General features: G+C 71.2%; 62 protein-coding genes and 1 pseudogene (1 of these 63 running past the window's edge). 55 read left to right on the top strand and 8 right to left on the bottom strand.

The annotated features are described in order from the left end of the window. From aceB to A6A25_RS31975, 3 genes are all read left to right on the top strand, one after another. Positions 1–592: the 3' end of a malate synthase A gene (gene aceB / locus A6A25_RS31985; RefSeq protein ID WP_073896590.1), read on the top strand. The gene continues 941 nt to the left of window position 1, outside the view; 592 of the gene's 1,533 nt are visible here — the last part of the coding sequence; its start codon lies off the left edge, out of view; its stop codon occupies positions 590–592. A 1-nt stretch (position 593) separates the two neighbouring features. Next, positions 594–1,790 (top strand): DUF6986 family protein, encoded by a 1,197-nt coding sequence (locus tag A6A25_RS31980; RefSeq protein WP_073896588.1) that lies wholly within the window; start codon positions 594–596, stop codon positions 1,788–1,790. A 75-nt stretch (positions 1,791–1,865) separates the two neighbouring features. Then, complete coding sequence (locus A6A25_RS31975; protein ID WP_073896586.1) at positions 1,866–2,342, top strand: Imm1 family immunity protein; 477 nt, start codon at positions 1,866–1,868, stop codon at positions 2,340–2,342. 35 nt (positions 2,343–2,377) lie between these two features. Here the strand turns inward: A6A25_RS31975 and pucL are convergent, their stop codons facing one another. From pucL to uraD, 3 genes are read right to left on the bottom strand one after another with little or no spacing between them, the layout of a single operon-like run. After that, on the bottom strand, positions 2,378–3,262 hold the full coding sequence (gene pucL, locus A6A25_RS31970; protein WP_073896584.1) for a factor-independent urate hydroxylase: 885 nt from the start codon (positions 3,260–3,262) through the stop codon (positions 2,378–2,380). 3 nt (positions 3,263–3,265) lie between these two features. After that, positions 3,266–3,559, bottom strand: a complete 294-nt coding sequence (locus A6A25_RS31965; protein WP_073896581.1) for a hydroxyisourate hydrolase — start codon at positions 3,557–3,559, stop codon at positions 3,266–3,268. After that, on the bottom strand, positions 3,556–4,041 hold the full coding sequence (uraD, locus tag A6A25_RS31960; RefSeq protein WP_073896579.1) for a 2-oxo-4-hydroxy-4-carboxy-5-ureidoimidazoline decarboxylase: 486 nt from the start codon (positions 4,039–4,041) through the stop codon (positions 3,556–3,558). The genes A6A25_RS31965 and uraD overlap by 4 nt, the downstream gene beginning before the upstream one ends. A 145-nt stretch (positions 4,042–4,186) precedes the next feature. Between uraD and A6A25_RS31955 the strand changes: the two are divergent. The 30 genes and pseudogenes from A6A25_RS31955 to A6A25_RS31810 all read left to right on the top strand — a co-directional run. Next, positions 4,187–4,945 (top strand): annotated as a pseudogene (locus A6A25_RS31955) (NAD(P)-dependent oxidoreductase); the annotation flags it as partial. A gap of 17 nt (positions 4,946–4,962) precedes the next feature. Then, on the top strand, positions 4,963–5,154 hold the full coding sequence (locus A6A25_RS31950; protein ID WP_198932932.1) for a thiamine pyrophosphate-binding protein: 192 nt from the start codon (positions 4,963–4,965) through the stop codon (positions 5,152–5,154). Beyond that, complete coding sequence (locus tag A6A25_RS31945; protein WP_073896574.1) at positions 5,151–6,158, top strand: glycerate kinase; 1,008 nt, start codon at positions 5,151–5,153, stop codon at positions 6,156–6,158. The genes A6A25_RS31950 and A6A25_RS31945 overlap by 4 nt, the downstream gene beginning before the upstream one ends. 5 nt (positions 6,159–6,163) lie before the next feature. After that, positions 6,164–7,459, top strand: a complete 1,296-nt coding sequence (allB, locus tag A6A25_RS31940; protein WP_073896661.1) for an allantoinase AllB — start codon at positions 6,164–6,166, stop codon at positions 7,457–7,459. Continuing rightward, on the top strand, positions 7,456–8,463 hold the full coding sequence (gene alc, locus A6A25_RS31935; protein WP_073896571.1) for an allantoicase: 1,008 nt from the start codon (positions 7,456–7,458) through the stop codon (positions 8,461–8,463). Before allB ends, alc begins: the two co-directional genes overlap by 4 nt. Positions 8,464–8,556: 93 nt before the next feature. Further along, positions 8,557–10,080 (top strand): alpha/beta hydrolase, encoded by a 1,524-nt coding sequence (locus A6A25_RS31930; RefSeq protein ID WP_073896569.1) that lies wholly within the window; start codon positions 8,557–8,559, stop codon positions 10,078–10,080. Between the two features lie 515 nt (positions 10,081–10,595). Next, positions 10,596–11,939, top strand: coding sequence for an ammonium transporter (locus A6A25_RS31925; protein ID WP_073896659.1), 1,344 nt, complete (start codon positions 10,596–10,598; stop codon positions 11,937–11,939). After that, positions 11,936–12,274: a P-II family nitrogen regulator gene (locus A6A25_RS31920; protein ID WP_073896567.1), complete on the top strand. Its 339-nt coding sequence runs from the start codon at positions 11,936–11,938 to the stop codon at positions 12,272–12,274. Before A6A25_RS31925 ends, A6A25_RS31920 begins: the two co-directional genes overlap by 4 nt. A gap of 30 nt (positions 12,275–12,304) precedes the next feature. Then, positions 12,305–14,674, top strand: a complete 2,370-nt coding sequence (locus A6A25_RS31915; protein WP_073896565.1) for a [protein-PII] uridylyltransferase — start codon at positions 12,305–12,307, stop codon at positions 14,672–14,674. 252 nt (positions 14,675–14,926) lie between these two features. Continuing rightward, positions 14,927–15,469, top strand: coding sequence for an AAA family ATPase (locus tag A6A25_RS31910; protein ID WP_241829020.1), 543 nt, complete (start codon positions 14,927–14,929; stop codon positions 15,467–15,469). Between the two features lie 55 nt (positions 15,470–15,524). Next, on the top strand, positions 15,525–17,072 hold the full coding sequence (ffh, locus tag A6A25_RS31905) for a signal recognition particle protein (RefSeq protein ID WP_073896561.1): 1,548 nt from the start codon (positions 15,525–15,527) through the stop codon (positions 17,070–17,072). After that, positions 17,069–18,145: an amidohydrolase family protein gene (locus A6A25_RS31900; RefSeq protein ID WP_073896559.1), complete on the top strand. Its 1,077-nt coding sequence runs from the start codon at positions 17,069–17,071 to the stop codon at positions 18,143–18,145. Before ffh ends, A6A25_RS31900 begins: the two co-directional genes overlap by 4 nt. A 167-nt stretch (positions 18,146–18,312) precedes the next feature. Beyond that, on the top strand, positions 18,313–19,023 hold the full coding sequence (locus A6A25_RS31895) for a CPBP family intramembrane glutamic endopeptidase (protein ID WP_073896557.1): 711 nt from the start codon (positions 18,313–18,315) through the stop codon (positions 19,021–19,023). Between the two features lie 9 nt (positions 19,024–19,032). Further along, positions 19,033–19,815, top strand: coding sequence for a CPBP family intramembrane glutamic endopeptidase (locus tag A6A25_RS31890; protein WP_073896555.1), 783 nt, complete (start codon positions 19,033–19,035; stop codon positions 19,813–19,815). An 11-nt stretch (positions 19,816–19,826) separates the two neighbouring features. Then, a complete protein-coding gene (locus tag A6A25_RS31885; RefSeq protein WP_073896657.1) occupies positions 19,827–20,579 on the top strand; it encodes a LamB/YcsF family protein in 753 nt (250 codons plus the stop codon). Between the two features lie 153 nt (positions 20,580–20,732). Next, positions 20,733–21,185 carry a 30S ribosomal protein S16 gene (gene rpsP, locus A6A25_RS31880; protein WP_073896553.1) on the top strand — a complete coding sequence of 151 codons (453 nt, stop codon included), beginning with the start codon at positions 20,733–20,735 and terminating at the stop codon, positions 21,183–21,185. Beyond that, the gene (locus A6A25_RS31875) at positions 21,182–21,421 is read left to right on the top strand and encodes an RNA-binding protein (RefSeq protein WP_015104447.1); all 240 of its coding nucleotides are present in this window, start codon (positions 21,182–21,184) and stop codon (positions 21,419–21,421) included. Before rpsP ends, A6A25_RS31875 begins: the two co-directional genes overlap by 4 nt. 8 nt (positions 21,422–21,429) lie before the next feature. Further along, a complete protein-coding gene (gene rimM, locus A6A25_RS31870) occupies positions 21,430–21,948 on the top strand; it encodes a ribosome maturation factor RimM (RefSeq protein ID WP_073896551.1) in 519 nt (172 codons plus the stop codon). Further along, complete coding sequence (trmD, locus tag A6A25_RS31865; RefSeq protein WP_073896549.1) at positions 21,938–22,681, top strand: tRNA (guanosine(37)-N1)-methyltransferase TrmD; 744 nt, start codon at positions 21,938–21,940, stop codon at positions 22,679–22,681. The genes rimM and trmD overlap by 11 nt, the downstream gene beginning before the upstream one ends. Before the next feature lie 169 nt (positions 22,682–22,850). After that, on the top strand, positions 22,851–23,210 hold the full coding sequence (rplS, locus tag A6A25_RS31860; protein WP_073896548.1) for a 50S ribosomal protein L19: 360 nt from the start codon (positions 22,851–22,853) through the stop codon (positions 23,208–23,210). A gap of 34 nt (positions 23,211–23,244) precedes the next feature. Further along, complete coding sequence (gene lepB, locus A6A25_RS31855; RefSeq protein ID WP_073896547.1) at positions 23,245–24,147, top strand: signal peptidase I; 903 nt, start codon at positions 23,245–23,247, stop codon at positions 24,145–24,147. A 16-nt stretch (positions 24,148–24,163) separates the two neighbouring features. Next, a complete protein-coding gene (gene lepB / locus A6A25_RS31850; protein ID WP_073896545.1) occupies positions 24,164–25,066 on the top strand; it encodes a signal peptidase I in 903 nt (300 codons plus the stop codon). 9 nt (positions 25,067–25,075) lie between these two features. Next, complete coding sequence (locus A6A25_RS31845; RefSeq protein WP_073896543.1) at positions 25,076–25,870, top strand: ribonuclease HII; 795 nt, start codon at positions 25,076–25,078, stop codon at positions 25,868–25,870. Further along, on the top strand, positions 25,870–26,193 hold the full coding sequence (locus A6A25_RS31840) for a DUF2469 domain-containing protein (protein WP_015104440.1): 324 nt from the start codon (positions 25,870–25,872) through the stop codon (positions 26,191–26,193). Before A6A25_RS31845 ends, A6A25_RS31840 begins: the two co-directional genes overlap by 1 nt. A gap of 217 nt (positions 26,194–26,410) precedes the next feature. Further along, positions 26,411–26,764 carry a YraN family protein gene (locus tag A6A25_RS31835; protein WP_073896541.1) on the top strand — a complete coding sequence of 118 codons (354 nt, stop codon included), beginning with the start codon at positions 26,411–26,413 and terminating at the stop codon, positions 26,762–26,764. Further along, entirely contained in the window at positions 26,764–28,275 is a 1,512-nt protein-coding gene (locus A6A25_RS31830) for a YifB family Mg chelatase-like AAA ATPase (RefSeq protein ID WP_073896539.1), read from the top strand. Before A6A25_RS31835 ends, A6A25_RS31830 begins: the two co-directional genes overlap by 1 nt. Next, complete coding sequence (locus A6A25_RS31825) at positions 28,272–28,457, top strand: hypothetical protein (protein WP_073896537.1); 186 nt, start codon at positions 28,272–28,274, stop codon at positions 28,455–28,457. The genes A6A25_RS31830 and A6A25_RS31825 overlap by 4 nt, the downstream gene beginning before the upstream one ends. Then, complete coding sequence (dprA, locus tag A6A25_RS31820) at positions 28,454–29,602, top strand: DNA-processing protein DprA (protein WP_073896655.1); 1,149 nt, start codon at positions 28,454–28,456, stop codon at positions 29,600–29,602. Before A6A25_RS31825 ends, dprA begins: the two co-directional genes overlap by 4 nt. A 33-nt stretch (positions 29,603–29,635) precedes the next feature. After that, positions 29,636–30,613 (top strand): tyrosine recombinase XerC, encoded by a 978-nt coding sequence (locus A6A25_RS31815; protein WP_106613541.1) that lies wholly within the window; start codon positions 29,636–29,638, stop codon positions 30,611–30,613. Then, positions 30,588–31,586, top strand: a complete 999-nt coding sequence (locus tag A6A25_RS31810; RefSeq protein ID WP_073896535.1) for a FliA/WhiG family RNA polymerase sigma factor — start codon at positions 30,588–30,590, stop codon at positions 31,584–31,586. Before A6A25_RS31815 ends, A6A25_RS31810 begins: the two co-directional genes overlap by 26 nt. 244 nt (positions 31,587–31,830) lie before the next feature. On the opposite strand, the gene A6A25_RS43465 is transcribed toward A6A25_RS31810, so the two are convergent. Then, positions 31,831–32,526, bottom strand: coding sequence for a M23 family metallopeptidase (locus tag A6A25_RS43465; RefSeq protein ID WP_241829021.1), 696 nt, complete (start codon positions 32,524–32,526; stop codon positions 31,831–31,833). On the opposite strand from A6A25_RS43465, the gene A6A25_RS45935 reads away from it, so the two are divergent. The 6 genes from A6A25_RS45935 to A6A25_RS31780 all read left to right on the top strand — a co-directional run bounded on the left by A6A25_RS45935 (position 32,422) and on the right by A6A25_RS31780 (position 37,275). Then, positions 32,422–32,658 carry a hypothetical protein gene (locus A6A25_RS45935; RefSeq protein ID WP_241829022.1) on the top strand — a complete coding sequence of 79 codons (237 nt, stop codon included), beginning with the start codon at positions 32,422–32,424 and terminating at the stop codon, positions 32,656–32,658. The genes A6A25_RS43465 and A6A25_RS45935 overlap by 105 nt on opposite strands. Positions 32,659–33,062: 404 nt before the next feature. Next, positions 33,063–33,911 (top strand): 30S ribosomal protein S2, encoded by an 849-nt coding sequence (rpsB, locus tag A6A25_RS31800; RefSeq protein WP_073896531.1) that lies wholly within the window; start codon positions 33,063–33,065, stop codon positions 33,909–33,911. Positions 33,912–34,073: 162 nt separating this feature from the next. Beyond that, entirely contained in the window at positions 34,074–34,889 is an 816-nt protein-coding gene (gene tsf, locus A6A25_RS31795; protein WP_073896529.1) for a translation elongation factor Ts, read from the top strand. Between the two features lie 139 nt (positions 34,890–35,028). Then, complete coding sequence (pyrH, locus tag A6A25_RS31790; protein WP_051772088.1) at positions 35,029–35,739, top strand: UMP kinase; 711 nt, start codon at positions 35,029–35,031, stop codon at positions 35,737–35,739. A 46-nt stretch (positions 35,740–35,785) separates the two neighbouring features. Beyond that, positions 35,786–36,343 carry a ribosome recycling factor gene (gene frr / locus A6A25_RS31785; RefSeq protein ID WP_073896525.1) on the top strand — a complete coding sequence of 186 codons (558 nt, stop codon included), beginning with the start codon at positions 35,786–35,788 and terminating at the stop codon, positions 36,341–36,343. A gap of 80 nt (positions 36,344–36,423) precedes the next feature. Continuing rightward, positions 36,424–37,275: a phosphatidate cytidylyltransferase gene (locus A6A25_RS31780; protein WP_073896523.1), complete on the top strand. Its 852-nt coding sequence runs from the start codon at positions 36,424–36,426 to the stop codon at positions 37,273–37,275. Here A6A25_RS31780 and A6A25_RS31775 read toward each other — a convergent pair. Beyond that, positions 37,272–38,090: a VOC family protein gene (locus A6A25_RS31775; RefSeq protein WP_073896521.1), complete on the bottom strand. Its 819-nt coding sequence runs from the start codon at positions 38,088–38,090 to the stop codon at positions 37,272–37,274. The genes A6A25_RS31780 and A6A25_RS31775 overlap by 4 nt on opposite strands. A 55-nt stretch (positions 38,091–38,145) precedes the next feature. Between A6A25_RS31775 and A6A25_RS31770 the strand changes: the two genes are divergently transcribed. Further along, positions 38,146–38,892 (top strand): class I SAM-dependent methyltransferase, encoded by a 747-nt coding sequence (locus A6A25_RS31770; RefSeq protein WP_073896519.1) that lies wholly within the window; start codon positions 38,146–38,148, stop codon positions 38,890–38,892. Positions 38,893–38,916: 24 nt separating this feature from the next. After that, the gene (locus tag A6A25_RS31765; protein ID WP_073896517.1) at positions 38,917–39,900 is read left to right on the top strand and encodes an aldo/keto reductase; all 984 of its coding nucleotides are present in this window, start codon (positions 38,917–38,919) and stop codon (positions 39,898–39,900) included. A gap of 1 nt (position 39,901) precedes the next feature. Here the strand turns inward: A6A25_RS31765 and A6A25_RS31760 are convergent, their stop codons facing one another. Beyond that, positions 39,902–40,591, bottom strand: coding sequence for a PadR family transcriptional regulator (locus A6A25_RS31760; protein ID WP_241829019.1), 690 nt, complete (start codon positions 40,589–40,591; stop codon positions 39,902–39,904). 99 nt (positions 40,592–40,690) lie between these two features. Between A6A25_RS31760 and rlmN the strand changes: the two genes are divergently transcribed. From rlmN to A6A25_RS31745, 3 genes are all read left to right on the top strand, one after another. Beyond that, positions 40,691–41,797, top strand: coding sequence for a 23S rRNA (adenine(2503)-C(2))-methyltransferase RlmN (rlmN, locus tag A6A25_RS31755; protein WP_073896515.1), 1,107 nt, complete (start codon positions 40,691–40,693; stop codon positions 41,795–41,797). Positions 41,798–42,036: 239 nt separating this feature from the next. Continuing rightward, on the top strand, positions 42,037–42,309 hold the full coding sequence (locus A6A25_RS31750; protein WP_073896513.1) for a type II toxin-antitoxin system Phd/YefM family antitoxin: 273 nt from the start codon (positions 42,037–42,039) through the stop codon (positions 42,307–42,309). Continuing rightward, positions 42,306–42,581, top strand: coding sequence for a type II toxin-antitoxin system RelE family toxin (locus tag A6A25_RS31745; RefSeq protein ID WP_073896511.1), 276 nt, complete (start codon positions 42,306–42,308; stop codon positions 42,579–42,581). The genes A6A25_RS31750 and A6A25_RS31745 overlap by 4 nt, the downstream gene beginning before the upstream one ends. A 30-nt stretch (positions 42,582–42,611) precedes the next feature. On the opposite strand, the gene A6A25_RS31740 is transcribed toward A6A25_RS31745, so the two are convergent. Next, a complete protein-coding gene (locus A6A25_RS31740; RefSeq protein WP_241829018.1) occupies positions 42,612–42,869 on the bottom strand; it encodes a DUF2631 domain-containing protein in 258 nt (85 codons plus the stop codon). Between the two features lie 190 nt (positions 42,870–43,059). On the opposite strand from A6A25_RS31740, the gene A6A25_RS31735 reads away from it, so the two are divergent. Genes A6A25_RS31735 through A6A25_RS31710 form a run of 6 tightly spaced genes read left to right on the top strand, consistent with a single transcriptional unit; the run spans position 43,060 to position 49,386 of the window. Further along, positions 43,060–44,220 (top strand): ABC transporter ATP-binding protein, encoded by a 1,161-nt coding sequence (locus A6A25_RS31735; RefSeq protein ID WP_241829017.1) that lies wholly within the window; start codon positions 43,060–43,062, stop codon positions 44,218–44,220. Then, positions 44,213–45,367, top strand: a complete 1,155-nt coding sequence (locus tag A6A25_RS31730) for a polyamine ABC transporter substrate-binding protein (protein WP_073896507.1) — start codon at positions 44,213–44,215, stop codon at positions 45,365–45,367. The genes A6A25_RS31735 and A6A25_RS31730 overlap by 8 nt, the downstream gene beginning before the upstream one ends. Continuing rightward, positions 45,364–46,209, top strand: coding sequence for an ABC transporter permease (locus A6A25_RS31725; RefSeq protein ID WP_073896647.1), 846 nt, complete (start codon positions 45,364–45,366; stop codon positions 46,207–46,209). Before A6A25_RS31730 ends, A6A25_RS31725 begins: the two co-directional genes overlap by 4 nt. Beyond that, the gene (locus A6A25_RS31720) at positions 46,206–47,051 is read left to right on the top strand and encodes an ABC transporter permease (RefSeq protein ID WP_073896506.1); all 846 of its coding nucleotides are present in this window, start codon (positions 46,206–46,208) and stop codon (positions 47,049–47,051) included. The genes A6A25_RS31725 and A6A25_RS31720 overlap by 4 nt, the downstream gene beginning before the upstream one ends. A gap of 20 nt (positions 47,052–47,071) precedes the next feature. Then, a complete protein-coding gene (locus tag A6A25_RS31715; protein WP_073896504.1) occupies positions 47,072–48,733 on the top strand; it encodes a sensor histidine kinase in 1,662 nt (553 codons plus the stop codon). A 2-nt stretch (positions 48,734–48,735) separates the two neighbouring features. Beyond that, positions 48,736–49,386: a response regulator gene (locus A6A25_RS31710; protein WP_073896645.1), complete on the top strand. Its 651-nt coding sequence runs from the start codon at positions 48,736–48,738 to the stop codon at positions 49,384–49,386. A 68-nt stretch (positions 49,387–49,454) separates the two neighbouring features. Here A6A25_RS31710 and A6A25_RS31705 read toward each other — a convergent pair whose 3' ends face one another. After that, positions 49,455–49,721: a GlsB/YeaQ/YmgE family stress response membrane protein gene (locus A6A25_RS31705; RefSeq protein ID WP_073896502.1), complete on the bottom strand. Its 267-nt coding sequence runs from the start codon at positions 49,719–49,721 to the stop codon at positions 49,455–49,457. A gap of 155 nt (positions 49,722–49,876) precedes the next feature. On the opposite strand from A6A25_RS31705, the gene dxr reads away from it, so the two are divergent. The 5 genes from dxr (at position 49,877) to A6A25_RS31680 (ending at position 56,246) form a co-directional block, all read left to right on the top strand. After that, entirely contained in the window at positions 49,877–51,097 is a 1,221-nt protein-coding gene (gene dxr / locus A6A25_RS31700; RefSeq protein WP_073896643.1) for a 1-deoxy-D-xylulose-5-phosphate reductoisomerase, read from the top strand. 1 nt (position 51,098) lies between these two features. Continuing rightward, complete coding sequence (locus tag A6A25_RS31695) at positions 51,099–52,295, top strand: M50 family metallopeptidase (RefSeq protein ID WP_073896501.1); 1,197 nt, start codon at positions 51,099–51,101, stop codon at positions 52,293–52,295. Between the two features lie 22 nt (positions 52,296–52,317). Further along, positions 52,318–53,475 (top strand): flavodoxin-dependent (E)-4-hydroxy-3-methylbut-2-enyl-diphosphate synthase, encoded by a 1,158-nt coding sequence (gene ispG, locus A6A25_RS31690; RefSeq protein WP_073896499.1) that lies wholly within the window; start codon positions 52,318–52,320, stop codon positions 53,473–53,475. A 71-nt stretch (positions 53,476–53,546) separates the two neighbouring features. Next, entirely contained in the window at positions 53,547–54,401 is an 855-nt protein-coding gene (locus A6A25_RS31685) for a GNAT family N-acetyltransferase (RefSeq protein WP_073896497.1), read from the top strand. A 45-nt stretch (positions 54,402–54,446) separates the two neighbouring features. Next, on the top strand, positions 54,447–56,246 hold the full coding sequence (locus A6A25_RS31680) for a penicillin-binding transpeptidase domain-containing protein (RefSeq protein WP_073896495.1): 1,800 nt from the start codon (positions 54,447–54,449) through the stop codon (positions 56,244–56,246). Positions 56,247–56,342 lie beyond the last annotated feature (96 nt).

Below are 56,342 nucleotides of genomic sequence, written 5' to 3'. Positions count from 1 at the left end.
GGCCGCGTTCATCCCGAACCGGCGCGACCCGGAGGTCACCCGCGCGGCGCTCGCGAAGGTGCGTGACGACAAGCGCCGCGAGGCGGGCGACGGCTTTGACGGCTCGTGGGTGGCGCACCCCGACCTGGTGCCGGTGTGCGCGGAGATCTTCGACCAGAAGTTCTGGGACCACCCGAACCAGCTGGACGAGCTGCGGCCGGAGGTGTCGGTCACCGCCGAGCAGTTGCTGGACTTCACGTCGGCGGACGGCAGCGCCACCCGCGCGGGCGTCGAGTCCGCTGTCGACGTCGGCGTGCGCTACCTGCTGTCGTGGCTGGGCGGCAACGGGGCGGCGGCCATCCACAACCTGATGGAGGACGCCGCCACCGCCGAGATCTCCCGCTCGCAGCTGTGGCAGTGGGTGCACAACGACGTCGTGCTGGACGACGGCACGCCCGTCACCGCCGAGCTGGTGCGCACCGTGCTGGCGCAGGTGAAGGAGGAGCTCGACGGCGAGCACCTCGACCTGGCCGTGGAGCTGTTCGAGCAGGTCGCGCTGGCCGACGAGTTCGCGGACTTCCTGACCCTGCCCGCCTACGAGCGGATCGGCTGACGTGCCGCGGACGTCGTTGTCGGTCGAGGCGGTGCGGGCGGTCACCGCGCGGCTGTCCGATGTGGAGCTGCGCGCGCCGGAGGGCCGCCAGCCCGTGCACACCTGCTACGTGCCCGCCGACCGCGTGACGCCGTCCACGCCCGCCGACTGGGGCGCGCAAGCGCTTGCGGCACTGGATGAGCACGCCCCGGACGGGCTGGCGGGCGTGCTCGACCTCGCGCCGGACGTGGCCGAGGTCGTGGACGCGCGGGTGCGGGCGAAGTTGCGCGGCGAGCCGGTGGAGGACCTGCGGATCGACTTCGAGGACGGCTACGGCGCCCGGTCCGACGCGGAGGAGGACTCCGACGCCGAACGCACCGCGCACGTGGTGCGGGACTGGCTGCGCGACGGCGTGGCACCGCTCAGGTTCGGGCTGCGGATGAAGTCGTTCGACACCAGGACGTCGCGCGAGCGCGGCATCCGGACGCTGGACGTCTTCCTCACCGCGCTGGGCGAGGCGCCCGAGGGTTTCGTGATCACGTTCCCGAAGGTCACCTCGGTCGCGCAGGTGGAGGTGCTCGGCGACGTGCTGGACCTGTTCGGGCTGCCGCTGCGGTTCGAGATCCAGGTCGAGACGACCCAGTCGATCGTGGACCGCGAAGGCAGGCTGGCGTTGCCGCGGTTCATCGAAGCGGGCCGCGGCCGGGTCAGCGGGCTGCACTTCGGCACGTACGACTACACGGCGGGCTGCGGGTTGGGCGCGGCGCACCAGCACCTGGCGCACGGCGCGTGCGACTTCGCCCGCCACGTCATGCAGGTGTCCGCGGCGGGCACCGGTGTCGCGCTGTCCGACGGCTCCACCAACGTGCTGCCGGTCGGCGACGACGTGCACGGGGGCTGGCGCACGCACTACCGGCTGGTGCGGCGGTCGTTGGCGCACGGCTTCTACCAGGGCTGGGACCTGCACCCGGCGCAGCTGGTGACCAGGTACGCGGCCGTGCACGCGTTCCACCTCGAAGGCGTGGACGCGGACGCCCGCCGGCTCAAGGCGTACGTGGCGCGGGCCGGCGGTTCGGTGCTGGACGAGCCCGCGACCGCCCAGGCGCTGTCCACGTCGTTCCTCCGCGCCTTGGACTGCGGTGCCCTGGACGAGGACGAAATCCGCCGTGCGACAGGACTCAGCGTGATCGAATTGCAGGCCCTAGCCAGAAGAGAGTGATCACGGCATCGCTGGATGGGGTGATCCTCGATCCGGCGAAGGGCCGAAACGAGCTATACCGGTCAGTGTGTGTGCATGACCATGAGGGCCGGCTTGTGGACCGGGCTGCCGGACCTGGAGCGGGCGGAGTTCCGCTATCAGGTGGTGGCGTGCGCGGCGGACGTGGACGTGCTCATCGCCGCCTTGGCGCGGCCCGAGTGCAATGACGGGATGTTGGAGCACTTCGGGCGACCACCCGACGCCGAGGGCGAGAGCGACCACAACCTGGTGCTCGCCGTGCGCGGCTCGTGGGGCTACCTCAACTACGTGGACGACGAGTTCACCGGCTGGCCGAAGGGCGAGCCGGACGCGCCGTACGTGGACGAGACCTACACCGACTTCCCGCCGGGCGTGGGCGTGCCGCTGATGACCTACCGCGACATCCTGCTGGAGTTCATGTTCACCGCCCGCCGGCCGACCGTCGTGGACTGGTACGAGGAGGCCGACCTGTTCCACGCCTGGCGGTTGCAGCGGATGGCGCTGCACAAGAAGGTGACGGGCGACAAGATGTGACCGTGCTCCCCGGCCCGCGGGAGCACGGTCGGCGCTCAGAACGACGGCAGGGTGTACCAGGCCGAGCCGGCGTCCTCGGCGTCGTCACGCAGCACGGCGCCCTCGATCAGCCCGTACGGCCGGTCGGCGGCGTAGAACACCTCGTTGTCGTTGGTCAGGCCGAACGGCGACAGGTCCACCGCGAAGTGGTGCTTGTTCGGCATCGACAACCGCACCTCGGCCACCTCGGGCCGGGCCTTCAGCACCGCCTCGCCCATCGCGTACAGGGTCTGCTGCAACGACAGGCTGTGCTTGGCCGCGAACGTCGCCAGCAGCAGCCGCCGGATCTCGGTGAAGCTCTTCGCCCAGTCGATCCCGTCGCCCTCGCCTTGGTAGCGCCACCGCGCCGTCACCGACGTGGCCAGGATCCGGTCGTCGGTCTCCCGCAACGTCGTGTACTCGTCGCGCGGGAAGCCGTGGAACTCCGACCCGGTCGTCTTCAGCACGACCAGGTCCCGCACGCCCGACACCACCCACGCGCGCTCGCCGTCGATCGTCACGGCGGTCGTGCGCTTCTCGGTGCTGCCTTGCACGAACGAGTGGTCGTTGCCCTCGATGCGCTCCCACGCGTGCTCGTCGATGAGCACGCGGGCGCCCGTGATCGCCTCCTGGGTCGAGACGAAGTGCCTGCCCAGGCGCAGCGCGAAGTCCTCGATCTCGCCGACCGGAGCCTGCTTGGCGAAGGCGTAGACGGTGTTCTTCTGCGTGTCGGTCGCCAGCACCTTCGAGTTGTCGCCGGTCAGGTGGGTGTCCGCCAGGTCGCCGCGCAGGGAGGTGCTGACCGTGAGGTCCTTGATCGTGTGCACGGCGCCGTCGCGGGTCACCGTGACGAGGCGGTTCTCCGCCTTCCCGTACTGGTTGGGCCCCAGGACGATGGCCATCGGTCAGCTCCCTCGGTAGGTCGTGTAGGCGAACGGGCTCAACAGGATCGGGACGTGCAGGTGCGGCGGATCGCCGGTGACCCGGAAGGCGACGGTGATCTCCGGGTAGAACGGCGTGTCGACCTCGAACACCAGCCGGTGCACGCCGGGCTCCAGGTCCCGTGCGAACCGCAGCCGGCCGTCGTCGTCGGTGACGCCGTCGGCGAGCACCTCGCCGTCGCGCTCCAACCGGACCGGCACGCCGACCCGCGGTCGTCCGGCCTCGGCGTCGAGCACGTGCGTCGACAGCGTCGTCATGCCAGCACCTTCCTCAGCCGCAGTGCCGCGATCTTCGCCAGTTCCCGGTTCACCACGCGCAGTTCCACGTCCGGCGGGTTGCCCATCCGGGACGTGAGGTCGGCCAGCATCTGTTCGCCGCTCAGCCCGGTCGCGCACACCAGGTAGATGTGCCCGAACCGGTCCTCGTAGGCGGTGTTGGCGGCGAGCAGCCGATCGGTGAGCGACGCCGTGACGCCGGACTGCTCGTCGGCCGACCACTTCGCCGACACGCCGTCGCCCGTGGCCCGCTCCCCGATGCGGGGGTGGCCCGCGATGGCGGCGTGGACCTCCTCGTCGGTCAGGTCGGCGTGCCGGTCGGACGCGGCGAGCAACGCGTCCACGTCGGTGTAGGGGCGGCCGGCGAGCAGTGCGTCGACCCAGCGCGGCACCGCGAGGCATTCGGCGAGCAGGGGGCGCAGAGGGGCCGCCGGTGCGGAGTTGAACCCTTCCAGGTCGGGCACAAAGGCTCCCTTTTCTGTATCGCGGAATCCCATTTCCGCAAGGAGGGACGGTACGAGTGCCCTCCGAGCGTGTCAACAGTCTTGCGCCGCCGTCGTCAGGCTGCCTACTCTCTCGATGTACGGAAGATAGCTTCCGCATTGTGGCAAGCTCGCCGCGGCGGGCGGCACCGCGGCGGCGAGCCTGCGTGACGCGGTGGTGGACGCCGAAATCGTCATCACCATGCTGCCCGACCACCCGCAGGTGGAAGAGGTCGTGCTGGGCACGGTCCTCGACGCGGTCGACCGCGGCACGCTCCTGGTCGACATGAGCACCATCCGCCCGGAGACGTCCCTCGCCGTGGCCGACGAAGGCGCGAAGCGGGGCGTGCGCGTGCTCGACGCGCCGGTGTCCGGCGGGCAGACCGGTGCCGAGCAGGCCAGTTTGTCGATCATGGTCGGCGGTGCGGAGGCCGACTTCGCCGCGGCCCGGCCGGTCCTCGACGTCCTCGGCAAGACCGTCGTGCACGTCGGCCCGCACGGCGCGGGCCAAGTGGTGAAGGCCGCGAACCAGCTCGTGGTCGGCGGCATCTACGCCCTGGTCGCCGAGGCGATCGTGCTGCTGGAGGCGTCCGGCGTGGACGCCAAGGCGGGCTTGGACGTCCTCGCGGGCGGGCTGGCCGCCAACCGGATCCTGGACCTCAAGCGCGCCGGCATGGTCGCGCGCGAGTTCCAGCCGGGTTTCCGCATCGACCTGCACCACAAGGACATGGGCATCGCGCTCGCCGCGGCCCGCCAGGTCGACGTCGCACTACCGGTGACGGGGCTGATCGCCCAGCTCATCGCGTCCGGCCGGGCACAGGGGTACGGATCCCTCGACCACTCGGCGCTGCTCAAGGTCATCGAGAACCTGTCCGGGAGGGCCTGATGGCTCGGATACCCGTCATGCGCGCGGTCGTGGAAGTCCTCAAGAGCGAGGGGATCGACACGGTCCTCGGCTGCCCCGGGGCGGCGATCCTGCCGCTCTACAAGGCGATGGAGGAAGTCGATCGTTCGCGCCTCGTTTTCCGACGATCGAAAAGCGTGATCGCCGGAAAAGGAGTCGCGAACGATCGACGCGACCTCGCGGTGCCGTGACGGGTCACGTCGTCGTCGCGCCCGACAAGTTCAAGGGCACGCTCACCGCACCGCGGGTCGCCGCCGCCGTCGCGCGCGGCCTGCGGGACGTGCGGCCCGACCTGGACGTGCGCTGCCTGCCGGTGGCCGACGGCGGCGACGGCACGGTCGACGCCGCCGTCGCCGCCGGGTTCGTCCGGGTCGGCCGCTGGGTCACCGGGCCGACCGGCACGCCCGTCCCGGCGAGCTTCGCGGTGCGCGGCGACACGGCGGTGGTCGAAGTGGCCGCCGCCTCCGGCCTGGCCCTGCTGGACCGTCCCGCTCCCATGACGGCGACCAGCAAGGGCACCGGTGAGCTGCTGCGCTCCGCCTACGACCTGGGCTGCCGGCGCGTGATCCTGGGCGTGGGCGGCAGCGCGTGCACCGATGGCGGCAAGGGGATGCTCGAAGGACTCGGCGACCGCGACCTGCGCGACGTCGAACTTGTCCTGGCCACCGACGTCGACAACCCCCTCCTCGGCCCGCGCGGTGCGGCAGCCGTCTACGGGCCGCAGAAGGGCGCGACCCGCCAACAGGTCCGGGAGCTGGAGGCCAGGCTCCGGGACTGGGCCGACGAGATCGACCCGTCCTACGCCGACCACCCGGGCGCCGGTGCGGCCGGCGGCATCGGGTTCGCCGCGCTCGCCGTGCTGGGCGCGACCACGCGTCCCGGGATCGACGTGGTGCTCGACCTGGTCGGGTTCGCCGACCACCTGCCCGGCGCCCGGCTGGTGATCACCGGCGAGGGTTCGCTGGACCACCAGACCGCGCACGGCAAGGCGCCGGCGGGCGTGGCCAGGGCTTCCTCCGGCGTGCCGGTCGTGGCGGTGACCGGCCGGTGCACGGTCGACCCGACGGGCCTGGGCATCGAGGCCGCCTACACGCTCCTGGACGTGGAGCCCGACCTGCGCCGCTGCCTGGCCGCCCCGGAACCGGTCCTCCGCCTTCTGGCCGGTCGCATCGCGGCTGACCGGCTGGGAGAGTGACGCGCATGGACCTCGTGCTCCGCGCTGCCCGAGTCGTGACCCCGGACGGTGAACGCCGCGCCGACGTCGGCGTCACCGGCGGTCGGATCGTGGCGGTGGCCGACCACCTGGACGCCGAGCGCGTCGTGACGCTCGCGGACGACGAGGTCCTCCTCCCCGGCCTGGTCGACACGCACGTCCACGTGAACGACCCGGGCCGCGGCGACTGGGAGGGCTTCGCCACCGCCACCAGGGCGGCGGCGGCCGGCGGCGTCACCACGATCGTCGACATGCCGCTCAACAGCCTGCCGCCGACCACGACGGTGGCAGCCCTGGAGGCCAAGCGGGAGGCGGCGCGGGACAACGCGCACGTCGACGTCGGCTTCTGGGGCGGCATCGTCCCGACGAACCTGGACGACTTGGCCGAGTTGCACGACGCCGGCGTGTTCGGCTTCAAGTGCTTCCTGGTCCACTCGGGCGTGGACGAGTTCCCGCACGTCACCGAAGACCAGCTCAGGGCCGCCTTGACCAGGCTCCGGCCACTGGACGCGCTCACGATCGTGCACGCCGAGGACCCCCACGAGGTCACCGAACCCGGCCCCGGCTACCGCGCGTTCCTCGACTCCCGGCCGCACCGCGCCGAGTCGCACGCCATCACCACCGTGGTCGACCTGGCCAACGAGACCGGGGCCAGGCTGCACGTGCTGCACCTGTCCAGCGGCGAGGCGGTGCGCCAGGTGCGCACGGCCAAGGACTTGGGGCTGCGGCTGACCGCCGAGACGTGCCCGCACTACCTGACGTTCGTCGCGGAGGAGATCGGCGACACCGCGACCGAGTTCAAGTGCTGCCCGCCGATCCGTGACGCGGCCAACCGCGAACAGCTCTGGCGGGCGTTGCGCGCGGACCTGATCGACCTCGTCGTCACCGACCACTCGCCGTGCACCCCGGAGCTGAAGCGCGGCGACTTCGCCACCGCCTGGGGCGGTATCGCGAGCCTGCAACTGGGCCTCCCGGCGGTCTGGACCCAAGCACGCCAACGCGGGCACGCGCTGACCGACGTGGTCCGCTGGATGGCCACGAAGCCCGCCGACCTGGTGGGCCTGAGCACCAAGGGCCGCATCGCACCCGGCGCGGACGCCGACTTCTGCGTGTTCGCCCCGGACGACGCGTTCGTGGTCGACCGCGCGGCGCTGCACCACCGCAACCCCGTCACGCCCTACCACGGCCGTCCGCTGGCGGGCGTGGTGCGGCAGACGTGGTTGCGCGGCCGACCGATCGACGACCGGCCGCGCGGCCGGTTGCTGGACAGAGGAGACGCATGACCCAAGCCCCCGGCTGGACGCGACTGCCCGACCTGGCCTGCCGCTCGGTGGGCGGCGGCGTGGTGTGGGCGAACGACGAGCTGTTCGCCGAACGCGAGAACCTGATCCGCAAGCCCGAGCCGCAGTACCAGACCTACACGTTCGGGCACAAGGGCCAGGTCTACGACGGCTGGGAGACCCGCCGCCGCCGGGACACCGGCGAGGACCACGCGATCGTCCGCCTCGGGCTGCCGGGCGTGATCAAGGGCGTCGTGGTCGACACCGCGTTCTTCAAGGGCAACTACCCGCCGTTCGCGTCCGTCGAGGCGACCTCCGCCGAGGGCTACCCGGCACCCGACGAGCTGACCGACTGGGAGACCGTCGTGCCCAAGTCGCCGCTCGAAGGCGACCGCAAGCACTACTTCGAGGTGTCCGCCCACCGCCGGTACACGCACGTGCGGCTGACCATCCACCCGGACGGCGGCGTGGCCAGGCTGCGCGTGCACGGCACCCCGGTCGCCGACCCGGACTTGATCCTCCCGGACGCGGTGGACCTGGCCGCCCTGGAGAACGGCGCCTCGGTCACCGCGTGCAGCAACATGTTCTACAGCGACCCGAGCAACCTCATCGCACCAGGTCAGGCCACCGTCATGGGCGAGGGCTGGGAGACCGCGCGCCGCCGTGACGACGGCAACGACTGGGTCGAGGTCGAGCTGGCCGCACCCGGCGTCATCCGGCTCGCCGAACTGGACACCAGCCACTTCAAGGGCAACGCCCCGGGCTGGGCGTCCATCAGGGGCCGCGACCGCACCGGCGCCGAGTTCGACGTCCTGCCCCGCACCCGCCTCCAACCGGACACCCGCCACCGCTTCCGCGTCGAGGACGCCCCCGAAGCCACCCACGCCCGTCTCGACATCTACCCGGACGGCGGGATGGCCAGGTTGCGGCTGTTCGGCTCCCTGACACCGGACGGCCTCCGGGTCATCACCCAGCGCTACCACGACCTGCGTCAGCCCTTGGGCTGATCACACGAGCGACTTCAGTCGGATGTGGCCCGTCCGCCCGCCCTGGAAGCCTGCGAACACCCGATTGGGTGAACAGGAACTAGGGAGGAACCTGTGCGACCGATCATCAGGGCGCTCGGCGGTCTGACCACCGCACTGGCGCTCGCAGTGGGTACGACGCAGTTCGCGTCGGCCGAAACGGAGCCGCAAGCCGCGATCGACTGGCAGCCGTGCCCCGAACTGGCCGAGGTGGAGTGCGGCACGCTGAGCCTGCCCATCGACTGGGCGAACCCGCGCGGCGAGAAGTTCGACCTGGCCGTGGCCCGCCGCAAGGCCACCGACCTGGCCAAGCGCATCGGCGTCATGGTCATCAACCCGGGCGGTCCGGGCGGCTCGGGGGTGAACTTCGCACTGGGGGCGGACGGCTACTTCAGCCCCGAGGTGCAGCAGCGCTTCGACATCATCGGCTTCGACCCGCGCGGCGTCGCCCGCAGCCAGCCGGTCAAGTGCTCGGTCGACGTCCTGAACGCCCAGCCGTCGGTCTACCCGACCGACCAGCGGGAGTTCGACGTGCTCGCCGCCTACAACCGCGAGCTGGCCGCCGACTGCCGCAAGCACAGCGGCCCCATCTACGACCACGCCGACACCGGCGCGGTCATCAAGGACATCGACGCCCTCCGCAAGGCCCTGGGCGAACGCAAGATCAACTACTACGGCCTGTCCTACGGCACGCTCATCGGCCAGCAGTACGCCGAGGAGTTCGGTCGGAACATCCGCGCCATGGTGATCGACTCGAACATGGACCACAGCCTGGGCACCTGGCGGTTCAACGAAACCGAGGCCGCCACCGCCGAGGACTCGTTCCGCGAGTTCGTGAAGTGGTGCGACCGCACCGAGTCGTGCGCCCTGCACGGCCAGGACGTCGCCAAGGTCTGGGACGACCTCCTCGCCCGCGCCGACCGAGGCGAAATCCCCGACCCGTTCGACCCGAACCGCAAGGTCACCGCCGACGACATCATCGGCACCGCGTTCGGCGCGTTCTACGGTCCGGACTGGCAGCAGCTGTCCGAGTTCCTGGTCGACCTGGGCGCCGGCACCCCGACCAAGACCGCCTTCGCCGAGGAAACGGCCCGCAACCCCTTCTCCGCCGTCTTCTGCCAGGACTGGGCCATCCGCGTCAAGGACCACCGCCAGTTCACCGCCCTGGTCGACCGGGCACGCCAACTCGCCCCGCACATGCGCGGCTCGGCCCTGGGCCACACCGCCGTGGCAGGCTGCGTCGGCCTGCCGGAACAGGTCAACAACCCCCAGCACCGCCTGAAGATCAAGGACGCCCCCAAGATCCTCATGCTCAACGCCCTGCACGACCCCGCCACCGGCTACGAGTGGGCCGCCAACGCCCACCGGCAAAGCCGCCACACCACCGTCCTGCTGACCTACGAAGGCTGGGGCCACGGCGTCTACGACCGCAGCGACTGCACACGCGGCGCCACCGACGACTACCTGATCAACCTCAAGACCCCACGCCCGGGCGCCCGCTGCGCCGCCGTCGAACCGGCACCACAGTCAATCGCCACCCTCAACACCAAACCGGCCCCCGCCGGCCCCACCACAACCATCCCCGGCTGGCTCAACTAACCCTCAACCAACACCCAACGACCCGACATCGGACCCGCAGCAGAACCGCAAAAGGCCCGATTTTACCTGGGGTTCGGGTGCTTTAGGCTGGTCGAAGCCGGGCAGGCTTGGCGGACGCTTTTCCCGCCAGGCCTGCCCGGCTTTGGCCTGCCTTCAGTACCCGTAAGGGGCCCCATGTCAAATCGAGCCGGACTCAACCACCGAGCCGGCCCTGAGACCGGAAGCCGGACTCGACTGGTCTGCCCAGCCCAACCCCACCGGTGACCGACCGTCGCCACCCAACTCCCCACCATCACCCGACCCACCCCACCTCGCCCGCCCCCCGCCCCACCCTCCGTCACCGGAGATTCCACGCCCACCAGGACTGTTTGCCGTCGGAAGTACCTGCTTCAACCCCACGAAACGTGCCCGTAACACCAGCCCCGGCACAGTTCACCTCCACGAAACCTGAGGCGCGGCCGCGTGAAACAGGACATACCGATGCTCCCTGCAACCGACGTGCAGTGGAGGTCGACGTGGATACAGGGGACACCGCCTGGGTGCTCACCAGTGCCGCACTGGTGCTGTTGATGACGCCAGGACTTGCCTTCTTCTACGGGGGCATGGTCCGGTCGAAGAGTGTGCTCAACATGATGATGATGAGCCTGGGTGCAATCGCCGTGGTCGGTGTGCTCTGGGTGTTGGTCGGCTATTCCATGGCGTTCGGCACCGACGTCGGCGCCGGTCTGCTCGGCAAGCCGTTCGAGTTCTTCGGTCTGGACGGCCTGCTCGGCAAGGAGTCCCTCGCCGGCACCATCCCGACCACCGTCTTCGTCGCCTTCCAGGCGATGTTCGCCATCATCACGGTGGCGCTGATCTCGGGTGCGATCGCGGACCGCGCCCGCTTCGGGCCGTGGCTGCTGTTCGCCGGCCTGTGGGCGCTGCTGGTGTACTTCCCGGTCGCGCACTGGGTGTTCGACTTCGACGGCAAGGACGCCGACGGCAACGTCGTCGACCCGGGCGGCTGGATCGCGAACCAGCTGGCGGCCATCGACTTCGCCGGCGGCACCGCGGTGCACATCAACGCCGGTGCGGCGGGCCTGGCGCTGGCGATCGTCCTCGGCAAGCGCGTCGGTTGGCCGAAGGACCGGATGAAGCCGCACAGCCTGCCGCTGGTCGTGCTGGGCGCGGGTCTGCTGTGGTTCGGCTGGTTCGGCTTCAACGCGGGCTCGGCCCTCGGCGCCAACGGCACCGCCGGCGTCACGTTCGTCAACACCCTGGTCGCCACCGCCGCCGCGATGCTCGGCTGGCTGCTCGTGGAACGCGTCCGCGACGGCAACGCCACCACCCTCGGTGCCGCGTCCGGCGTCGTCGCGGGCCTGGTCGCGATCACCCCGGCCTGCTCCGCGGTCACCCCGCTCGGCGCCATCGCGATCGGTGCGATCACCGGCGCCCTGTGCGCCCTGGCGGTCAGCCTGAAGTACCGCTTCGGCTTCGACGACTCGCTCGACGTGGTCGGCGTGCACCTGGTCGGTGGCCTCTCCGGCACCATCCTGATCGGCTTCTTCGCCAGCTCCGCCGCCCCGGCGGGCATCGACGGCCTCTTCTACGGTGGCGGCGTGGACCAGCTGTGGCGGCAGGCCGTGGGCGCGATCGCCGTGCTCGCCTACTCCTTCGTCCTCAGCCTCATCCTGGGCTACCTGGTCAAGCTGACCGTCGGCTTCCGCGCCGACGAGGAGGCCGAGGTCGGTGGCATCGACGAGGCCGAGCACGCGGAGACCGCGTACGAGTTCGGCAGCGGCATCGGCACCCGTGGCGGCAGCAAGCCCAGTGTCGCCGCCGGCGCCACTGCGGTCCTTGAGGGGAGCAACAAGTCATGAAGCTGGTCACCGCGATCATCAAGCCCTTCACCCTCGACGACGTGAAGGCGTCGCTGGAGCAGCTGGGCGTGCTGGGCATGACCGTCAGCGAGGTCCAGGGCTACGGCAGGCAGAAGGGCCACACCGAGGTCTACCGCGGCGCCGAGTACGCCGTGGACTTCGTGCCCAAGCTGCGCATCGAGGTGCTGATCGACGACACCGCCGTGGAGAAGGTCCTCGACGCCGTCGTGGAGGCCGCGCGCACCGGCAAGATCGGTGACGGGAAGGTCTGGGTGACGCCGGTCGACACCGTCATCCGCGTCCGGACCGGGGAGCGCGGCTCGGATGCCCTATAGGGATCCGAAGTAGGAATGGGGGACGGCCGTATGGGCAACGACGAGGCGGCCGTCGTCACGGCTGACGACCTGGTGCGAGCACGCGATCGGCTGCTCGCGCCAGGTCGGCGCCGTTTGACGGGGGAGTCGCTGCGCGAGGCGCTGGTGGACCTGCACGAGTTCTGGCTCACCGCGCACGCCTCGCAGGCGGGCGTCGGCGGGCCGGGCAGCGGGGTCGCGCTGGTCGCCGTGGGGGGTTTGGGCAGGCGGGAGCTGGTGCCCTATTCCGATCTCGACCTTCTCCTGGTGCACAACGGGCACAAGGGCGTGGACGAGATCGCCGAGAAGCTCTGGTACCCGCTGTGGAACTCCGGCATCGGCCTGGACCACTCGGTGCGCACGGTGGGCGAGGCGCTGCGCGTCGCCGCCGGTGACCTGCGCACCGCGTTGGGGCTGCTGGACATCCGCCACATCGCGGGTGACCAGGAGATCAGCCAACGGCTGACCGACAGCGCGCGCCAAGCCTGGCGCTCGGGCGTGCGCTCGCGGCTGGACGAGATGTCCGAGTCCGCGTCACGGCGCTGGGCGCGCAGCGGTGAGATCGCGCACCGCGTCGAGCCGGACCTCAAGCACGGCCGCGGCGGGCTGCGCGACGTGACGCTGCTGGACGCGTTGAGCGCGGCGCAGCTGACCGACCGGCCGTCCGCCGAGGTCAACGAGGCGCGCAAGCTGCTGCTGGACGTGCGCACCGAGCTGCGCCGGGTGGCGCGCAAACCGCGGGACGTGCTGCGCGCGCAGGACGGTGACGAGGTCGCCGCCGCGCTGGGCCTGCAGGACCGCTTCACGCTGGCCCGCTCGATGTCGTCGGCCGCGCGCACGATCGTCTACGCCGTGGACGTGGCCATGCGCACCGCCCGCGCCGCCGTGCCCAAGCGAGGGCTGGGCGTGTTCGCCCGATCCCCGCTCCGGCGCACACCGGCCAGGCGTCCGCTGGACGAGGGCGTCGTGCTGCACGGCTCCGAGGTGGCGTTGGCACGTGACGCCGTGCCCAGCCGTGACCCGGCCCTACTACTACGTGTCGCCACGGCCGCCGCCCGCAGCAAGCACCCCATCGCCGCGGGCACGTTGGCCAAGCTCGCCGACTCGGCGCCCGAACTGCGCCAGCCGTGGCCCAGGGAGGCCCGGGACGAACTGCTGGCCCTGCTGGGCAGCGGCACGGGCCTGATCGACGTGGTCGAGGCGCTGGACCGCACCGGCCTGTGGGGCAGGCTCTTCCCGGAGTGGGGCGCGGTGCGCGACCTGCCGCCCCGCGACGCCGCGCACACCTGGACCGTGGACCGCCACCTGGTGCAGGCCACCGCGCACGCGGCGCGCTTGGTCACCAGGGTGTCCCGGCCAGACCTGCTGCTGCTCGGCACCCTGGTGCACGACATCGGCAAGGGCAGGCAGGCCGACCACTCCGAGGTCGGCGCGGCGCTCACCACGCAGATCGCCGAGCGGCTCGGCCTGTGGCCGCAGGACGTGGCCACGCTCACCGCGCTGGTGCGCCACCACCTCCTGCTCCCGCACACGGCGACCCGCCGTGACGTGGAGGACGAGGCCACCGTGCGCCGCGTGGTGGACACCCTCGGCGGCGATCCCGTGCTGCTGGAACTGCTCTACGCGCTGGCCGAGGCCGACGCCGTGGCCACCGGGCCGGGCGTGTGGTCGGACTGGAAGGCATCGCTGATCAGTGACCTGGTCGCGCGGTGCCGCACGGCGATGGCGGGCGACCCGCTGCCCAAGCCGGAGCCGTTGGACCAGCGCCAGCAGGACCTCGCGCAGGCCGTGCTGGACAGCGGCAAGCCGGACGTGCTGATCGACCCGGGCGACCACGCGGCCACCATCACCGTGGTCGCGCCCGACCGGCCGGGCATGCTCTCCCGCGCCGCCGGCGTGCTCGCGCTCAACTCGCTCGAAGTGCACGCCGCGTCCCTGCGCTCCCACGACGGTGCGGCCGTCGACGTGTTCACCGTGTCACCCCGGTTCGGTTCGCTGCCGGACGTGACCCTGTTGCGCGAACAGCTCACCAGGGCGCTGGACGGCTCCCTCGCGCTGGCCGACAAGCTCGCCGCGAAGGAACGCGACTACGGCGGCCCGCCGCAGGACCCGCCGCCGCCGAAGGTGCTCTGGTTCGACGACGAGTCGACCGGCGCGGTGGTGCTGGAACTGCGCGCGGCGGACCGGATCGGGCTGCTGCACCACGTCGCGGACGCGCTGGAGCAGTCCGGTGTGGACATCGTGTGGGCGCGGGTGTCCACATTGGGCTCCACGGTGGTGGACTCGTTCGCCATCACCGTGCCGAGGGGTTCGGGGGTCGACGGCATGGATCTGGGCCACCGCCGCCGGATCGAACGGGCTGTCCTGCTGGCCGCCCGCTGAGACCACCCGGCGGAATCGCCCCTGGTGAGGTTGCGTAGCTCTACGCACAACCGACCGAGGGTGCTCACGCTGCCGGGTGACCCCCGTGCCGGGGGAAGCTTCTCCCGTGGCACGGGGGACCGCCCGAACCGAGGGGGGAAGGGCGGGGGACATCGCCACCGCGTGGTCGGGTGCGGCCTGTCGAGGGGTCGGGCCGCCCCCGATCACGCCGGAACTCGTGGTCGTCCGAAACGTCTCTTTAGTATGGATGCGATGACCGCTGTCGCCGTGAGGCCGCGCTCGCTGGTCGTGCTGGCCGGACTGCCGGGAGCGGGTAAGTCAACGCTGCTCGCCGCCGCCGACACCGACGGCGCCCCCGCCGTCGTGCTGGATTCCGACCAGGTGCGGACCAGGCTCCGCGCCCTCTTCCCCAAGGCCCTGCCGTACCGCCTCTACCGCCCGCTGGTGCACCTGGTGCACCGCCTCCGGATCGTGTGGTTCGCCCTCACCGCGGGCGGCCTGCTGCTGGTCCACGAACCGTCCACCCGCCCGACCACCCGCGCCGGCCTGGTCGCCGTCGGCGTGCTCACCAACCGGCCGCGGCACTTCCTCTGGCTGGACGCGAGCCCGGAGGAGGCGCTGTCCGGGCAGGTGCAGCGGGGCAGGCTGATCCGGTCGCGGTCGTTCGCCCGGCACGTGCGCCGCGCGGGCAGGCTGCGCACCCGGTTCGCCGCCGGCGTGCCACCGCGCGGCTGGCAGGGCCTGACCCTGCTGACCCGGCGTGACCACCTGCGCCTGTCGGTGACGCCGGCGTGAACGGCTACCCTGAGTACGAGGAACCCACCGACGACGTGCGAGGTCTGGCGGCATCGTGTTCAACACCCTTTCCGACCGGCTCACCTCGGTCCTGCAGAACCTGCGGGGCAAGGGGCGGCTGTCCGAGGCCGACATCGACGCGACCGCGCGCGAGATCCGGGTCGCGCTGCTGGAGGCCGACGTCGCGCTGCCCGTGGTGCGCACGTTCATCGCGAAGGTCAAGGAGCGCGCCAAGGGCGCCGAGGTCAGCCAGGCCCTGAACCCGGCCCAGCAGGTCGTCAAGATCGTCAACGAGGAGCTCATCGGCATCCTCGGCGGGGAGACCCGCAGGCTCAACCTGGCCAAGAACCCGCCGAGCGTGATCATGCTCGCGGGTCTGCAGGGTGCCGGTAAGACGACCCTGGCGGGCAAGCTCGCCAAGTGGCTCAAGGGCCAGGGCCACACCCCGATCCTGGTGGCGTGCGACCTTCAGCGCCCGAACGCGGTGACCCAGCTGCAGGTGGTCGGCGAGCGGGCGGGCGTGCCCGTGTTCGCGCCCGAGCCCGGCAACGGCGTCGGCGACCCGGTCGACGTGGCCCGCAAGGGCATCGAGGAGGCCAAGCGGGCGCAGCACGACATCGTCGTGGTCGACACCGCGGGCCGCCTCGGCGTGGACGAGGAGATGATGCGCCAGGCCGTGGACATCCGCGCCGCCGTGCAGCCCGACGAGGTGCTGTTCGTGGTCGACGCGATGATCGGCCAGGACGCGGTGAACACCGCCACGGCGTTCCGCGACGGCGTCGGCTTCACCGGCGTGGTGCTGACCAAGCTCGACGGCGACGCCCGCGGTGGTGCCGCGCTGAGCGTGCGCGAGGTCACCGGCCAGCCCATCCTGTTCGCCTCGAACGGCGAGAAGCTGGAGGACTTCGACGTCTTCCACCCGGACCGGATGGCGAGCCGGATCCTGGGCATGGGCGACATGCTCACCCTCATCGAGCAGGCCGAACAGGCGTTCGACGCCGACCAGGCGGAAGCCGCCGCGGTCAAGATGGGCTCCGGCCAGCTCACGCTGGAGGACTTCCTGGAGCAGATGCTGGCCCTGCGCAAGATGGGCCCCATCGCGAACCTGCTCGGCATGCTGCCCGGCGCGGGCCAGATGAAGGATCAACTGGCCAACCTGGACGAGAAGCACCTGGACCGGGTGCAGGCGATCATCCGCGGCATGACCCCGGCCGAGCGCGACGACCCGAAGATCATCAACGCCTCCCGCCGGCTGCGCATCGCCAACGGCTCGGGCGTCCGGGTCAGCGACGTGAACGACCTGGTCAACCGGTTCTTCGAAGCGCGCAAGATGATGAGCCAGATGGCCGGCCGGTTCGGCCTGCCCGGCGGTGGCGGCAAGAACAACCGCAAGGGCAAGGGGAAGAAGGGCAAGAAGGGCAAGGGCCGCGGTCCCACGCCGCCGAAGGTGCGCGGCGGGTTCCCCGGCATGCCCGGCATGCTGCCCCCCGGGATGCCCGGCATGCCCAACCAGGGCGGCGGTCCCGCGCTGCCGCCGGGGCTCGGCGGCTTCGACCAGCTCCCACCCGGCTTCGACCCGTCGAAGCTCAAGTTCGACAAGTGAGCGGCCTGCACCTGCGGGGCGTCGTCCTCCCCGAGGGCGGCGACCCGCGGGACCTGTGGGTGGTCAACGGGCGGATCCGCACCAAGCCCGTGCCGGGCGCGACCACCGTCAGCAGCGGCGGTTACCTGGTGCCCGGCCTGGTCGACGCGCACTGCCACGTCGGCCTGGGCGCCAAGGGTGCGGTCGACCTGCCCGAGGCGGTCGACCAGGCCCTCACCGACCGGCGGGCGGGCACGCTGCTCATCCGCGACTGCGGCTCGCCGCTGGACACCCGCCCGTTGCAGGAGCGGCTGGACCTGCCCCGGATCATCCGCGCGGGCAGGCACCTGGCCAGGCCCAAGCGGTACATCAAGTACCTGGGCGTCGAGATCGAGGACCCGGCCGACCTGCCGTCCGCCGTGGCCGAGCAGGTCGCCGCCGGTGACGGCTGGGTGAAGCTGGTCGGCGACTGGATCGACCGGGACACCGGCGACCTCGCCCCGCTGTGGACCGAGGACGTGCTCACCGAGGCGATCAAGGTCGCGCACGAGAACAAGGCCAGGGTCACCGCGCACGTCTTCGGCGAGGAGGCCCTGCCCGCGCTGCTCAACGCGGGCATCGACTGCATCGAGCACGGCACCGGCCTGACCGACGACACGATCGACCAGATGGCCCGCAACCGGACCGCGCTCGTGCCGACGCTGATCAACGTCGAGAACTTCCCGGCCATCGCGGCGGGCGCGGACAAGTACCCGACCTACCAGAGCCACATGCGCGACCTGTACGCGCGCAACACCGCGACCATCGCCAAGGCGGTCGAGGCGGGCGTGCCGGTGTTCGCGGGCACGGACGCGGGTGGCGGCATCGAGCACGGCCGGATCGTGGACGAGGTCAAGGCCCTCCACGGCGTCGGCCTGAGCACGACCCAGGCCCTGGGCGCCGCCTCCTGGGCCGCCCGCGAGTGGCTCGGCTTCCCGTCGCTCGCCGAGGGCGCGGCGGCCGACATCGTGGTCTACGACGCCGACCCGCGCTACGACCTCGACGCCCTGCGCCACCCGAAACTGGTCATGCTGCGCGGCCGGATCCACGTCTGACCTGCCCGACCGGATCCACGCCTGACCTGCCACGCGGTAGGAAATCCGGGCACGGGCCGCGCGACGAGGAGTTCTTCCGCCACCCGTGGTGAGTGCTGCCGCCGTCAGGGTGATCTTGAACGGCCTCGGGCAGCACTCCGCCCCGCCGGACCACTACGTTCGGACGAGTGGAGGAACAGCAGGACCAGGACACTGGCCGGGCGCACTGGGGTTTCCTGGCGTTCTTCACCGGCCTGGGCGGCTACCACCTCGCGATCCTCGCCTTCACCGCCGCGACGGCCGACCGCTTCGCCGAGGTCGACGTCACCGACCCGCCGGTCCTCGGCCCGCTCCTGCTGCTGGTGTTCCTGCCCAACGTCCTGCTCGGCCTCGGTCCCGTCGTCATCTCGTGGTACCGGGGGAACGGGCCGAACGCCGACTTCGGCCTCATCCCCACGCGCCGCGACCTGAAAGTGGGCCTGGCCGCCGGTGGCGCGGCACTGCTGGCCGCCTGGCTGCTCGGCGCCCTGCTGCTGCGCATCAACCCGGACCGGTCCGGTTCGCTGGACGAGATCGAGGCCCTCTCCGGCGGACGCACGATCTGGCTGGCCGCGGCGGCGCTGTTCGTCTTCCTCGGCGCGCCGCTGACCGAGGAGATCCTCACCAGGGGCGCCCTGTGGCAGGCACTGGCGCACTACAAGATCCCCAAATTGGCGATCCTGGCCCTGACCGCCGTCGTCTTCGCGTTCCTGCACGAGGAGAGCTGGCGCGTGCTGAGCCTGTTCGCCCAAGGGCTCGCCATCGGCGCGGCCCGCATGATTACCGGCCGGGTGGCCTCCAGCGTGGTGGCGCACGCCACGAACAACCTGCTGCCCGCCGTCTACCTCTACACCGGCTGATTAGGGTGGATGGCTGTGACACGACCGGATGAACCGCCGCCAGGCCTGATCGCCAGCGTCCGCGCGGTCGGGCGGGGGCCGGAAGTGGTGCACGCGGGCCAGCGGTGGGGCTTCGGCGCGTTCCTGCTGGTGGAAGCGGTTTTCATTCTCAGTGCGGTGTTCATCACCGCGGTGGCCCGCACGTCGGGCACGGACATCGGCTCCTCGGTGAGCTTCGTGCTGATCGGCTCGATGGTGCCGACGGTGCTGGCCGCGGCGGTCGCCGTGACCATCACCTACCTGCGCGGCAACGGCCCGTTCCAGGACCTCCGGCTCGCCTGGGACTGGGCGGACGTCAAGGTCGGGCTCAAGCTGGGCGCGTTCGGCCTGGTGCTCACCTACGTGGCCGCGGTGGTCTGGTCGCGGGTCGTCGGCGACAAGAACGCCACCTCCGCGATCAGCGAGCTGGTGGACGGCGCGGGGCTGCCCCTCGCCGCCGCCGTGGTGATGTTCCTCTACGTGTGCTTCCTCGGCCCGGTGTGCGAGGAGGTCATCTACCGCGGCCTGCTGTGGGGCGCGATCGAGCGGCAGCGCTGGAGCCGGTGGGCGGCGTTCGTGCTGACCACGCTGATCTTCGCGGCCAGCCACCTGGAGCCGCTGCGGACGTCGTTGCTCATCGTCATCGCGGTGCCCATCGGCATCGCCCGCCTCATCACCCGCAGGCTCACCGCGAGCGTGGTGGCGCACGTCATCAACAACTTCCTGCCCGGCCTGACCCTCCTGCTCGTCTCGATCGGGGTGATGCCCGCGTGACCGTCCGCGCGATGGACCTCAACAGCGACCTGGGCGAGGGCTTCGGCATCTGGCGCCTGGGCGACGACGAAGCCCTGCTCGGCATCGTGACCAGCGCGAACGTGGCCTGCGGCTTCCACGCGGGCGACCCGTCGACCATGCGCCGGGTGTGCCGGCAGGCCGCGGCCGCCGGTGTGGCCGTCGGCGCCCAGGTCTCCTACCGCGACCTCGCGGGCTTCGGCCGCCGGTTCATCGACGCCGACCCGGCCGAGCTGGCCGACGAGGTGCTGTACCAGATCGGCGCGCTGGACGCGTGCGCCCGCGCGGCCGGGACGTCCGTGGAGTACGTGAAGCCGCACGGCGCGCTCTACAACGCCACCGTGCACCACGACCGGCAGGCGCAGGCCGTGGTGGACGGCGTGAAGGCGTTCGGCGACCTGCCCGTCCTCGGGCTGCCCGGCTCACGCCTGCTCCACCACGCCGAACGGGCGGGCCTGCGCGGTGTCCGGGAGGCGTTCGCCGACCGCGCGTACACCCCGGACGCCACCCTCGTGCCGCGCAGCCGGCCCAACGCCGTCCTGACCAGCACGGACGCCGTCCTCGCCCAGGTGCTCAGGCTCGCCGAACGCGGTGAGCTGGTCGCCGCGGACGGCACCGTGCTCAAGGCGGAGATCGACTCCATCTGCCTGCACGGCGACACCCCGGGCGCGGTCGAGCACGCGACGAAGGTCCGTGCGGCGTTGGAGGGCGCGGGCGTCCCCGTGGCCCGATTCGTGGTGCGGTAGACCCGTCTGGCAGAATGGTTGGTTGTTCGCCGAGGTCGGTCCCTCTCACCGTGCCATGGCGCCCCAGACACCTGGGCTTTCACCACCCGTGCCCCACTCGGGTGAGGACTGCCCGCACCTGAGCACACGAGAGCACGAGGAGCACCCACACCCGTGGCCGTCAAGATCAAGCTTCAGCGGCTTGGCAAGATCCGTCAGCCGTACTACCGGATCGTCGTCGCCGATGCCCGCACCCGCCGCAACGGCAAGGCCATCGAGACGATCGGCAAGTACCACCCGAAGGAAGAGCCGTCGTTCATCGCGGTGGACAGCGACCGCGCGCAGTACTGGCTGGGTGTCGGCGCGCAGCCGACCGAGTCGGTCCAGCGCCTGCTGGAGATCACCGGTGACTGGCAGAAGTTCAAGGGCCTCCCGGGCGCCGAGGGCACGCTGAAGGTCAAGGAGCCGAAGCCGAGCAAGGCGGACCTGTTCGCCGCCGCGCTGGCCGCCGCCGGTGACGCCCCGACCACCGAGGCGACCACCCCGAAGAAGAAGTCGGCCAAGAAGGACGACGCCAAGAAGGCTGACGCCGAGGCCGCTCCCGAGGCTGCCAAGGACGAGGCGTGAGTTTGTTGGCTGACGCCCTCGAACACCTCGTTCGGGGCATCGTCGACCACCCGGACGACGTCCGGGTGAACCTGGTCACGACCCGGCGTGGTCGCACGCTCGAGGTGCACGTCCACCCGGACGACCTCGGCAAGGTGATCGGCCGCAGCGGTCGCACCGCGACCGCCCTGCGCACCGTGATGGCAGGCATCGGTGGTCGTGGCGTGCGCGTCGACGTGGTCGACACCGACCGCTGAACGCGCACATGGACGTCGTCGTCGGCCGAGTGGCCAAGGCGCACGGGATCAGCGGCGAGTTGGCCGTCGACGTGCGCACCGATTCGCCCGAGACCCGGTTCGCGAAGGGCTCGGTGCTGGCCGCCAAGCTGCGCGACGGCACGTCCTGCAACCTCACCGTCGCAGCCGCCCGGAGCCACTCCGGGCGGCTGCTGGTGCGTTTCGAGGAAGTGCTGACGCGTGACGTCGCCGAGACGCTGCGCGGCACGTTGCTGCTGGGCAGCACCGAGGACCTGCCGCCGACCGGCGACCCGGACGAGTTCTACGACCACGAGCTCGAAGGGCTGACCGCCGAGCTGGCGGACGGCACGCGGGTCGGCACCGTGCTGGAGATCGTGCACGGGCCGGGCGGCGAGCTGCTGGTGGTCAAGCGCGAGAACGGCGACGAGACCCTGGTGCCGTTCGTGCGCGAGATCGTGCCCACGGTGGACATCGCGGGCAAGCGCGTCGTGCTGGACCCGCCCGAGGGCCTGCTCGATGCGGATTGACGTCGTCACGATCTTCCCGGAGTACCTGGACCCGCTGCGCGCCGCCCTGCTGGGCAAGGCGATCGACAAGGGCCTGATCAGCGTCGGCGTGCACGACCTGCGCGACTGGACGCACGACGTGCACAAGGCCGTGGACGACAGCCCGTACGGCGGCGGTCCGGGCATGGTGATGAAGCCCCAGGTGTGGGGCGAGGCGCTGGACGCGGTCTGCACCCCGGCCACCCGCCTGATCGTGCCCACGCCCGCCGGTCGGCCGTTCACCCAGCGCATGGCGCACGACCTGGCCGCCGAGGAGCACCTGGTGTTCGCCTGCGGCCGGTACGAGGGCATCGACCAGCGGGTGGTGGACGACGCGTCCCGCCGGATGCGCGTGGACGAGGTCTCCATCGGCGACTACGTGCTGGTCGGTGGTGAGGTGGCGGTCCTGGTGGTGGTCGAGGCCGTGGTCCGCCTGCTGCCCGGCGTGCTGGGCAACCCGAAGTCGGCCGCCGAGGACTCGTTCTCCGACGGCCTGCTGGAAGGCCCCAGCTACACCCGGCCCGAGGTGTGGCGCGAGCTGGCCGTGCCGGAGGTGCTGCGCTCGGGCAACCACAAGGCGATCGACCGGTGGCGGCGTGACCAGTCGCTGCGCCGCACCCGCGACCGCCGCCCCGAACTGCTCGACGCCCTGCCCGAGGGCGCGCTCGACAAGCACGACCGCAAGCTGCTGGAGGCGCTGGACCAGGAGCGGTAGCCAGGGCCGATTTCGTCCCGCCGCCCCTCGTCTGGCACACTGGACAGGTTGCTGCACCCGGTTCTACTCATCCGGCGTGCGCTAGGCCCGCCCCCGCGCGTGTGTGACTTGAGTTCGGCCGCGCCCTGGGGGAGTACGCAATACACGTGAGGACGAGGACGGACCACCGATGAACACCCTGGACGCTCTTGACGCCCAGTCGCTGCGCTCCGACATCCCCAGCTTCCGGCCGGGCGACACGCTGAAGGTCCACGTCCGCGTCATCGAGGGCTCCCGCGAGCGGGTCCAGGTGTTCCAGGGCGTCGTGATCCGCCGCCAGGGCGGCGGCATCCGTGAGACCTTCACCGTCCGCAAGGTCTCGTTCGGTGTCGGTGTCGAGCGCACCTTCCCGGTGCACTCCCCGAACATCGCCGAGATCGAGGTCGCCTCCCGCGGTGACGTCCGCCGGGCGAAGCTGTACTACCTCCGCGACCTGCGCGGCAAGGCCGCCAAGATCAAGGAGAAGCGCGAGGCCAAGCCGGCCTCCTGACGCCGGGCACACGCGGAACCAGTAGCCTGCCCACGTGGCAGATCCCGTGCACCGCTCCGCTGACGAAGACGGTCAGGATCCCGCGGTCGAGTCCACTCCGGACTCGGCCGCGGGCGGCAAGTCGAAGAAGGACAAGAAGAAGCCCCCGCTCTGGCGCGAACTGCTCGTGCTCGGCGCGACGGCCCTGGTCCTCACCATCCTGATCCAGACGTTCCTCGCCCGGGTGTACGTGATCCCGTCGCAGTCGATGGAGGAGACCCTCCACGGCTGCCCCGGCTGCAACAACGACCGGGTGCTGGTCGACAAGCTGGTCTACGACTTCACCGAGATCGAACCGGGTGAGGTCGTGGTCTTCCGCGGCCCCGAGACCTGGGGCAACAACGACTTCACCTCGAACCGCTCGGACAACCCGATCGTGGCGGGCATCCAGTCGATCGCCTCGCTGGTCGGCCTCGCGCCGCCGGACGAGCGCGACTTCGTCAAGCGGGTCATCGCGGTCGGCGGGCAGACCGTCGAGTGCTGCGACGAGCAGCACCGGGTGAAGGTCGACGGCAAGCCGCTGGACGAGCCGTACATCTACTGGCAGCCCGGCACGTCACCGGAGAACCACGACCCGTTCGAGCCGGTCAAGGTCCCCGATGGCCACCTCTGGGTGATGGGTGACAACCGCACGAACTCCACCGACTCCCGCAAGCAGGGCGGTGGCGGCGTGGCGGGCACCGTGCCGGAGGACAACGTCATCGGCAAGGCGCGGGTCATCGTGCTGCCGCCGTCGCGCTGGCAGGGCATCGGCGACCACAACCCGCAGTCCCTCGCGCTGGGCGCGCCCGCGTGGCAGGGCGCCATCCCGGCGGGTGCCGGCCTGGCCGCGGCGTGGCCGGTGGTGTTCTTCGGCCGGAAGGTCCGCAAGCGGTTGACCAGGGCCTCACAGCCCTGATCGGTACGCTGACCGGGTGGTAGACGTCGCATCGTCGCGCGGGTCCTCCGACGAGGGGGACCCGGGGCACGAGGAGAAGGTCGAGCAGTGGCGTGCCCGCGCGCGCAAAACGGCCAAGCGCAAGGGCTCGTTCTGGAAAGAGCTGCCGATCCTGATCGGGGTCGCGGTGGTGCTCGCGGTGCTGATCCAGTCGTTCCTGGCGAAGGTCTACATGATCCCGTCGGAGTCGATGGAGCAGACGCTGCACGGCTGCTCCGACAACTGCTTCGGCGACCGGGTGCTGGTCGACAAGCTGACCTACGACTTCAGCGAGCCCGAGCCCGGTGACGTGGTCGTCTTCCACGGCCCGGACACCTGGATAAACCAGGACTTCGTGACGCCCGAGCCGACGAACCCGGTGGTCAGGGCGCTGCAGGGGCTCGGGTCGCTGATGGGGTTCCCGGCGCCGAACGAGGAGGACTTCGTCAAGCGGGTCATCGCGGTCGGCGGGCAGACCGTGCAGTGCTGCGACGACCGCAACCGGGTCGTGGTCGACGGCAAGCCGCTGGACGAGCCGTACGTGTACTGGGCGCCGGGCCGCAGCACCGTGCAGGAGTCGTTCGCCGAGCTGAAGATCCCCGAGGGCTACCTGTTCGTGCTGGGTGACAACCGCAACGACTCGTGCGACTCGCGGTGCCAGGGCGACGGCCGCGAGGGCGGTCTCGTGCCGGTGGACAACGTGGTGGGCAAGGCGCGGGCGATCGTGCTGCCGCCGGCCCGCTGGCAGGGTGTCGGCGACCACAACCCGCAGGTCGTGGCCATCGGCGCACCCGCGTGGCAGGACGCGCTGCCCGCCGGTGTCGGCCTCGCGGCGGCGTGGCCCGTGCTGCTGCTGGGCAGGCGGGTGAGGTCGAAGTTCCGGGGTTCGCGGCTGAGATAGGGTCGAGGGGTGATCCGCAAGCCGCCTCGCGTCCAGGTTCGGCAGACCGCGGGCATCTGGGCGTTCGAAGCCGCGTTGGGCCGGCGCGGGTTCGGCCCGGTGGCCGGCGTGGACGAAGCCGGTCGGGGCGCCTGCGCCGGACCGCTGGTGGTGGCGTCGTGCGTGCTCAAACCGGGTGACGCGGCGAAGCTCGACGGGCTGACGGACTCGAAGCTGCTCACCTCGGTCGCGCGGGACCGGATGTACGACCTGGTGCTCAAGCGCGCGTTGGACTACGCGGTGATCGTGATCCCGACCGCTGAGGTCGACCTGATCGGCGTGCACGTGGCCAACATCGAGGGCATGCGGCGTGCGGTCGCCCAACTGGGTGCACATCCGGGGTACGTGCTGACGGACGGCTTCCCGGTGCCGGGGCTCACGGCGCCGAACATGCCGGTGGTCAAGGGCGACCGGGTGGCCGCGTGCGTCGCGGCGGCGTCCGTGCTGGCCAAGGTCACCCGGGACCGGATCATGACCGGCCTGCACGAGGAGTTCCCCGTCTACGGGTTCGACGTGCACAAGGGCTACAGCACACCCGAGCACACGGCGGCGCTGACCGAGCACGGCCCGAGTGCGCAACACCGCTGGTCGTATGCGAACGTGGCAGCTGCGGCGCGACGGCACGGACTGGAACCGCCGCACCGTGTGGCGCGCGACGTGGTCGCCACCGCCGTGGTCCAGAATGGGACAACCCCGCAGACCAGCGGTGGCAGGCTCGCGACGAGGAGGGGCGCGGATTCGATGATTACCCGCGCGGAGGCGTAATGAGTGCAGAGGATCTCGAGAAGTACGAGACCGAGATGGAGTTGTCGCTGTACAAGGAGTACCGCGACATCGTCAGCCAGTTCTCGTTCGTCGTGGAGACCGAGCGGCGGTTCTACCTGGCCAACTCGGTGGACGTGCAGGTCCGCAACGCGGACGGCGAGGTCTACTTCGAGGTGCGGATGTCCGACGCGTGGGTGTGGGACATGTACCGCCCCGCCCGGTTCGTGAAGAACGTCCGTGTGATCACCTTCAAGGACGTCAACGTCGAGGAGCTGGACAAACCCGACCTCAGGCTGCCCGAGGACGGCCCGTTCAACTCCTGATACCCGCTCCAGTCGCAGGGGCCTGCCCGACCGGGCGGGCCCCTTTGCGTCTTTCCCACCGTCCTCACGGGTGGCCGCCCATACCACGCGATACCGACAGTTCGACCGGCTCTGTCCACAGCCCCTGAAGTTGTCCACAGCCGGCGAACTCGCCATCGCGGGCCCGCCACCGTCCCGGCAAGGTCGAAACCAAGACCGATTCCGGAGGGGTGGGAACATGAACACGGCGACCGACCTGGGCAGGCGTGGCGAGGACGCGGCGTGCCAGTACCTGGAGCACGAGGGCCTGTCGATCCTGGCGCGCAACTGGCGGTGCGACGACGGTGAGCTGGACGTCGTGGCCACCGATGGCACGCGGCTGGTGGTGGTCGAGGTGAAGTGTCGTTCGGGCACCACCAGGGGTACGCCGCTGGAGGCCGTGACGCCGGACAAGGTCGAGCGGGTCCGGAAGGCGGCGCTGCGCTGGCTGAGCGCACACCGGATCGGCCGGGTGGAGATCCGGTTCGACGTGATCGCGATCGAGTGGCCGCCCGAGGGCCAGGTCCGCCTGCACCACCTGCGGGGTGTGTGATGCCGCTCGCGCGCACGTGGTCGGTGGCGTTGTTCGGCGTGGACGGTGTCCCGGTGGAGATCGAGGCAGACGTCGGTGTGGGCACCGTGCAGACCCAGCTCCTGGGCCTCCCGGACGCCGCGCTGCACGAGTCGAAGGACCGCGTGAAGGCGGCCGTGCGCAACAGCGGGCACGACTGGCCGTCCCAACGGGTGACGCTGGGCCTGTCCCCGGCCACCCTGCCGAAGAACGGCTCCGGCTACGACCTGGCCATCGCGTGCGTCGTCCTGGCCGCCGCGAAGGCGATCCCGGGCGACCGCCTGGCCGAGACCGTCCTGCTGGGCGAGCTGGCCCTGGACGGCCGCGTCCGCGCCGTCCGCGGTGTCCTGCCCGCGCTGCTGGCCGCGAAGCGGGCGGGCCTCGCCCAGGCCGTCGTGCCGACTTCCACGCTCGCGGAAGCGGCCCTGGTCGACGGCCTGACCGTGCACGGCGCGACCACCCTGACGCAGGTGCTGGCCTGGCTGACCGGCGAAGGAACGCTGGAGTCGACCAGTCCACCCGTCACCGCCCTGCCCTCGGACGGCCCGGACCTGGCGGATGTGATCGGCCAACCGGAAGCGAGGTGGGCCCTCGAAGTGGCCGCCGCCGGCGGTCACCACCTCCTCCTGACCGGCCCGCCCGGCACCGGCAAGACCATGCTGGCCCAGCGGCTGTCCGGCCTCCTCCCGCCGCTGTCGATGGAGGAGGCGCTGGGAGTCACGGCCGTGCACTCGATCGCCGGGCTCCTCAGCCCCGACGCGCCGCTGGTCACGACACCCCCGTTCGTCTCCGTGCACCACTCGACGTCCACCGCGGCCCTGATCGGCGGAGGAGCCGGCCTGGCCAAACCCGGTGCCCTGAGTCGAGCCCATCGAGGAGTGCTGTTCCTGGACGAGGCCCGTGAGTTCGGCGTGGGCAAGCTGGAGGCCTTGCGCACGGCCCTCGAAGAAGGCGAGGTCCGCATCGCCCGGCGTGACGGCATCACCCGCTATCCCGCTCGGTTCCAGCTCGTGATGGCCACGAACCCGTGCCCGTGTGCCCCGCCGAAGGACATCGACTGCATCTGCGTGCCTGCCGCCAGGCGGCGGTACGAGGCCAAGCTGTCCGGTCCGCTGCTCGACCGGGTCGACCTCAGGGTGCCGATGCGCCCGCTGACCGCGATGAGTCGCGAGTTCGTGGCTGAGACCGAACCGACCGCGACCGTTCGCGAACGTGTGCGGAAGGCCAGGACGAGAGCGGTGGAGCGCTGGGCCGAGCACGGCTGGTCGACCAACGCGGAAGTCCCCGGCGCGGTCCTGAGGAGGGAGTTCGCCCTTCCTCGGGAGACCACTTCAAGCGTGGACCGCGCACTTGCCACCGGTGCGCTGACGGGCCGAGGGGCGGACAGGTGTGTACGAGTCGCCTGGACCCTCGCCGACTTGGCGGAAGTCGACCGACCCACCGCGGACCACGTGGCGGCCGCCCTGGAATTCCGAGAGCGCAGGAAGGCATGAACAGGCACTGGACGCGGCCGAACCCGACGGTCACCGACATATCCGCGCACGTCCCACAACTGCCCGCCGACATCGGGTGTGGGCCCGGCAAGTCGCATTCCGGCCTCGACGGCGGTCGGGGCAGCGGGCAGGTCGAGTTCCGGGTGCCGAGGTCGGCCGTCGAGTGGTGGGTCCGGCCATGAGCACCGACGAGATCCGGTTGGCGCGGGCGTACCTGTCCCGGGTCGCCGAGCCGCCCGCCGCGGCGCTGACCCGGTTCGTCGCCGAGGTGGGGCCGGTCCGGGCGGCCGAGCTGGTCCGGGCCGGCGAGGTGCCCGCCGGGGTCGACAGCCAAACCTCCGCGCGGCGGGCGTTGGACCGGGCCGAGCGGGACCTGGAGGCGGCGGCGAAGGTCGGCGGGCGGCTGGTGGTGCCCGAGGACGACGAATGGCCTCGCTGGCCCTTCAACGCCTTGGTCATCGCCGCCGCCAACGGCCTGCGGTGCGGGTTGGAGCCGTTGGCGTTGTGGGTGCGGGGCGAGGCGAACCTCGCCGAGATCACCGAACGGGCGGTCGCGGTGGTGGGCAGTCGGTCGGCGACGGGGTACGGGGAGTACGTCGCCGGCGAGTTCGGGTTCGGGTTGGCCGAGGCCGGGGTCACCGTGGTGTCCGGGGCCGCCTTCGGCATCGATGGCGCCGCCCACCGGGGCGCGATCACGGCCGGCGGGCTGACGATCGCCGTGTTGGCCTGCGGGATCGACGTCGCGTACCCGTCGGGCCACCGGGCCCTGCTGGAACGCATCCCCAGCCAAGGTCTGCTGGTGAGCGAGTACCCGCCGTCGCACACGCCCGCGCGTCACCGGTTCCTGACGCGGAACCGCCTCATCGCGGCGCTCGCGGAGGGCACCGTGGTGGTCGAAGCGGGACGGCGCAGCGGGGCCAAGAACACCGCGGCGTCCACGGCGGCGCTCGGCCGGGTGCTCATGGCCGTACCCGGGCCGATCACCTCGGTCAACTCGGCCGGCTGCCACGAGCTGCTGAGGTCGGGGATCGCGCTGCCGGTGACCAGCGTCGCCGAGATCATCGAGTCGACCGGGCGGCTCGGCGTCGACCTGGTCGAGGCCACCAAGAACACCGACACCGGACCTCCGCAGGGCGACGCGATGCGGGTCTTCGAAGCGCTGGGCCTGACGTCCGGGCACAGCCCGGAGGCGATCTCGGTGGAGTCCGGTGTCGAGCTGGCCCGGGTGCGCGCCTTGCTGCCGCAACTGGAACTGGCCAGTCTCGCCGAACGCGTGGAAAGCGGTTGGAAGCGCTCCCAGGACGGGAGTTCGCGTGGCGATACTTGACCAAGAGCGCTTGAGGGCGCAGCGTCAGGGGCTATGTCCCCGCCGCCGCCCGCTCGGACACGTCGTGTCGACCTGGTTCGCCTGCGTCGCGCGCTGCCCGCGGACGTCGCGGCGGCCCTGGACCGCTACGAACGGCACCTCGCGATGGAACGCGGACTGTCACCGCACACGGTGCGCGCGTACCTCGGGGACGTGGTCGCCCTGCTGGTCCACTTAGCCGACGGCACGCCCGACAACGCCACCGTGGAAGCCATCGACCTGACCGGACTGCGGTCCTGGCTGGCTTCGCAGCACTCCGCCGGCGCGAGCCGGACGACGATGGCCAGGCGTGCCGCGTCCGCCCGAACCTTCACCGCCTGGGCCGCCCGCAACGGTCTGCTCACCGTCGACCCGGGCCCGCGCCTCAGCGCGCCCCGCCCCCACCGGACCCTCCCCGCGGTCCTGCGGCCCGACCAAGCCGGCGCCGCCATGGCAGTTGCCGAACTCGGTGCGGAACAAGGCGATCCGGTTGCGCTGCGTGACCAAGCCGTGGTGGAGTTGCTGTACGCAACAGGTGTCCGGGTCGCCGAGTTGTGCGGTCTCGACCTCGACGACGTGGACTACTCCCAAAGGGTGATTCGGGTTCTGGGCAAGGGTAGTCGCGAACGCACCGTGCCGTTCGGCGTTCCGGCCGAACGGGCTATCCGGCGCTGGGTGGAATACGGCCGATCCGCCCTGGTCAACGACCGTTCACAACGCGCGTTGCTGTTGGGCGCGCGTGGCGGTCGGCTCGACCCGCGTACTGCCAGGAGGGTTGTCCACGATGTAGTGGGTGCGGTACCTGAGACGGCCGACACCGGGCCCCACGGCCTTCGCCACTCCGCGGCCACGCACCTGCTGGAAGGGGGAGCGGACCTGCGCACCGTCCAAGAGCTTCTTGGTCACGCTACGCTCGCAACGACTCAGCTCTACACACACGTCACCGTCGAACGGCTGAAGGCGATCCATGACCGAACCCACCCCCGCTCCTGACGTCGCAGGGGGAGGTTCGCGGACCGCAACCGTGACCTCTCCCTCCGCCGCGCACGTCGGGAACTCGTCGGCGGCGCGCACCGCGACTGGGACGAACGGTCACCACGTCGACGGCGAGCCGCTGCACGCGAACGGGCACGCGCTACCCGCCGTCGTCGGCAGGCCCGCGCACGCCGCGTCCGAGTCGCGCACCGCCGATGACGTGGAAGCCGGGATCATCGCGCTGTGGCACACGTACGGCGAGTCCCGCGAGCAGGGCCTGCGCGACCGCCTGGTGCTGCACTACGCGCCGCTGGTGAAGTACGTCGCCGGCCGGGTCGGCACCGGCCTGCCCGCGCACGTCGACGTGGCGGACCTGATCCAGTCGGGCATCTTCGGCCTGGTCGACGCGATCGAGAAGTTCGAGCCCGAGCGCGGCCTGAAGTTCGAGACGTACGCGATGCAGCGCATCCGCGGCGCGATCCTCGACGACCTGCGCTCACAGGACTGGGTCCCGCGCTCGGTCCGCAGCCGTGCCCGTGACGTCGAGCGTGCCCTGGAACGCCTCGGCGGCCGCCTTCAACGCACCCCGACCGACCGCGAGCTCGCCGTCGAGCTGAAGATCGGCCTCGGTGAGCTGCGCGAGCTCTACGCGCAGCTCCAGCTCACCAGCGTGGTCGCCCTGGACGAGCTGATCGCCGCCGGCCGCAGCACCGGTGGCGCGGGCTCGTCCCTGGCCGAGTCCCTGCCCGACGAGGGCGCCGAGGACCCGATCGCCACCCTGGTCGACCAGGACAGCCGCCGCCAACTCGCCGACGCGATCGCCCAACTCGCCGAACGCGACCGCGTCGTGGTCACCCTGTACTACTTCGAGAACCTGACGCTGGCCGAGATCGGCAAGGTCCTGGGCGTCACGGAATCCCGCGTGTGCCAACTGCACACCCGGGCGGTGCTGCGGCTGCGCACCAAGCTGAACGAGCAGCTGGAGGCCTGACCCGGCACACCCGCCGACCTCCGGCCACACACGTCGATCGCCCGGATCGAACGCCGGTACGGGCACGGGTCAATCCCGCAGGTGCGGATCCGGGGAGGGCTCGCGCGGGCTGTGGAATCCGGCCGAACGCTTCCGCATCGGTGGCCCGGCGAGCGTTTCCGGTGGCCCGGCGAGCGTTTCCGGGTCGGAGGCGGCTTCCTGGCCGAGTACTCCACGAGGGCCGGCGTTGGGCACCGTGGGCTGCTCAGCGGACTCGGCGGGCCACCGCAGGCCAAGGGGCCAACGGGTTGGCGGGCCACCGCTGGTCGGAGGGGCAGTGGGGTTCACCGGCGCCACTGCGGTCAGGTGCCAGGGGGCTGGATGGGCCACCGCAGGCCGGGGGCCAGTCGGTGGGGCGGGAACCGCAGGCCGGCGGCCAGTGGGTCCGGCCGGCCGTCGCAGGTCGAGGGCCGGTGGGTTGGGTGGGCCATCGCAAGCCAGGTGCCAGGAGGCCGGGGGCCAGTTGGTGGGGCGGGGACTGCAGGCTGGCGGCCAGCGGGTTCGGCCGGCCGTCGCAGGCTGGGAGCCAGTGGGTTGGTCGCCTCGTAGCGGATCGGTCAGTGGCGGCCGACCTCGGCAGGAGGCGGACTCGGCCGTTGGCCAGTAGGCGCACCGGGTCCAGGTAGGTGCGGGAGCGGGGTGGGGTGATGCGGACCGCGCCCCAGTGGAGGCAGGCTGCCACCGGGCAGCCCTCGTGGCCCGGGGCGAGGGTGCCGATGGGGGAGCCTCGACCTACGTGTTGGCCTCGGCGAACGGTCGGGGTGATCGGTTCGTAGGTGGTGCGCAGGCCGCCCGCGTGCAGCAACGACACCACGGTCCGCTCGGCGACCGGGCCCGCGTGCAGGACCACGCCATCGGCGGCGGCCAGGATCGGGGTGCCCGGCGGGGCGGCCAGGTCCACGCCGCGGTGGCCGGCGGCGTACTGGGTCGCCGGCGGGTCGAAGGCGCGGACCACCTGGTGCGGTGGCGCCAGCGGCCAGGCGAAGCGCGGTGGGCGGGCGGCGCGGGCGGGGGACGGGTGGGCCGCGGGTAGGGTGACGACGGCTGTCAAGGCCAGGACCAGCAGCGTTCGCATCGTGGGAGTCATGGGTCCAGGGTTCCGGCGGGGACCGGGGGCTACCAGTGGCTTCGTCCCGCCTGTGGACAACTCGACGCCCTGTGGACAACTCGAGGCCCGGTTCGTGGTCCCCCGGCCTCCCGGCGTACACTCGGTCCGCGGCCCGTGTGAGTGCGGGGCGACTTCGCGTGCCAATGCAGACCCGACCGAGTTTGGCTGTGGTCGAGTCACGGCGTCCGGCGGTCCTGAGGTGAGACGCCTCTGGTTCGGACGGCGGCAGGGGCACCAGGGCGGCGGTCCGACCAGGCCCGCCGCGACCAACCGGAACGCGCGCCGGCCCACCGCCAGGCGCGCCTGAACGAAGAGGTGCGAACCCGGCCATGGCCGTCGTCACCATGAAGCAGCTGCTCGACAGCGGCGTGCACTTCGGGCACCAGACCCGTCGCTGGAACCCGAAGATGAAGCGCTACATCTTCACCGAGCGCAACGGCATCTACATCATCGACCTGCAGCAGACGCTGACCTACATCGACCGGGCTTACGAGTTCGTGAAGGAAACGGTCGCGCACGGCGGGTCGATCCTGTTCATCGGCACCAAGAAGCAGGCGCAGGAGGCCATCGCCAACGAGGCCCTCCGCGTCGGCATGCCCTTCGTGAACCAGCGCTGGCTGGGCGGCATGCTCACCAACTTCTCCACGGTGCACAAGCGCCTCCAGCGGCTCAAGGAGCTGGAGTCGATGGAGCAGACCGGCGGTTTCCAGGGTTTCACCAAGAAGGAAATCCTGATGATGAACCGCGAGAAGGACAAGCTGGAGCGCACGCTCGGCGGTATCCGCGACATGTCCAAGGTGCCCAGCGCCGTGTGGATCGTGGACACCAAGAAGGAGCACATCGCCGTCGGCGAGGCGCGCAAGCTGAACATCCCGATCGTGGCGATCCTCGACACGAACTGCGACCCGGACGAGGTCGACTACCCGATCCCGGGCAACGACGACGCGATCCGGTCCGCCGCGCTGCTGACCAAGGTCGTGGCCGAGGCCGCCGCCGCCGGTCTGATGGCGCGCTCCGGCGCCCGCACCCAGGCCGCCGACGGTGCCGACAAGCCCGAGCCGGGCGTCGCCACCGACGAGCCGCTGGCCGAGTGGGAGCAGGAGCTGCTGGTCGGCGCCGAGGCGACCGACAAGCCGGCCGCGACCCCGGCCGAGGGCACCGAGGCCGTCCAGTCCTGAGCTGCTCGCACGCCGCGCCTGCCCTGACCACGGCGGGCGCGGCGTGCGCACAGCACCGGCACTGAACAGCCACAACAGCTCGAACAGCACCACACCCAGCGCGTACCACGCGTCGGCGAGCGAAGCCGACGATCAGACCGCAGAAGGAACGGAAATCGCACGATGGCGAACTACACCGCCGCTGACGTGAAGCGCCTCCGCGAGCTGACCGCCGCAGGCATGATGGACTGCAAGAAGGCGCTCGAGGAAGCCGACGGCGACTTCGACAAGGCGGTCGAGATCCTGCGCATCAAGGGCGCCAAGGACGTCGGCAAGCGCGCCGAGCGCACGACCTCCAACGGCCTGGTCGTGGCCGAGGACGGCGTGATGATCGAGCTGCGCTGCGAGACGGACTTCGTCGCCAAGAACGCCGACTTCCAGGAGCTGGCCTCCCGGATCGTCGCGGTCGCCAAGGCCACCCGCCCGGCGGACGTCGAGGTCCTCAAGGCCACCGACCTCGACGGCAAGGCCGTCGACGCGGTGGTCCAGGAGTTCTCCGCCAAGATCGGCGAGAAGCTGGAGCTGGCCAAGGTCGCCGTCTTCGACGGCACCGTGACCACCTACCTGCACCGCCGTGCCGCCGACCTGCCGCCCGCCGTCGGCGTGGTGGTCGAGTACACCGGCGACAACGAGGAAGCGGCCCGTGGCGCCGCCATGCAGATCGCCGCGATGCGCCCCCTCTACCTCACCCGCGACGAGGTCCCCGCGGACGTGGTGGCCCAGGAGCGCCGCATCGCCGAGGAGACCTCCCGCGAGGAGGGCAAGCCGGAAGCGGCGCTGCCCAAGATCGTCGAGGGTCGCGTGAACGGCTTCTTCAAGGACGTCGTGCTCCTGGAGCAGGCTTCCGTGACGGAGTCGAAGAAGACCGTCAAGGCCGTGCTGGACGAGGCCGGGATCACCGTGACCCGCTTCGCCCGGTTCGAGGTCGGCCAGGCCTGATTCGCGTGAGGGCGGGGTTGCGCGCAGACGTCGCGACCCCGCCCTTGCCGTGTCCAGAGGAGTACCTGTGAGCGCAGAGGTAGACCACGCGAAAGCGGAGCAAGCCGACGACGAGCCCATCCACGGCTACCGCCGGGTGATGCTCAAGCTGGGCGGCGAGATGTTCGGCGGTGGTGGTGTCGGCGTCGACCCCGACGTCGTGCAGACCGTCTCACGCCAGATCGCCGCGGTCGTCCGGACCGGGGTGCAGGTCGCGGTCGTCATCGGCGGCGGCAACTTCTTCCGCGGCGCCGAGCTGCAGCAGCGCGGCATGGACCGCAGCCGCGCCGACTACATGGGCATGCTGGGCACCGTGATGAACTGCCTCGCCTTGCAGGACTTCCTGGAACGCGAGCACGGCATCGAGACCCGCGTGCAGACCGCCATCACCATGGGCCAGATCGCCGAGTCCTACATCCCCCGCCGGGCCATGCGGCACCTCGACAAGGGGCGCGTGGTCATCTTCGGCGGCGGCGCCGGCATGCCGTACTTCTCCACCGACACGACGGCCGCGCAGCGCGCGCTGGAGATCGGCTGCGAGGTCGTGCTGATGGCCAAGGCCGTGGACGGCGTCTACACCGCTGACCCCAAGACCGACCCGGACGCGCTGATGTTCGACAACATCACCCACCGGGAAGTGCTCGAACGCGGCCTGAACGTCGCGGACGCGACCGCGTTCAGCCTGTGCATGGACAACAACATGCCGATCATGGTCTTCAACCTGCTCACCGAGGGGAACATCGCGCGAGCCGTGCGTGGTGAGAAGATCGGCACACTGGTGAGCACCCCCGGTGGTCGCCCGTCCTTCTAGACCTGCTGGGATTCGAGCCGAACTGCGCACACCAAGGGAGTCAGTCGTGATTGACGAGACCCTCCTCGACGCCGAGGAGAAGATGGAAAAAGCGGTGTCCGTGGCGAAGGAGGACCTGGCCTCCGTGCGCACCGGCCGTGCCAACCCCTCGATGTTCTCCCGCATCGTGGTCGAGTACTACGGCTCGCCCACCCCGCTGAACCAGCTGGCCAGCGTCGCCATCCCGGAGGCGCGCATGGCGGTGATCAAGCCCTACGACACCAGCCAGCTCAACGCGGTCGAGAAGGCCATCCGCGACTCCGACCTGGGCGTGAACCCCAGCAACGACGGTTCGGTCATCCGCGTGGTGATCCCGCAGCTGTCCGAGGAACGCCGTCGCGAGATGGTGAAGGTCGCCAAGGGCAAGGGCGAGGACGCCAAGGTGTCCGTCCGCAACATCCGCCGCAAGGCGAAGGAAGAGCTGGACCGCCTGGTCAAGGACGGCGAGGTCGGCGAGGACGAGGGCACCAGGGCCGAGAAGGAACTGGAGAACGTCACCCACCGCTACGTCGCCCAGATCGACGAGCTGGTCAAGCACAAGGAAGCCGAGCTGCTCGAGGTCTAGGTGATCACGACGGGGTCGACGGGTCGGGTCAGCAGTCCGCGCGCTTCGGTCGGTGGACGGCCGTGATAGGAGCACAACAGGTGTCAGGCGGCGGTGACCAGGGCGCGCCGGAGAAGAGCGCGTCGCGCGCCGGGCGCAACCTGCCCGCGGCCATCGCCGTGGGTGTCGGTCTGGGCGCGGTCATCCTCGTCGCCCTGCTGACGGTGCGCGAGCTGTTCGTCGGTGTCGTCGCCGTGGCCGTCGCGGTGTCGATGTACGAGCTGGCGGGTGCGCTGAAGCGCGGCGCGGGCATCCGGGTGGCGCTGGTGCCCGTGCTGCTGGGCGGTCAGGCGGTGGTGTGGCTGGCCTGGCCGTACGAGCGCGGCGGCGTGCTCAGCGCGTTCGTGGTGACGATCCTGGTGTGCCTGCTCTGGCGGCTCAAGGACGGCGCGGAGGGCTACCTGCGCGACGTCACCGCGTCCATCTTCACGGTCGCGTACGTGGCCGTGTTCGCGGCTTTCGCGGTCATGCTGGTGGTGCCGGACGACGGCGTGTTCCGCGTCCTGGCGTTCCTGATCGGCGTCGTGCTGTCCGACACCGGCGGCTACGTGGCCGGTGTGCTGTTCGGCAAGCACCCGATGGCCCCCACCATCAGCCCGAAGAAGTCCTGGGAGGGTTTCGCGGGCTCGATGGTGGCGGGCATGGTCGGTGGCGCGCTCACCGTCGGCCTGATGCTGGACGGCCAGTGGTGGCAGGGCGTGCTGTTCGGCGCGGCCCTGGTCGTCACCGCGACGGCGGGCGACCTGGTCGAGTCGCTGATCAAGCGCGACCTCGGGATCAAGGACATGGGCACGCTGCTGCCCGGTCACGGCGGCCTGATGGACCGGATGGACTCACTGCTGCCGTCGGCCGTCGTCGCCTGGCTGCTCCTGCACGTGTTTGTGCCGGGTTAGTCGTCGTACGGGTCGTCCACGCGGCTCTCGGTGGCCTCTTCCTCCGGCAGGGGAGTGGTCCGGGACGGGTCGATCACCGAGAACACCGCGCCCGTGTGGTCGGCGACGACCGTGATCCGGCCGAACGGCGTGTCGTACGGCTCCACGGTGACGCGTCCGCCCAGCTCCAGCACCCGGGAGGCGGCGGAGTCCGTGCCGATCTCCGGCGCCGCGGTGAAGTACACCATCCAGTGCGGCGGGGTGTCCGGCGCGAACGCCCGGCCCATCCGCTGACGACCCAGCACGGTGTGCCCCTGCACGCCCCACAGCGTGTAGTCCACCGCCTGGCCGTCACCGATCTGGGTGATCTCGTACCCGCACAGCTCGCCGAAGTACTCGTCCGCCACCTGCCCGTCACGCGTGTTCAGCTCGGCCCACGCGTACGCGCCGTGGCCATCGGTGCCGAACAACCAATCGGGTGGCACGTGCCGGAACCCCACCACCGCGCCGGTCGGGTCGGCGATCACGGTGACCGTGTCCGAAGGCTCCCCGAGCACGTGCCCGCCCAGCGCGAACGCCTTCTCGGCGGTGGCGCGGGCGTGGGGCGTGTTCAGGTACAGCGTCCACGCGCTCGGCTCGGCGGCGGCCACCAGCTCGGCCACCGGCACGCCGTCGACCAGCGCGATCGCGTTGCCGGGTGCGTCGGCGAAGTTCCAGCCGAACAGCCCCGCGTAGAAGTCGGTCGTGGCCTGGAGGTCCGTGGTCGCGATGTCGACCCAGCACGGTGCACCGTGGTGCAACTCGGCCAAAGCGGGAGAATTCGGGACGATCGACACCGCGTACCTCCTGCAAGCCGTCTATTCGATCACGCTACGGCTCTAGAGTCGTCCCGTGAAGGGATTCGTCCGCGCCGCCTTGGCCGCCGTACGGCCGGTAGACGTCCTGCCCAGCCCGAACATCTGGCACTGGCCCGAGGTCTACGAGGTCGAGAACCGCGCGCAGGACGTGGACGGCGCCATCTGGAGCGCGCTGCGCGAGGAGTTCGACTGGGCCGGGCGGGACGTGGTCGACGTCGGCTGCGGTGACGGGTTCCACCTGCCGGTGTTCGCCCGGGACGCGCGTTCGGTGATCGGGGTCGAGCCGCACCCACCGCTGGTGCGGCGCGCCCGGGCACGGGTGGCGGACGTGCCGAACGCCGAGGCGGTGGCCGGGCCCGCGCAACGGCTGCCGTTGCGCGACGCGACCGCGGACCTCGTGCACGCCCGCACGGCGTACTTCTTCGGTCCCGGCTGCGAGCCGGGCCTGCGCGAAGCCGAGCGGGTGCTCAGACCCGGCGGCGCGCTGGCGATCGTGGACCTCGACGGCTTCGCCGAGCCGTACGGGCCGTGGCTGTGCGCCGACGAGCCCCGCTACAACCCCGTTGACGTGGAGCGGTTCTTCGCCGATCAGGGCTTCTCTTTGCGCCGCGTGCGCGCGCTGTGGCGGTTCGAACGTCGTGAGGACCTCGAAGCCGTGCTGCGGATCGAGTTCTCCGAGGCGGTCGCGGCGAAGGCCATCGCGCGCACGCCCGGCCTGTCGTTCGAGGTCGGCTACCGCCTGCACGTCAGGCGCAAGCCGGCCGGGATTGTGCTGCCATGAGAGCGCTCACCTAGGATCCGTACCGTGGAGAACAGGAACGCGGGCAGGTTGGGTCGGCAGATCGGCGTCATCGGTCTGGGCTGCTGGCAACTCGGCGCGGACTGGGGCCAGGTCGAGGAGTCCGACGCGCTGGCCGTGCTGCACGCCGCCGCCGACACCGGCGTGAACTTCTTCGACACCGCCGACGTCTACGGCGACGGCCGCAGCGAGACGCTGATCGGCAAGTTCCTCCGCGAGCGCGGCGACACCGGCATCACGGTGGCCACCAAGATGGGCCGCCGGGTCGAGCAGACGCCGGAGAACTACAGCAGGGAGAACTTCCTGGCCTGGAACGACCGGTCGCGCGCCAACCTCGGCGTCGACACGCTCGACCTGGTCCAGTTGCACTGCCCGCCGACCCCGGTCTACTCCACCGACGAGGTGTTCGACACCCTCGACGAGATGGTGCAGGCCGAGCGGATCGCCGCGTACGGCGTGAGCGTGGAGACCGTCGAGGAGGCGCTGACCGCGATCGCCCGGCCGGGTGTCGCGAGCGTCCAGATCATCCTGAACGCGCTGCGCCACAAGCCGCTGGAGCGGGTGCTGCCCGCGGCGGCGGAGGCGGGCGTGGCGATCATCGCCCGCGTTCCGCTCGCCTCGGGGCTGCTGTCCGGCAAGTACACGGCGTCGACCACGTTCTCCGCCGACGACCACCGCAACTACAACCGCAACGGTGACGCGTTCGACGTCGGCGAGACGTTCTCCGGCGTGCCGTTCGAGGTCGGTTTGGAGGCGGTGGAGCGGCTGCGGCCACTCGTGCCGTCCGGTGCGACCATGGCGCAGTTCGCGCTGCGGTGGATCGTGGACCAGCCCGGCGTCACCGTGGTCATCCCCGGCGCGCGCAACGGCGAGCAGGCCAGGGCCAACTCGGCCGCCGCGGACCTGGCGCCGTTGTCGGCGCAGGCGCAGGACGAGGTGCGCGCGGTGTACGACTCGCTGATCCGGCCGCTGGTCCACGACCGCTGGTAGATCACTCTTCCGGGTCATCTTCCTCGACGTCGAGCTCGCCGAGGATCGCGTACAGCTTGCGGCGGGCCTCGCCGAGCACTTCGACGGCCCGCGCCTGCTGTTCCCGCGTGCCCGCGTGCGCCATCTGCTGCATGGCCGCGCCGAGGTGGCGTGCGGCCGTGCGCAGTTTCGCCGCGTGCGCGTCGAGGTCGTCGTTGACCTGCTGCCAGGGCGGCGCGCCTTCGAGCTTCGCGGCTTCCGCCTGACCGGTCTCGGTCAGCGTGAACAACTTCTTGCCGCCCGCTTCCTCGGCGGAGGCGACCAGGCCCTCGTCGGCCAGCAGTTGCAGGGTCGGGTAGACCGAGCCCGGGCTGGGCCGCCAGAGGCCGTCGGTGCGGCGGCCGATCTCCTGGATCATCTCGTAGCCGTGCATGGGCCGTTCGGCCAGCAGCGTCAGGACGGCCGCGCGGACGTTGCCCCTGCGCTGCCTTCCGCCACGGCCCCGACCCCTTCCCCGACCGTGGCCGAAGAAGCCCGGCGGTTCGGGCGGGAGGGGAGGGCCGGGGAACGGGCCCCCGCCGCCGAAACCGTGCCTCGGGTCGCCGAAGTCGCGGTCGCGGTGGTGCCTGCGCGGGTGGTGGTGCCGGTGCTCGCGGCGTCCGGGTTCTTGGAAGAACATCGTCTTGCCCCTTCTGTCGATCGGTTGCGACATGTTGACGATATATCGGAACGTATCGTGATGCAACGGTGACGACGGTCGCGGTCGGCGTGGTCCTGCGCACTCGGCGCGCGTGGGACACTGGAGGGCGCTATGACTGCCCTCCCCCTCGTCTTCGACGCGCCCAAGCGCGGCCTGCCGCCGCGCCACCTCGCCGACCTCTCCGCCGACCAGCGTCGAGAGGCGGTCGCCGCGCTCGGTGAGAAGCCGTTCCGCGCCGCGCAGCTGTCGAACCACTACTTCGGCCGGTTGACCGTCGACCCCGACGCGATGACCGACATCCCCGCCGCCGCCAGGGGACGCCTGGTCACCGACCTGATGCCGCCGTTGTGGACGGAGCTGCGCAGCGTCGAGGCCGATGGCGGCACGACGCGCAAGACGTTGCTGCGCGCGCACGACGGCACGTTGGTCGAGAGCGTCCTGATGCGCTACCCCGACCGCGCCACGCTGTGCATCTCGTCGCAGGCGGGCTGCGGCATGGCGTGCCCGTTCTGCGCCACGGGGCAGGGCGGCCTGACCCGGAACCTGTCGACGGCGGAGATCGTGGACCAGGTGCGGCGCGGCGCGGCGGCCATGCGTGACGGCGAGCTGCCGGGCGGGCCGGGGCGGCTGTCCAACATCGTGTTCATGGGCATGGGCGAGCCGCTGGCCAACTACAAGCGCGTGGTCGAGTCGGTGCACCGGATCTGCGACCCCGCGCCGGACGGGTTGGGCATCTCGCAGCGCTCGGTGACGGTGTCGACGGTGGGCCTGGTGCCCGCGATCCGGAAGCTGACGGAGGAGAACCTCCAGGTGCGGCTGGCCGTGTCGCTGCACACGCCGGACGACGAGCTGCGGGACACGTTGGTGCCGGTGAACACGCGGTGGAAGGTCGCCGAGGTGCTGGAGGCGGCGCGTGGTTACGCCGACCGCACGGGTCGCCGGGTGTCGATCGAGTACGCCCTGATCCGCGACATCAACGACCAGCCGTGGCGTGCGGACATGCTGGGCAAGCTGCTGCGCAAGCACTTGGGCCAGTTGGTGCACGTGAACGTCATCCCGCTGAACCCGACACCGGGCTCGAAGTGGGACGCGTCGCCGAAGCCGGTGGAGCGGGAGTTCGTGCGCCGGGTCAACGACCAGGGCGTCGCGTGCACCGTCCGTGACACGCGCGGCCAGGAGATCGCGGCCGCCTGCGGCCAACTCGCCGCCGAGGGCTGAGCGACCGCTGGCCTCGGCGTTGACCGAACCGACACCCGGCCCGGGGATGGGGTCGAGGATTCGGCGGCGGTTCAGCGGCGTGGGTGACCAGCCGATCGAGCTTCCGCAGCGCGCGGAGCGAGCGCGAGCGGCGGAGTTCCCGGAGTGATCGTCCTCGACACCAACGTCGTGATGCCCGGCCGGCTCGTCGCCGGGGCTGACGCTGGAAGCTCGCCGTCCGGCGTGCCACAATTGTGGCCATGACCGTTGAACCGTTGCGATCGGTGCGCGACCACTTGTCGGACTTCGTGGATCGGGCCGAGCGCGAGCACGAGCGCGTGGTGGTCACTCGGAACGGACGACCCGCGGCCGTGCTGATCGGCTACGACGACCTGGCCGCGCTGGAGGAGACGCTGGAAGTCCTCAGTGACCCGAACGCCATGGCGGCGATCAGGCAGAGCCGCGACGAGGTAGCTCGTGGCGACGTGGTTCGCGGAGTGGAGGCCGTTCGAGCGCTGCGGCCTCGCTCGTGAACCGACCGTACGAACTCCAAGTCTCGACCAGTGCCGCGCGAACCATCCAGGACAAGCTGCCCGAGGGCGTGGCCTCGGCCGTGATCGAGTTCATCACGCACACGTTGCTGGACAACCCTCACCGCGTCGGAAAGCCGCTGCGCTACGAGCTGGAGGGCGTCCACTCGGCTCGGCGTGGAGCCTTCCGGGTGCTCTACGAGATCGACGACGAACGGCGCGAGGTCACCGTGCTGCGCGTCGAACACCGCGCCGACGTGTACCGGCCGCGCTGAGCCCGCGCGTCGCCGCCAGGCGGCCTCGGGCTAGCGGCGCCAGGAGGTGCGGCTGCGGACCTGGTCCCAGATCAGCAGGGCGGCCATGGTGAGGCCCGTGAGGACGACCCAGAGGTCTTCGGTTCGGCCGTGGTGGTTGCCGATCAGCAACGAGAACACAGCCAGGGTGGAGAGCCAGCCCGCGATCTTGATGCCCTTGGGGAACCCGCCGTGCCAACCCCACTCGGCCGACGGCTCTTCGTGGGGGTCGACCGCCGGACGCTTGTCCAGTTCCGAGGACGAAGACACAGCCGCACGACCTTCCTGCCCGATCACGTTCACCAACTGCGCCATCGTCGCACACGCCCGTCCCGCACGAGACGTGAGGTGCGCGGCACCGCTGTGACGTCTACCCTCGGCCCGCGCGCGAGTTCGCCGCGTGTTCGCCGCACCCCGCCAGGCCGGAACGGGCACCCGACTGCCCAGAAAGGCGACGAGGTTGACCGAACAGCCGGTAGCAGGCTTCCACCCGGCCGAAGGCCGCATGCCGGACACGTTCGCGCCGGTCGAAGTCGGCCTGCACGGCGTCACCAAGCGCTTCGCCGACCAGACCGCGGTGGACGACGTCACGTTGCGGATCCACGAAGGCGAGTTCTTCTCCGTCCTCGGCCCGTCCGGCTGCGGCAAGACGACGTTGCTGCGCATGATCGCCGGGTTCGAGGACCCGACCGCGGGCCGGATCGAGCTGGACGGGGTGGACGTCGTCGGCGTGCCGCCCTACCGGCGTGACGTGAACACCGTCTTCCAGTCCTACGCCCTGTTCCCGCACCTGTCGGTGTGGGACAACGTCGCCTACGGCGTCAAGCGCAAGGGTGTGCGCGGTGCGCGGCTGAAGCAGGTGGTGGGCGAGCACCTGGAGCTGGTCCGACTCGACCGGTACGCCAAGCGGCGGCCCGCGCAGCTGTCCGGCGGCCAGCAGCAACGCGTCGCGATCGCCCGCGCGCTGGCGGCCGGGCCGCGGCTGTTGCTGCTGGACGAGCCGCTGGGCGCGTTGGACGCGGTGCTGCGCAAGGAGTTGCAGATCGAGCTGATGCGCATCCAGCGCGAGGTCGGCACCACCTTCCTCTACGTCACGCACGACCAGGAGGAAGCGCTGGTGCTGTCCCACCGCGTCGCCGTGATGAACGCGGGCCGGCTGGCGCAGGTCGGCTACCCGGAGGACGTCTACGAGCGCCCGGCCACCCGGTTCGTCGCCGGGTTCATCGGCACGTCCAACATCCTGGACGCGCGAGTGTCCGGTGTGGACGGTCGCTGGGCGGTGCTGGACGCGCCGGGCGTCACCGGCCTCCGAGCACCGCTGAACGGCCACGTCATCCGCCACGGGCAGCGCGTCGCGGCGACCGTGCGCCCGGAGAAGGTGCACCTGCACGACCTCGCCGACGAGCCGCCCACCGGCTGGTGCGTGCTCACCGGCACGGTCCGCGACGTCGTGTACGCGGGCGTGTCCACGCAGTACGTGGTGGACGTGCCGGGCGGCGCGGAGCTGGTCGCGTTCGTCCAGAACACCCGCCGCGTCGCCGACGCGGGCTCGCCGGGCCAGGCCGTGCGGATGGCCTGGGATCCCGACTTCACCGTGCTGCTGGGGAGCGTCGATGAGTGAGAAGCACCTCCGGATCGCCCGCCTCTGGGACACCGGGAACCCGCGAGTGACCCGCCGGACGATGCTGCGGTCGACGGCGTTCTTCGCACTGGCCGCCACCGGGGCGTGCGGGGTGGGGGAGGCACCGTCGACCGCCACCAGCAGCACGACGCCCGCGTCGAGCACCAAGGCGACCAACGCGGTCGTCGAGCCGAAGCTCAACTTCTACAACTGGACCGACTACATCGCGCCCGACACGCTGTCCGGCTTCACCGACGCCTCGGGCATCGACGTCACCTACGACAACTTCAGCTCCAACGACGAGATGGAAGCCAAGATCGCCTCCGGCGCGGCCGGGTACGACCTCGTGGTGCCCAGCGACAACTTCCTGCGCCGGTTCCTGCGCTCTGGGCTGCTCTCCCCGCTGGACCACGACCTCCTGCCGAACCTGAAGAACGTGGGCAAGCGGTTCACCGAGGCCGACTACGACCCGGGTCACGCCCACTCGGTGCCGTGGGCGTGGGGCACGACGGGCCTGGCGTACTCGAAGTCGCAGCTCGGCGAGGTGACCGGGTTCTCGGCCTACGACCTGGCCGCCGCGCAGGGCCGCGGCACGATCCTGGACGAGGCGCGCGACGCGATGGCGCTCGGCCTGCTCAAGCTCGGCCACGACCCGAACACCACCGACGAGAAGCAGCTCGCCGAAGCCGTGGAAGTCCTGCTGGAGCTGAAGAAGAAGCTCGGCCAGATCACCTCGGACGTGATCGAGCCGCTCACCTCCGGTCAGGTGCCGCTGGCCCAGGCGTACTCCGGTGACGCGTTCCAGGCCCGCGAGGCGAACGAGGACCTGGCCTACGCCATCCCGGTCGAGGGCGGCCTGTCCTACGTCGACCTGCTGTGCGTGCCGAAGGACGCGCCGCACGCGGAGAACGCGCACAAGTTCATCGACTACGTGCTGGAGCCGTCGGTCGGCGCCGCGCTGGCCAACGCGATCCGCTACGGCAGCCCGAACGAGGCCGCCAAGCCGATGATCGACCCCGAGCTGCTCGACGACCCGCTGGTCTACCCGTCGGACGAGCAGTTGGCGAAGCTGCCGTTCACCAAGGACCTCGGCGCGGACGTGGAAGCCCGCTACGCCGACGCGTGGACCAGGGTGAAGACCGGTTGACGGTCCGGCCGCGGTGGCTGGTCGCCACGGGTCTGCTCGCGCCGACCGGGGTGTGGCTCGGCCTGTTCCTGATCGCGCCGCTGGCGCTGGTGGTGCAGTTCAGCTTCGCCACCCGTGACACCGGCGTGGCGCGCGCCGTGCTGCCGTGGACGCTGCGGGCGTACGCGACCGCGCTGGACCCGGCGTTCCTGCCGATCTTCGGCCGCACGCTGGCCTACGCGGGCGCGACCACGGCGTTGTGCCTGCTCCTGGGCTTCCCGCTGGCGTGGTTCATCGCCCGGCACGGCGGCCGGCTGCGGACCGCGCTGCTGGTGGCGGTGCTGGTGCCGTTCTGGTCGAGCTACCTGGCCCGGATCTACGCGTGGAAGGCGCTGCTGGACGGTGACGGCCTGGTCAACCTGCTGCTGGGCGCCGTGGGGCTCGACCGCGACGGCGGGTTCCTGTTGACGCACGGCGCGGTGGTGGTGGGGCTGACGTACGGGTTCCTGCCGTTCATGGTGCTGCCCCTGTACGTGGCGTGCGAGCGGTTCGACCACCGGCAGGTGGAGGCGTCCTACGACCTGGGGCACGGCCGGGCGTCGACGTTCCTGCGGGTGGTGCTGCCCGGCGTGTTCCCGGGGGTGCTGGCCGGGTCGTTGCTGGTCTTCGTGCCGTCGGCGGGTGATTTCGTGACGCCGAAGCTGCTCGGCGGGGTGGGCCAGTCGACGTTCGGCAGCGTGATCGACGACCAGTTCCGCGGCGGCAACAACTGGCCGCTCGGGTCGGCGATGGCGGTGGTGCTGCTGGTGCTGGTGGCGGTCGTGCTGGTGCTGCGCGGCCGGCGCGGCGAGGACGTGCTGTGAGCCGGCGGCCGTGGGCGCTGGGCGTGGTCGCCGCGCTGGTGTTCGGGTTCCTCTACGCGCCGATCGGGTGGCTGGCGCTGGTCTCGTTCAACGACTCGCGGTCGCTGAGCCGCGTCACCGGGCTGTCGACGCGCTGGTACGTCGAGCTGTTCGGCGACGCGCGCGTGCTCGACGCGCTGGGGCTGAGCCTGCGGCTGGCCGCGACGAGCGCCGTGGTCGCCACCGCCATCGGCACGCTCGCCGCGTTCGGGTTGCGCCGCGCGTTCCCCGGCCGGGGCGTGTGGACGGTCCTGTTGAGCCTGCCGCTCGTGGTGCCCGAGGTGGTGCTGGGGGTGGCGCTGCTCGGGTTCTGCGTGAAGCTGGCGGGCATCCCGCTCGGGTTCGGCGCGCTGCTGGCCGCGCACGTGGCGTTCTCGCTGAGCTTCGTGGTGGTCGTGGTGCGCGCCCGGGTGGCCGGGCTGGACCCCCGCCTCGAGGAGGCCGCCGCCGACCTCGGCGCGAGCCCGCTGGTGGCGTTCCGCACCGTCACGTTGCCGCTGGTCGCGCCCGCGGTGGCGGCCGGGGCGGCGTTCGCGTTCCTGCTGTCGTTCGACGACGTGGTGACGTCCAGCTACCTGACCGGTGTCGGCTCCACCACGCTGCCCGTGTTCGTCTACGCCCAAGCCGGCCGCCGGGGCGTGTCGCCGGAGATCGTCGCGTTGTCGACGCTGATGGTGGCGGTCAGCGCGGCCGTGCTGATCGCGGGCGTGCTCGTCGTCGCCTGGCGCGCCCGGCGCGCGTCACCTGCGTCAACTTTCGTCGGCAGCGGTCGAGACCAAGGAACGCGGCCGACCGGCGGGTAGGTCTCCTACCGTGGTGCCCTGTGACGTCTGTCGTTCAGCGGCTGCGGCCCGTCCTGCCGGACCTCCGGGAGGCGCCCGCCGCGTTCCTGCGCACCCACGCCGAACGCCTCGGCCAGGTCACGCCCTGGCGGGTGGGGCGTGAGGTGCTGGCCATCGCCCTGCTGCTCGGCCTGGACGTGTTCCCCGGCTGGGTCGCGAGCAACTGGCGGCTGTCCGGCTGGGAGCTGATCGCGCTCGGTGTCGGGTACGTGGCGATCTTCCTGACCAGGCTGCTGTTCCCCGCGCTGGCCCTGCTGATCGGCACCTGGGTCGTCTTCAGCGCCGAGCACGGCGGCGTGGCGATGGTGGTCATGCTGGCCTACTCCGCCGGTTACCGGATCGCGCCGTGGCAGCGCTCGCTGCTCACCGCGGTCCTCGCGCTCGCCCTGCACATGTTCGCCTGGGGTGTGTCGACGCCCGGCCTCTCCGGGCCGTTCGGCCAGTTCGTGATGCTGACCGTCTACGGCATGGTCGTGGCACTGCCGTTCCTGGTCGGCCGGTACGCGGCCCAGCGCAACGCCCTGGTCGCGGCGCTGCAGGAGCGCGAGGAACGGGTGGTGCGCGAGCGGCGGATGGTGTCGCGCCAGGTCAGGCTGCGCGAGCGCAACCGGATCGCCCAGGACATGCACGACAGCCTCGGCCACCGGCTCAGCCTCATCTCCGTGCACGCGGGCGCGCTGGCCCTGGACTCCGGCCTCGGCGAACGGCAGCGCGAGGCGGTGCAGGTGCTGCGCAGCGCGGCCCTGACGGCGATGGAAGAGCTGCGCGGCGTCATCGGCGTGCTGCGGCGTGACGAGGAGCCCGAGGAGGACCAGGCCCGCCGGACGACCGTCGGTGGAACCGACAACCGGACGGTGGACGCGATCGACGAACTGGTCGACGGCGCTCGGCGGGCCGGTGTGCGGGTCAGCCTCGTCCGCGGTGGCCAGCCCGTGCCGCTGCCCGCGAAGGTCAGCCACGCGGCGTACCGCATCGCGCAGGAGGGCCTGACCAACGCCAACAAGCACGCGCCGGGCGCGAGCGTGCAGGTGACCGTGAAGTACGAGCCGGACGCGCTGGTGGTGGAGGTGCGCAACAACCCGCCCCGCACGAAGCTGCCGAGCGGCGGCGGGTTCGGCCTGATCGGGCTGGGTGAGCGGGTGCGGCTGGCGGGCGGCATGCTGCACGTCGGGGAGTTGCCGACCGGCGGGTTCCGGATCGCGGCCGTGCTGCCGTACGAGGACACCGCGGCGGCGGGCGACGAGCCGTCCGACGAGGAGCAGCCCGAGCCCGCCAAGCCGACCGGCATCCGCAAGTGGGCGGGCGTCGGCTCGATCGTGCTGGCCGGGATCGTGGTGCTGGTGGTGGTCGGCGGCTACACGTGGATCGGGTCGCAGCCCGTCACCAAGGTGGTGTCCGAGCAGTTGTACGACTCGGTGTCGGTCGGGCAGTCGCAGGCCGAGGTGATGGCCAGGCTCCCGGGCGGTGCCGAGCCGCCGCTGGGCGACATCACGTCCGACGCCGCGCCGGAGCCTCCCGGCGCGGAGTGCGAGTACCGCGTGGCCGACGTGCAGACGTACTCCTCGCGTGCGACCAAGATCGTGCGGTTCTGCTTCGCGAACGGCACCCTGGTCGAGAAGAACACCCACCTGCAGGGGATGTGAACGTGATCCGGGTCCTCATCGCCGACGACGAGCCGCTGATGCGCGCGGGCATCAAGGCCATCCTCGGCACCGCCGACGACATCGAGCTGGTCGCGGAGGCCGGTGACGGCCGGGAAGCCGTGCGCATCGCGCTGGAACGGCGGGTGGACGTCGCCGTGCTCGACATCCGGATGCCCCGCCTGGACGGCCTGGCCGCGGCACGCGAGTTGCGCACCGTCGCGCCCTCTGTGCGGGTGGTGATGCTCACCACGTTCGGCGAGGACGACAACATCGTCCGGGCGCTGTCCGACGGCGCCGCGGGCTTCCTGCTCAAGGACTCCGCCCCGGAGGAGCTGCTACGCGCGGTGCGCGCCGTTCACTCGGGCGAGGCATATCTGTCACCCATGGTCACGAGCCGGGTGGTGGGGATGGTGGCGCAGGTGGGCCAGCCGCGCCGCCAGGAGGCGATGCGCCAGGTCGAAGGGCTGACCGAACGCGAGGTCGAGGTGTTGTCGCTGCTCGGGCTCGGCATGTCGAACGCCGACGTCGGGCAGCGGTTGCACATGAGCGAGGCGACCGTGAAGACCTACGTGAGCAGGCTGCTGGCCAAGCTCGGGCTCACCAACCGGGTGCAGGCGGCCCTGCTGGCGCGGGACGCGGGCCTGGCGAATTAGCCCGGACGCGAGTGTGCCCCGCCGATTTCTCGACGGGGCACACCCTGAGTGGTTGCTTGTTCCTGTCGTCATGCCCTGGCTCGGGAACCGGTCACCATGCGGTAGATGCCCAGCACGATCAGCGAGCCGAGGATGGCGAGCAGCCAGGTGCTCAGGTCGAAGAACGTGTTGATGTCGGTCCCGAAGATGGCCCGGCCGACGAAACCACCGATGATGGCGCCGACAATGCCGAGCAGCATCGTGATGATGATGCCGCCGGGGTCCCGACCTGGCATGATGGCCTTGGCGATGGCACCCGCGATGAGGCCGAGGACGATCCAACCCAAGATGCCCACGGGGGCTCTCCTTCCTGATGGCCGCGACGGGCGGATCCGTCGGGCGCTTGATCGAGGAATGCCCACGTTCGGGTGAGACCACGCGCTCGTTACCGTTCCGTTATCGAAGTACCGCTGTGCGGGCTATCAGGATGGTTCGGCCACAATGGGTGGTGATGAGCACACCACGCACCGTCCTGGTCCTCGGGTCGACCGGGTCGGTCGGCACCCAGGCCCTCGACGTCATCGCCGCCAACCGCGACCGGTTCACCGTGGTCGGCCTCGCCGCGGGCGGCGCGGACCCGGCCGCCCTCGCCGCCCAGGCCGTCGAGTTCGGCGTTCAGGCCGTGGCCGTCGCCCGGGCCACCGCGGTCGAGGACGTCACGCTCGCCCTCTACGCCGAGGCGCAGAAGCGCGGCTACCCGCAGGGCGCGTTCAAGCTGCCGCGCATCCTCGCGGGCCCGACCGCCATGACCGACCTGGTCGACTCCACCCCCGCCGACGTGGTGCTCAACGGCATCACCGGCTCCATCGGGCTGGCGCCGACGCTGCACGCCCTCAAGACGGGCGCCACGCTCGCCCTGGCCAACAAGGAATCGCTGATCGCGGGCGGTCCGCTGGTGCTCAAGGCGGCCAAGCCGGGCCAGCTCGTGCCGGTCGACTCCGAGCACTCCGCCCTGGCCCAGTGCCTGCGCGGCGGCCGGGCCGACGAGGTCGCCAAGCTCGTGCTCACCGCCTCCGGCGGCCCGTTCCGCGGCCGCACCCGCGCCGACCTCGCCGACGTCACCGCGCGTGAGGCCATGGCGCACCCCACGTGGTCGATGGGCCCGGTCATCACCATCAACTCGGCCACCCTGGTCAACAAGGGCCTGGAGCTGATCGAGGCGCAGCTGCTGTTCGGCGTGCCCTACGAGAGCATCGACGTGGTCGTGCACCCGCAGTCCATCGTGCACTCGATGGTCACGTTCACCGACGGCTCCACGCTCGCCCAGGCCAGCCCGCCGGACATGAAGCTGCCGATCGCGCTGGCCCTGGGCTGGCCCGACCGCGTCCCCGGCGCCGCCGCCGCGTGTACTTTCGACGTGGCGACGGCGTGGACGTTCGAGCCGCTGGACGACGAGACGTTCCCGGCGGTGCGGCTGGCCAGGCAGGCGGGCTCCGGCGGTGGCTGCCTGCCCGCGGTCTACAACGCGGCGAACGAGGAAGCGGTCGCGGTCTTCCTCGGCGGCGGCACGTCGTTCACCTCCATCGTGGACACTGTCGAACGGGTGCTCGCGGAGGCGGACGGCTGGGCGCACGAGCCGGTCGACGTCGACGAAGTCCTCGCGGCGGAGCAATGGGCCCGGGCGCGGGCGCGGGAACTCGTGGCCACTTCGGTGGGGTCTGGAAGGGACTGACGTGCTCGTTTTTCTGGGCATTCTGCTGTTCGCCCTGCTCATCGGCGTCTCCATCGCGCTGCACGAGCTCGGCCACCTGGCCACGGCGAAGATGTTCGGGATGAAGGTGACCCGGTACTTCATCGGGTTCGGACCGAAGATCTGGTCCTTCCGCCGCGGTGAGACCGAGTACGGCATCAAGGCCATCCCGGCGGGTGGCTTCTGCGAGATCACCGGCATGACCGCGCTGGAGGAGGTCGCGCCGGAGGACCGGCACCGCGCCTTCAACAAGCAGAAGACCTGGAAGCGCGTGGTGGTGCTGTCCGCGGGCTCCATCACCCACTTCATCGTGGGCTTCATCATCCTGTACTTCATGGCCTTCACCATGGGCATTCCGAACCTGCGCGACTCCGCGCTGATCGCCGAGGTGGCCCCGTGCGTGCAGAGCAGCACCGAGGCCGAGTGCGCGCCCGGTGCGCCCTCGCCGGCCAAGGACGCGGGCTTCCAGGTCGGTGACGAGATCGTGGCGGTGGGTGGCGCGGCCACCCCGACCTGGGCGGACGTGCTGACCAAGACCCGCGAGCGGACCGGCACGACCGAGTTCAAGGTGCTCCGCGACGGTGAGGAGCTGACCCTCACCGCCGACGTCGCCCGGGTCGAACGCGAGATGCAGCGCAAGGACGGCACGCGCTACACCGAAGAGGTCGGCGCGATCGGCGTCATCCAGCAGCGCAACTTCGAGTACAACGCGATCACCGCGATCGGTGGCGCCACCCAGTTCACCGGCACGATGTTCGAGAACACCTGGCGCGGCCTGATCGCCTTCCCGCAGAAGATCCCGGCCGTGATCGAGGCCATCGGCGGTGGCGAGCGCGACATCGACAGCCCGGTCAGCGTGGTCGGCGCGAGCAGGCTCGGCGGCGAGGCGGTCGACCGGGGCCTGTGGCAGCTGTTCTGGCTGATGCTGGCGGGCCTGAACTTCTTCGTGGGTGTGTTCAACCTCCTGCCGCTGCTGCCGCTTGACGGTGGTCACATCGCCGTCAACCTCTACGAACGGGTGCGAAACTGGATCCGGAAGCTGCGCGGGCTCCCGGCCGGCGCACCGGTCAACTACCTGCGACTATTGCCGCTGACCTACTTCGTGATCTTCGTCGGCGGGTCGGTCACGCTACTGACGATCACCGCCGACATCGTCAACCCCATCAAGCTCTTCCAGTGATCCCAGTGAGAGGTGCCAGTTCATGAGTGACGGCGTCATGCTCGGTCTTCCGGCGATGCCTCCTCCGGTGTTGTCGGAGCGGCGCAAGACCCGCCAGCTCATGGTGGGTTCGGTCGGCGTCGGCAGCGAGTTCCCCGTCTCGGTGCAGTCGATGACGACCACCGTCACGGCGGACGTGAACGCGACGTTGCAGCAGATCGCGGAGCTGACCGCGGCGGGCTGCGACATCGTGCGGGTGGCGTGCCCGTCGCAGGACGACGCGGACGCGCTGGCGGCGATCGCGAAGAAGTCGCAGATCCCGGTCATCGCGGACATCCACTTCCAGCCGAAGTACGTGTTCGCGGCGATCGAGGCCGGGTGCGCGGCGGTGCGGGTGAACCCGGGCAACATCAAGAAGTTCGACGACAAGGTCAAGGAGATCGCGCAGGCGGCCCGTGACCACAACACCCCGATCCGGATCGGCGTGAACGCGGGCTCGCTCGACCCGCGCCTGATGGCGAAGTACGGCAAGGCGACGCCGGAGGCGCTGGCGGAGTCGGCGCTGTGGGAGGCGTCGCTGTTCGCCGAGCACGACTTCCACGACTTGAAGATCTCGGTGAAGCACAACGACCCGGTGGTGATGATCCGGGCGTACGAGCTGCTGGCCGAGCAGTGCGACTACCCGCTGCACCTGGGTGTGACGGAGGCCGGCCCGGCGTTCCAGGGCACGATCAAGTCGGCGGTCGCCTTCGGCGCGCTGCTGCGGCAGGGCATCGGCGACACGATCCGCGTCTCGCTGTCCGCGCCGCCCGTCGAAGAGGTCAAGGTCGGGCACCAGATCCTGCAGTCGCTCAACCTGCGGCCGCGCAAGCTGGAGATCGTCTCGTGCCCGTCCTGCGGGCGTGCGCAGGTGGACGTCTACACGCTGGCGGAGCAGGTCACGGCGGGCCTGGAGGGCATGGAGGTGCCGCTGCGGGTCGCCGTCATGGGCTGCGTGGTGAACGGGCCGGGCGAGGCGCGTGAGGCGGACCTGGGCGTGGCCTCGGGCAACGGCAAGGGTCAGATCTTCGTCAAGGGCCAGGTGATCAAGACCGTGCCCGAGCACCAGATCGTGGAGACCCTGATCGAGGAGGCCATGCGCCTCGCCGAGGAGATGGGCGAGACCGTCGACGGCGGCGAACCCGTCGTGACGGTCGGCTGAGGCGGGTCGGGAGTCGGCTGAGCGGGTGGCAGACGCGCGGGTAACGGTGTCCATCTGGCAGGCTTGACGACGTGCTGAGGTTGGCTGGCGCGCGGTTGCTCGACGAGCGGGACCTGTCGGAGGTCCTCGCCGTGCTCGCGGCCGACCCGGTGGCGTCCTGCATGGTCGCCGCCCGGGTCGAGGTCGCGGGCCTCGACCCGTGGCGGCTCGGCGGCGAGGTGTGGGCGTACGACCACCGGTCGCTGCGCGGCGGCCGGGTCGACGCGCTGTGCTTCGCCGGGCCGAACCTGATCCCGCTGCGTGGCAACCCGACCGCGCTGCGCGGTTTCGCCGACCGCGCCCGCCGCCGCGGCCGCATGTGCTCGTCGCTGGTCGGGCCCGCCGAGCAGGTGCTGGGCCTGTGGGAGGAACTGGCACCCGACTGGGGGCCGGCCCGTGAGGTGCGCGCCGACCAGCCGCTGATGGCGTTGGGCGGCAGCCCGTCGATCCCGCTGGACCCGCTCGTCCGACCCGTTCGACCGGACGAGCTGGACCGGTACCTGCCCGCCGCGATCGCCATGTTCATCGAGGAGGTCGGCGTCGACCCGTGCGCCGAGGACGGCGGCGCGTCGTACCGGGCACGGGTGGCCGAGCTCATCGCGGGCGGGCGGGCGTTCGCCCGGTTCGAGGGCGGCGACGTGGTGTTCAAGGCCGAGATCGGGGCCATGTCGGCGAAGGTCGGCCAGATCCAGGGCGTGTGGGTGCGGCCGGACCGCCGCGGCCAGGGCATCGGCGCGGCGGGTACCGCGGCGGTGGCCGAACGCCTGGTCAGAGGCCTGGGCCGGACCGCGTCGCTGTACGTGAACTCCTACAACGACGTGGCCAAGGCGGCGTACCGCAAGATCGGGTTCTCCCAGGTCGGCCAGTACGCGACCGTCCTGTTCTGACACCGTCGCGGTGTGTCGCGGGCGACACCGGGCATACTCGGCGCCGTGATCGCGCGCAAGGTGGCCCTCTTCGGGGTGGTCCTGCTGCTCGTCAGCGGCTGCGGCCTCTTCTCCTCCCGTCCCGGTCCGGACCAGGTGGCCGGGGACTTCCTGACCGAGCTCGCCGCCGGTGACGTCGACGGCGCGGCCGGGCTGACCGACGACCCGGGCGGCGCCAAGGAGGTGCTGGGCAAGGTCCGCGAGGTGCTCAAGCCCGAGGGCCTGAGCGCCAGGGTCGAGCAGGTGCGCTCGGCGGGCGAGTCGACCACCGCCGACGCGACCGCGCAGCTGGACTGGGACCTCGGGCACGACCACGCGTGGAGCTACCGGACCGAGTTCGACCTGCGCCGCGAAGAGGACGACTGGAAGGTGCACTGGGCGCCTTCGGTCGTGCACCCGAAGCTGGCCGTGCAGCAGACGTTGGGCGTGGCCCAGGTGAAGCCCGCGCTGGCGCCGGTGCTGGACCGGGACGGCACGCCGCTGCTCGCGCCGGAGCTGGTCGTGTCGATCCTGCTCGACGCCAAGGAGGCGGGCGACGTGAACACGGTGGCCGCCGCGCTGGCCACCGCCCTGAACCCGATCGACGCCGCGATCACCCAGGCCTCGATCGTGGCAGGCGTGTCGAAGGTGCCCGCCGGGCAGGTCTACCAGGTGGCCGCGCTGCGTGACGCGGACTACCAGACCGTGAAGCCCGCGATCTACGAGCTGCCGGGGGTGCGGTTCACCACGCAGACGAACCTGCTCGCGCCGTCGCGCACGTTCGGGTCGCAGGTGCTGCCCGCCGTGCGCAAGGCGGTCGAGGAGGAGATCGCCGGTCGGGCCGGGCTGCGCGTCTACACCGTGAACGCGGCCGGTGACGAGGTGGAGACCCTGCACGAGCAGGCGCCGGAACCGGCGCAGGCGATCTCGACCGCGTTGAGCCGGACCGTGCAGGCGGCGGCGGAGGACGCGCTGGAGCCCGTGCCGCAGGCGGCGATGCTGGTGGCGCTGCAGGCGTCGACCGGCGAGGTGCTGGCGGTGGCGCAGAACGGCCCGGCCGACGCGGAGGGGCCGATGGCGTTGACCGGCCGCTACCCGCCCGGGTCGACGTTCAAGATCGTGACGGCGGCGGCGGCGATGTCGTCCGGGCAGGCGACGGCGGACAGCCCGCTGCCGTGCCCCGGCAAGGCGGTCATCGACGGTCGCCGGGTGGTGCCGAACGACCGCGAGTTCGACAAGGGCACGATCCCGCTGCACTCGGCGTTCGCGTTCTCGTGCAACACGACGTTCGCGCAGCTCGCGGCGGGGATGGCGCCGGACGCGCTGACCAAGGCGGCGGAGTCGTTCGGCCTGGGCGTCGACTTCGAGATCCCGGCGATCACCACGATCACCGGTTCCGTGCCGCCCGCCACCGACGTGGTGGAGCGGGCGGAGGACGGCTTCGGCCAGGGCAAGCTGCTGGCCAGCCCGTTCGGCATGGCGGTGGTGGCGGCGACGACGGCGGCGGGCGAGATGCCGGTGCCGACGCTGCTGAAGGGCCGTGAGACGAAGGTCGACCGCACCCCGACCCCACCCGCGCCCGCCGTGCTGGGGCCGTTGCGGGCGATGATGCGGGAAGTCGTCGAATCCGGCACCGCGCCGCAGCTCAAGCCGTACGGGGACGTGCGGGGCAAGACGGGCACGGCGCAGTTCGGCGACGGCACGAACTCCCACGGCTGGTTCGTCGGCTACCGGGGCGACGTGGCGTTCGCGACCCTGGTCCTGGGCACCAACAGCTCCGCCCCGGCCGTGGACGCCTCCGCCCGCTTCCTGGCCGCGTTGGGCTGAACGGCCGGCGGACCCGCAACAGCACCACAGAGGCCCGATTTCACATGGGGTTCGGGTGCTTTAGGCTGGTCGAAGCCGGGCAGGCTTGGCGGGCGC

Origin of the sequence: Saccharothrix sp. CB00851 (assembly GCF_001905065.1) — a bacterium.
In the GTDB taxonomy this organism is placed as follows: domain Bacteria; phylum Actinomycetota; class Actinomycetes; order Mycobacteriales; family Pseudonocardiaceae; genus Actinosynnema.
Note: the sequence above shows the minus strand (reverse complement) of the source record. Positions and strands in the feature narration are given on the sequence as shown.

Coding starts and splice junctions, on each gene's coding strand:
- rimM (WP_073896551.1), top strand. CDS start 21,430: ATGGACGTCGTCGTCGGCCGAGTGGCCAAGGCGCACGGGATCAGCGGC.
- A6A25_RS31920 (WP_073896567.1), top strand. CDS start 11,936: ATGAAGCTGGTCACCGCGATCATCAAGCCCTTCACCCTCGACGACGTG.
- ispG (WP_073896499.1), top strand. CDS start 52,318: ATGAGTGACGGCGTCATGCTCGGTCTTCCGGCGATGCCTCCTCCGGTG.
- dprA (WP_073896655.1), top strand. CDS start 28,454: ATGAGCACCGACGAGATCCGGTTGGCGCGGGCGTACCTGTCCCGGGTC.
- tsf (WP_073896529.1), top strand. CDS start 34,074: ATGGCGAACTACACCGCCGCTGACGTGAAGCGCCTCCGCGAGCTGACC.
- rlmN (WP_073896515.1), top strand. CDS start 40,691: ATGACTGCCCTCCCCCTCGTCTTCGACGCGCCCAAGCGCGGCCTGCCG.
- A6A25_RS31950 (WP_198932932.1), top strand. CDS start 4,963: ATGCGCGCGGTCGTGGAAGTCCTCAAGAGCGAGGGGATCGACACGGTC.
- A6A25_RS31915 (WP_073896565.1), top strand. CDS start 12,305: ATGGGCAACGACGAGGCGGCCGTCGTCACGGCTGACGACCTGGTGCGA.
- A6A25_RS31750 (WP_073896513.1), top strand. CDS start 42,037: ATGACCGTTGAACCGTTGCGATCGGTGCGCGACCACTTGTCGGACTTC.
- A6A25_RS31835 (WP_073896541.1), top strand. CDS start 26,411: ATGAACACGGCGACCGACCTGGGCAGGCGTGGCGAGGACGCGGCGTGC.
- A6A25_RS31760 (WP_241829019.1), bottom strand. CDS start 40,591: ATGTCGCAACCGATCGACAGAAGGGGCAAGACGATGTTCTTCCAAGAA.
- dxr (WP_073896643.1), top strand. CDS start 49,877: ATGAGCACACCACGCACCGTCCTGGTCCTCGGGTCGACCGGGTCGGTC.
- A6A25_RS31830 (WP_073896539.1), top strand. CDS start 26,764: ATGCCGCTCGCGCGCACGTGGTCGGTGGCGTTGTTCGGCGTGGACGGT.
- A6A25_RS31730 (WP_073896507.1), top strand. CDS start 44,213: ATGAGTGAGAAGCACCTCCGGATCGCCCGCCTCTGGGACACCGGGAAC.
- trmD (WP_073896549.1), top strand. CDS start 21,938: ATGCGGATTGACGTCGTCACGATCTTCCCGGAGTACCTGGACCCGCTG.
- A6A25_RS31810 (WP_073896535.1), top strand. CDS start 30,588: ATGACCGAACCCACCCCCGCTCCTGACGTCGCAGGGGGAGGTTCGCGG.
- allB (WP_073896661.1), top strand. CDS start 6,164: ATGGACCTCGTGCTCCGCGCTGCCCGAGTCGTGACCCCGGACGGTGAA.
- A6A25_RS31840 (WP_015104440.1), top strand. CDS start 25,870: ATGAGTGCAGAGGATCTCGAGAAGTACGAGACCGAGATGGAGTTGTCG.
- A6A25_RS31890 (WP_073896555.1), top strand. CDS start 19,033: ATGGCTGTGACACGACCGGATGAACCGCCGCCAGGCCTGATCGCCAGC.
- pyrH (WP_051772088.1), top strand. CDS start 35,029: ATGCTCAAGCTGGGCGGCGAGATGTTCGGCGGTGGTGGTGTCGGCGTC.
- pucL (WP_073896584.1), bottom strand. CDS start 3,262: ATGGCCATCGTCCTGGGGCCCAACCAGTACGGGAAGGCGGAGAACCGC.
- rplS (WP_073896548.1), top strand. CDS start 22,851: ATGAACACCCTGGACGCTCTTGACGCCCAGTCGCTGCGCTCCGACATC.
- A6A25_RS31975 (WP_073896586.1), top strand. CDS start 1,866: ATGACCATGAGGGCCGGCTTGTGGACCGGGCTGCCGGACCTGGAGCGG.
- A6A25_RS31815 (WP_106613541.1), top strand. CDS start 29,636: ATGTCCCCGCCGCCGCCCGCTCGGACACGTCGTGTCGACCTGGTTCGC.
- A6A25_RS31910 (WP_241829020.1), top strand. CDS start 14,927: ATGACCGCTGTCGCCGTGAGGCCGCGCTCGCTGGTCGTGCTGGCCGGA.
- A6A25_RS31965 (WP_073896581.1), bottom strand. CDS start 3,559: ATGACGACGCTGTCGACGCACGTGCTCGACGCCGAGGCCGGACGACCG.
- A6A25_RS31885 (WP_073896657.1), top strand. CDS start 19,827: ATGGACCTCAACAGCGACCTGGGCGAGGGCTTCGGCATCTGGCGCCTG.
- A6A25_RS31825 (WP_073896537.1), top strand. CDS start 28,272: ATGAACAGGCACTGGACGCGGCCGAACCCGACGGTCACCGACATATCC.
- alc (WP_073896571.1), top strand. CDS start 7,456: ATGACCCAAGCCCCCGGCTGGACGCGACTGCCCGACCTGGCCTGCCGC.
- rpsB (WP_073896531.1), top strand. CDS start 33,063: ATGGCCGTCGTCACCATGAAGCAGCTGCTCGACAGCGGCGTGCACTTC.